This is a genomic window from Kitasatospora sp. GAS1066B, from assembly GCF_041262605.1.
Classification (GTDB): Bacteria; Actinomycetota; Actinomycetes; order Streptomycetales; family Streptomycetaceae; genus Kitasatospora.
In genome coordinates this window covers 55,141-112,811 of sequence record NZ_JBGCCO010000002.1, presented here as the reverse complement: position 1 = coordinate 112,811, position 57,671 = coordinate 55,141, and the positions used below count along the sequence as shown (strand labels likewise).

Annotated in this window: 49 protein-coding genes and 1 tRNA gene (2 of these 50 only partly in view); 29 read left to right on the top strand and 21 right to left on the bottom strand. The window is 71.6% G+C overall.

The genetic code is table 11. The features are described from left to right. Positions 1–567, top strand: the 3' portion of a protein-coding gene (locus ABH937_RS02090) for a sirohydrochlorin chelatase (protein WP_370216930.1). The gene continues 186 nt to the left of window position 1, outside the view; the window shows 567 of its 753 coding nt (coding positions 187–753); the start codon falls outside the window, past its left edge; it ends in the stop codon at positions 565–567. A gap of 187 nt (positions 568–754) precedes the next feature. Here ABH937_RS02090 and ABH937_RS02085 read toward each other — a convergent pair whose 3' ends face one another. Continuing rightward, a complete protein-coding gene (locus ABH937_RS02085; RefSeq protein WP_370216929.1) occupies positions 755–1,519 on the bottom strand; it encodes a barstar family protein in 765 nt (254 codons plus the stop codon). 128 nt (positions 1,520–1,647) lie between these two features. Then, a complete protein-coding gene (locus ABH937_RS02080) occupies positions 1,648–3,198 on the bottom strand; it encodes an MDR family MFS transporter (RefSeq protein ID WP_370216927.1) in 1,551 nt (516 codons plus the stop codon). 155 nt (positions 3,199–3,353) lie between these two features. Between ABH937_RS02080 and ABH937_RS02075 the strand changes: the two genes are divergently transcribed. Together ABH937_RS02075 and ABH937_RS02070 are read left to right on the top strand one after the other, a co-directional pair. Continuing rightward, positions 3,354–3,815 (top strand): MarR family winged helix-turn-helix transcriptional regulator, encoded by a 462-nt coding sequence (locus tag ABH937_RS02075; protein ID WP_280687128.1) that lies wholly within the window; start codon positions 3,354–3,356, stop codon positions 3,813–3,815. Positions 3,816–3,931: 116 nt separating this feature from the next. Continuing rightward, positions 3,932–4,810, top strand: a complete 879-nt coding sequence (locus tag ABH937_RS02070; RefSeq protein ID WP_370216926.1) for a helix-turn-helix domain-containing protein — start codon at positions 3,932–3,934, stop codon at positions 4,808–4,810. A gap of 162 nt (positions 4,811–4,972) precedes the next feature. On the opposite strand, the gene ABH937_RS02065 is transcribed toward ABH937_RS02070, so the two are convergent. Then, positions 4,973–5,209, bottom strand: coding sequence for a hypothetical protein (locus tag ABH937_RS02065; protein WP_370216925.1), 237 nt, complete (start codon positions 5,207–5,209; stop codon positions 4,973–4,975). A 303-nt stretch (positions 5,210–5,512) separates the two neighbouring features. Beyond that, entirely contained in the window at positions 5,513–5,773 is a 261-nt protein-coding gene (locus ABH937_RS02060; protein ID WP_370216924.1) for a hypothetical protein, read from the bottom strand. 110 nt (positions 5,774–5,883) lie between these two features. Here ABH937_RS02060 and ABH937_RS02055 point away from each other — a divergent pair, with 110 nt between their 5' ends. The 5 genes from ABH937_RS02055 to ABH937_RS02035 all read left to right on the top strand — a co-directional run bounded on the left by ABH937_RS02055 (position 5,884) and on the right by ABH937_RS02035 (position 9,947). Continuing rightward, positions 5,884–6,954, top strand: coding sequence for a Scr1 family TA system antitoxin-like transcriptional regulator (locus tag ABH937_RS02055; protein WP_370216923.1), 1,071 nt, complete (start codon positions 5,884–5,886; stop codon positions 6,952–6,954). A gap of 19 nt (positions 6,955–6,973) precedes the next feature. Beyond that, positions 6,974–7,174, top strand: a complete 201-nt coding sequence (locus tag ABH937_RS02050) for a DUF397 domain-containing protein (protein WP_280687122.1) — start codon at positions 6,974–6,976, stop codon at positions 7,172–7,174. A gap of 167 nt (positions 7,175–7,341) precedes the next feature. Beyond that, positions 7,342–8,127 (top strand): hypothetical protein, encoded by a 786-nt coding sequence (locus ABH937_RS02045; protein WP_370216922.1) that lies wholly within the window; start codon positions 7,342–7,344, stop codon positions 8,125–8,127. Positions 8,128–8,223: 96 nt separating this feature from the next. Continuing rightward, on the top strand, positions 8,224–9,600 hold the full coding sequence (locus tag ABH937_RS02040) for an AAA family ATPase (protein ID WP_370216920.1): 1,377 nt from the start codon (positions 8,224–8,226) through the stop codon (positions 9,598–9,600). After that, the gene (locus ABH937_RS02035; protein WP_370216919.1) at positions 9,597–9,947 is read left to right on the top strand and encodes a hypothetical protein; all 351 of its coding nucleotides are present in this window, start codon (positions 9,597–9,599) and stop codon (positions 9,945–9,947) included. Before ABH937_RS02040 ends, ABH937_RS02035 begins: the two co-directional genes overlap by 4 nt. 44 nt (positions 9,948–9,991) lie before the next feature. Here the strand turns inward: ABH937_RS02035 and ABH937_RS02030 are convergent, their stop codons facing one another. The 4 genes from ABH937_RS02030 to ABH937_RS02015 form a co-directional block, all read right to left on the bottom strand. Further along, positions 9,992–10,393 carry an MmcQ/YjbR family DNA-binding protein gene (locus ABH937_RS02030; RefSeq protein WP_370217132.1) on the bottom strand — a complete coding sequence of 134 codons (402 nt, stop codon included), beginning with the start codon at positions 10,391–10,393 and terminating at the stop codon, positions 9,992–9,994. Between the two features lie 140 nt (positions 10,394–10,533). Beyond that, positions 10,534–12,243 carry a DEAD/DEAH box helicase gene (locus ABH937_RS02025; RefSeq protein WP_280687117.1) on the bottom strand — a complete coding sequence of 570 codons (1,710 nt, stop codon included), beginning with the start codon at positions 12,241–12,243 and terminating at the stop codon, positions 10,534–10,536. 165 nt (positions 12,244–12,408) lie between these two features. After that, positions 12,409–12,612 carry a cold-shock protein gene (locus tag ABH937_RS02020; protein ID WP_280687116.1) on the bottom strand — a complete coding sequence of 68 codons (204 nt, stop codon included), beginning with the start codon at positions 12,610–12,612 and terminating at the stop codon, positions 12,409–12,411. Positions 12,613–12,924: 312 nt separating this feature from the next. Further along, positions 12,925–15,171: an MMPL family transporter gene (locus ABH937_RS02015; RefSeq protein ID WP_370216917.1), complete on the bottom strand. Its 2,247-nt coding sequence runs from the start codon at positions 15,169–15,171 to the stop codon at positions 12,925–12,927. 585 nt (positions 15,172–15,756) lie between these two features. On the opposite strand from ABH937_RS02015, the gene ABH937_RS02010 reads away from it, so the two are divergent. The 3 genes from ABH937_RS02010 (at position 15,757) to ABH937_RS02000 (ending at position 20,139) form a co-directional block, all read left to right on the top strand. Then, entirely contained in the window at positions 15,757–17,985 is a 2,229-nt protein-coding gene (locus tag ABH937_RS02010) for an MMPL family transporter (RefSeq protein ID WP_370217131.1), read from the top strand. Positions 17,986–18,080: 95 nt separating this feature from the next. Then, positions 18,081–18,977: a phosphotransferase enzyme family protein gene (locus tag ABH937_RS02005; RefSeq protein WP_370216916.1), complete on the top strand. Its 897-nt coding sequence runs from the start codon at positions 18,081–18,083 to the stop codon at positions 18,975–18,977. Between the two features lie 133 nt (positions 18,978–19,110). After that, positions 19,111–20,139: a polysaccharide deacetylase family protein gene (locus ABH937_RS02000; RefSeq protein ID WP_370216915.1), complete on the top strand. Its 1,029-nt coding sequence runs from the start codon at positions 19,111–19,113 to the stop codon at positions 20,137–20,139. A gap of 34 nt (positions 20,140–20,173) precedes the next feature. On the opposite strand, the gene ABH937_RS01995 is transcribed toward ABH937_RS02000, so the two are convergent. The 4 genes from ABH937_RS01995 to ABH937_RS01980 all read right to left on the bottom strand — a co-directional run bounded on the left by ABH937_RS01995 (position 20,174) and on the right by ABH937_RS01980 (position 25,979). Then, positions 20,174–20,962: an exonuclease domain-containing protein gene (locus ABH937_RS01995; RefSeq protein ID WP_370216914.1), complete on the bottom strand. Its 789-nt coding sequence runs from the start codon at positions 20,960–20,962 to the stop codon at positions 20,174–20,176. Between the two features lie 230 nt (positions 20,963–21,192). Next, positions 21,193–22,524 carry an iron uptake transporter deferrochelatase/peroxidase subunit gene (gene efeB / locus ABH937_RS01990; RefSeq protein WP_370216912.1) on the bottom strand — a complete coding sequence of 444 codons (1,332 nt, stop codon included), beginning with the start codon at positions 22,522–22,524 and terminating at the stop codon, positions 21,193–21,195. Then, positions 22,524–24,602, bottom strand: coding sequence for an iron uptake transporter permease EfeU (efeU, locus tag ABH937_RS01985; RefSeq protein WP_280687110.1), 2,079 nt, complete (start codon positions 24,600–24,602; stop codon positions 22,524–22,526). The genes efeB and efeU overlap by 1 nt, the downstream gene beginning before the upstream one ends. Before the next feature lie 108 nt (positions 24,603–24,710). Then, on the bottom strand, positions 24,711–25,979 hold the full coding sequence (locus ABH937_RS01980; RefSeq protein WP_280687109.1) for an SAV2148 family HEPN domain-containing protein: 1,269 nt from the start codon (positions 25,977–25,979) through the stop codon (positions 24,711–24,713). A 370-nt stretch (positions 25,980–26,349) separates the two neighbouring features. Between ABH937_RS01980 and glgX the strand changes: the two genes are divergently transcribed. Genes glgX through treZ form a run of 3 tightly spaced genes read left to right on the top strand, consistent with a single transcriptional unit; the run spans position 26,350 to position 32,396 of the window. Next, positions 26,350–28,458, top strand: coding sequence for a glycogen debranching protein GlgX (glgX, locus tag ABH937_RS01975; protein WP_280687108.1), 2,109 nt, complete (start codon positions 26,350–26,352; stop codon positions 28,456–28,458). Between the two features lie 9 nt (positions 28,459–28,467). Continuing rightward, a complete protein-coding gene (gene treY, locus ABH937_RS01970) occupies positions 28,468–30,705 on the top strand; it encodes a malto-oligosyltrehalose synthase (RefSeq protein ID WP_370216911.1) in 2,238 nt (745 codons plus the stop codon). Then, positions 30,702–32,396 (top strand): malto-oligosyltrehalose trehalohydrolase, encoded by a 1,695-nt coding sequence (gene treZ / locus ABH937_RS01965; RefSeq protein ID WP_370216909.1) that lies wholly within the window; start codon positions 30,702–30,704, stop codon positions 32,394–32,396. The genes treY and treZ overlap by 4 nt, the downstream gene beginning before the upstream one ends. On the opposite strand, the gene ABH937_RS01960 is transcribed toward treZ, so the two are convergent. Beyond that, complete coding sequence (locus ABH937_RS01960) at positions 32,374–33,267, bottom strand: transketolase family protein (RefSeq protein WP_370216908.1); 894 nt, start codon at positions 33,265–33,267, stop codon at positions 32,374–32,376. The two genes, treZ and ABH937_RS01960, sit on opposite strands and share 23 nt — an antisense overlap. Positions 33,268–33,282: 15 nt before the next feature. Then, positions 33,283–33,957 carry a transketolase gene (locus ABH937_RS01955; RefSeq protein ID WP_370216907.1) on the bottom strand — a complete coding sequence of 225 codons (675 nt, stop codon included), beginning with the start codon at positions 33,955–33,957 and terminating at the stop codon, positions 33,283–33,285. Between the two features lie 55 nt (positions 33,958–34,012). On the opposite strand from ABH937_RS01955, the gene soxR reads away from it, so the two are divergent. Together soxR and ABH937_RS01945 are read left to right on the top strand one after the other, a co-directional pair. Further along, a complete protein-coding gene (gene soxR / locus ABH937_RS01950) occupies positions 34,013–34,465 on the top strand; it encodes a redox-sensitive transcriptional activator SoxR (protein ID WP_280687104.1) in 453 nt (150 codons plus the stop codon). Positions 34,466–34,610: 145 nt separating this feature from the next. Beyond that, a complete protein-coding gene (locus tag ABH937_RS01945) occupies positions 34,611–34,988 on the top strand; it encodes a hypothetical protein (protein WP_280687103.1) in 378 nt (125 codons plus the stop codon). 94 nt (positions 34,989–35,082) lie between these two features. Here the strand turns inward: ABH937_RS01945 and coaE are convergent, their stop codons facing one another. Both coaE and ABH937_RS01935 read right to left on the bottom strand, forming a co-directional pair. Further along, positions 35,083–35,679: a dephospho-CoA kinase gene (coaE, locus tag ABH937_RS01940; RefSeq protein ID WP_280687102.1), complete on the bottom strand. Its 597-nt coding sequence runs from the start codon at positions 35,677–35,679 to the stop codon at positions 35,083–35,085. Positions 35,680–35,688: 9 nt separating this feature from the next. Then, positions 35,689–36,339 carry an MBL fold metallo-hydrolase gene (locus tag ABH937_RS01935; protein WP_370216905.1) on the bottom strand — a complete coding sequence of 217 codons (651 nt, stop codon included), beginning with the start codon at positions 36,337–36,339 and terminating at the stop codon, positions 35,689–35,691. A 62-nt stretch (positions 36,340–36,401) separates the two neighbouring features. On the opposite strand from ABH937_RS01935, the gene ABH937_RS01930 reads away from it, so the two are divergent. Beyond that, on the top strand, positions 36,402–36,833 hold the full coding sequence (locus tag ABH937_RS01930) for a MarR family winged helix-turn-helix transcriptional regulator (RefSeq protein WP_280687100.1): 432 nt from the start codon (positions 36,402–36,404) through the stop codon (positions 36,831–36,833). A 73-nt stretch (positions 36,834–36,906) separates the two neighbouring features. Beyond that, the gene (locus ABH937_RS01925) at positions 36,907–37,056 is read left to right on the top strand and encodes a hypothetical protein (RefSeq protein ID WP_280687099.1); all 150 of its coding nucleotides are present in this window, start codon (positions 36,907–36,909) and stop codon (positions 37,054–37,056) included. Here ABH937_RS01925 and ABH937_RS01920 read toward each other — a convergent pair. Together ABH937_RS01920 and rpsA are read right to left on the bottom strand one after the other, a co-directional pair. Next, a complete protein-coding gene (locus ABH937_RS01920; protein WP_280687098.1) occupies positions 37,043–39,184 on the bottom strand; it encodes an MMPL family transporter in 2,142 nt (713 codons plus the stop codon). The genes ABH937_RS01925 and ABH937_RS01920 overlap by 14 nt on opposite strands. Before the next feature lie 314 nt (positions 39,185–39,498). Then, positions 39,499–40,989 carry a 30S ribosomal protein S1 gene (gene rpsA, locus ABH937_RS01915; RefSeq protein ID WP_280687097.1) on the bottom strand — a complete coding sequence of 497 codons (1,491 nt, stop codon included), beginning with the start codon at positions 40,987–40,989 and terminating at the stop codon, positions 39,499–39,501. Between the two features lie 438 nt (positions 40,990–41,427). On the opposite strand from rpsA, the gene ABH937_RS01910 reads away from it, so the two are divergent. Both ABH937_RS01910 and hrpB read left to right on the top strand, forming a co-directional pair. Then, positions 41,428–42,294, top strand: coding sequence for a class I SAM-dependent methyltransferase (locus ABH937_RS01910; protein WP_370216904.1), 867 nt, complete (start codon positions 41,428–41,430; stop codon positions 42,292–42,294). A 29-nt stretch (positions 42,295–42,323) separates the two neighbouring features. Next, positions 42,324–44,822, top strand: coding sequence for an ATP-dependent helicase HrpB (hrpB, locus tag ABH937_RS01905; protein ID WP_370216903.1), 2,499 nt, complete (start codon positions 42,324–42,326; stop codon positions 44,820–44,822). A gap of 7 nt (positions 44,823–44,829) precedes the next feature. Here the strand turns inward: hrpB and ABH937_RS01900 are convergent, their stop codons facing one another. Continuing rightward, on the bottom strand, positions 44,830–45,417 hold the full coding sequence (locus tag ABH937_RS01900; protein ID WP_370216902.1) for a hypothetical protein: 588 nt from the start codon (positions 45,415–45,417) through the stop codon (positions 44,830–44,832). 139 nt (positions 45,418–45,556) lie between these two features. Here ABH937_RS01900 and ABH937_RS01895 point away from each other — a divergent pair, with 139 nt between their 5' ends. Further along, the gene (locus ABH937_RS01895) at positions 45,557–46,102 is read left to right on the top strand and encodes a Uma2 family endonuclease (RefSeq protein ID WP_280687093.1); all 546 of its coding nucleotides are present in this window, start codon (positions 45,557–45,559) and stop codon (positions 46,100–46,102) included. A 46-nt stretch (positions 46,103–46,148) separates the two neighbouring features. On the opposite strand, the gene polA is transcribed toward ABH937_RS01895, so the two are convergent. Further along, on the bottom strand, positions 46,149–48,833 hold the full coding sequence (gene polA / locus ABH937_RS01890) for a DNA polymerase I (RefSeq protein WP_370217129.1): 2,685 nt from the start codon (positions 48,831–48,833) through the stop codon (positions 46,149–46,151). A 272-nt stretch (positions 48,834–49,105) separates the two neighbouring features. Here polA and ABH937_RS01885 point away from each other — a divergent pair, with 272 nt between their 5' ends. The 6 genes from ABH937_RS01885 (at position 49,106) to ABH937_RS01860 (ending at position 55,883) form a co-directional block, all read left to right on the top strand. Then, positions 49,106–49,585 carry a hotdog fold thioesterase gene (locus ABH937_RS01885; RefSeq protein WP_280687091.1) on the top strand — a complete coding sequence of 160 codons (480 nt, stop codon included), beginning with the start codon at positions 49,106–49,108 and terminating at the stop codon, positions 49,583–49,585. Positions 49,586–50,208: 623 nt separating this feature from the next. Beyond that, a complete protein-coding gene (locus ABH937_RS01880; protein WP_280687090.1) occupies positions 50,209–51,438 on the top strand; it encodes a branched-chain amino acid ABC transporter substrate-binding protein in 1,230 nt (409 codons plus the stop codon). A gap of 117 nt (positions 51,439–51,555) precedes the next feature. Next, complete coding sequence (locus ABH937_RS01875; RefSeq protein ID WP_280687089.1) at positions 51,556–52,485, top strand: branched-chain amino acid ABC transporter permease; 930 nt, start codon at positions 51,556–51,558, stop codon at positions 52,483–52,485. 19 nt (positions 52,486–52,504) lie between these two features. Next, entirely contained in the window at positions 52,505–54,274 is a 1,770-nt protein-coding gene (locus tag ABH937_RS01870) for a branched-chain amino acid ABC transporter permease (RefSeq protein ID WP_370216901.1), read from the top strand. Further along, positions 54,271–55,167, top strand: coding sequence for an ABC transporter ATP-binding protein (locus ABH937_RS01865; RefSeq protein WP_280687087.1), 897 nt, complete (start codon positions 54,271–54,273; stop codon positions 55,165–55,167). The genes ABH937_RS01870 and ABH937_RS01865 overlap by 4 nt, the downstream gene beginning before the upstream one ends. Next, positions 55,164–55,883 (top strand): ABC transporter ATP-binding protein, encoded by a 720-nt coding sequence (locus ABH937_RS01860; RefSeq protein ID WP_280687086.1) that lies wholly within the window; start codon positions 55,164–55,166, stop codon positions 55,881–55,883. Before ABH937_RS01865 ends, ABH937_RS01860 begins: the two co-directional genes overlap by 4 nt. 95 nt (positions 55,884–55,978) lie before the next feature. Here ABH937_RS01860 and ABH937_RS01855 read toward each other — a convergent pair whose 3' ends face one another. Next, positions 55,979–56,632 carry an ANTAR domain-containing response regulator gene (locus tag ABH937_RS01855; protein ID WP_280687085.1) on the bottom strand — a complete coding sequence of 218 codons (654 nt, stop codon included), beginning with the start codon at positions 56,630–56,632 and terminating at the stop codon, positions 55,979–55,981. Positions 56,633–56,730: 98 nt separating this feature from the next. On the opposite strand from ABH937_RS01855, the gene ABH937_RS01850 reads away from it, so the two are divergent. After that, positions 56,731–56,803, top strand: a tRNA-Leu gene (locus ABH937_RS01850). A 120-nt stretch (positions 56,804–56,923) separates the two neighbouring features. Next, positions 56,924–57,671: the 5' portion of a transcriptional regulator gene (locus tag ABH937_RS01845; protein ID WP_370216900.1), read on the top strand. The gene runs 14 nt beyond the window's last position; 748 of the gene's 762 nt are visible here — the first part of the coding sequence; its start codon is at positions 56,924–56,926; its stop codon lies beyond the right edge, outside the window.

Here is a 57,671-nt window from a genome sequence, read left to right as displayed (position 1 = left end):
GTCGCCGTCCCCCTCCTGCTCAACCGCGCCTTCCACGCCAAGCACGACATCCCCGCCGCCCTGCGCGCCACCGGCGCCGACCTCCCCGTCGCCGACGTGCTCGGCCCCGACCCGCTCCTCCTCACCGCCCTGGAACGCCGGTTGGCCGAAGCAGGCCTCGACACCGCCTCCCCCGCCACCCGCGCCCGCACCGGCATCGTCCTGGCCGCCGCCGGCTCCTCCGACCCCACCGCCGACGCGGTCACCCGCACGCTCGCCGCCACCTGGCAGCACCGCCGCGGCTGGGCCGCCGTCACCGTCGCCTACGCCTCCGCGGGCGGGCCCCGGGTGGCGGACGCGCTGGCCCAGCTGCGGGCGACAACCGGCGTGCGGCGCACGGCGGTCGCGCCGTACCTGCTCGCCCCGGGGCTGCTCCCGGACCGCATCGCGGTAGGCGCGGCGGAGGGTGGCGCCGACGTGCTCGGCGCGGTGCTGGGCGCGGCCCCGGAGGTGGCGCGCGTGCTGCTGCGGCGGTACGCGGCGGCGGAGGCGGAAGGTGTGGGGGCGGCGGCGGTCAGCGCTGCGTGAGCGTACTGCGGTGCGGCCTAGGGCCTCTCTTACGGATCTTGTCGGATCAGCGCGCGGCGGTGGGCGCCCGGCTGGGCGTGCCGGCGAAGCGTCCTCGTACTGGGTCGTACTTGGATGATTCGCCGGTGCGTCCAGGCGGGATGCCCGGCGTCGCGCGCCCGGCAAGATCCGTAAGAGAGGCCCTAGGTCAGCGCAGTACGACGCTGACGCCGTGCTCCTCGAAGATCTCCAGCACCTCCGCGAGGAACGGCGCGGCCAGCCGTGACCTCGCGGCCTCGCTGTGCCGCCACTCCACGGTGAACGGCGGTGTCGCACCCCACCGGCCGCCGGCGCAGTCGTCCAACGCGCTGAGGTTCCAACCGAAGTACCCGCCGGGCCCGTTCACCGCCTCGCCCAGAGCGCAGTAGAAACTGTCCTCGTCCACCACGTGCCGACCGTCCAACTGGTAGACGACCCCGGGCGGTTGCTCGGGCAGCGCGCGGTAGGCCTGGTGGAAGAGCGCCACGGAGAGCCAGCCGCGCCGGCCGGACGGGCCCAGCGAGCGCCACAGGCCCGGCCGGTCCAGCGTCCCGGTGCGGCGCAGTTCCCACGGCCACCCGGCATGCGGCAGCGCGTTGGCGCACCACAGACGCACCGTCAGGTCGACGAGGCTGTCCCCGTCCGCGGCGGGCTCCGCCGCCTGCACCGTCACGTCGTTGACGAAGTACTCGCCCATCTCCGCCCCGGCCGCGTCCAGCAGCACGAGGTTCGCGTTGCCCGCCACCGCTCCCCTGGTCCCGATCCGCTCGACAGCAGCGCGCAGACCGCCCTGCGGCGCGACGCCGAGCAGCCGCACCCGTCGGGAGCCGTCCTTCAGCGGTGCGAAGAGCCCGGTGGTCGCGGCGGCGCGGCCCCAGACATCGCTCTCGTCATCGTCACTGGTCAGCGTGCAACCAGGCCCGACCTCGCTCATGCGCACTCCCCCACGTCCATGTCCCCCGCAGACAGGCCCACGCTACCCTCCCCTGATGACCACGCAGATCCGCGACCTCGCCCCCGCCGACACCCGCGCGGCCGCCGTCTGACCAAGGAGCCGCAGCCCTAAGCGCTCGACTCCTCCCCCGCCCCCGCCATCGACCCGCGCAGCGGCACCTCACGGATCAACCAGCTGACCGCGAACGCCACCAGCGCCAGCACCGCTCCGCCCAGGAACACCGCGTGCACCCCGTTGGTCACCGCCGCCTCGAACGCCTGCCGCACCGGCGACGGCAGTGCCTTCAGCGCCTCCGGTGGGATGTGGGCCGAGATCAGCGCGTGGCCCTTGGCCGCGCCGAGTTGGGCCGTGAGGTGGCGGTCCAGGCCGCGGGTGTAGAGGGAGCCGAGGAAGGCGATCCCCAGGGAGCCGCCGATGGTGCGGAACAGGGTGACCGAGCCGCTGGCCGCCCCCATGTCGCGCAGGGCCACGCTGTTCTGGGTGATCAGCATGGTGTTCTGCATCAGGAAGCCCATGCCGATGCCGACCACCACCGTGAGCAGCGAGGCGACCAGCAGCGGGGTGTCCACCTGGAGCAGCAGCAGGACGAGCATCCCGCAGGTCAGCACCGCGCCGCCGATGATCACGAAGATCCGGTAGTGCCCGGTGCGGGTGGTGATCTGACCGACCGTCAGCATCACGGCGAGCATCCCGAACATCAGCGGCAGCAACAGCAGCCCGCTCGCGGTCGGCGACGCGCCCTGCACGTACTGCATGTACTGCGGCAGGAAGTTCACCGCGCCGAACATGGCGGCGCCGACCAGGAAGCTGAGGAGTTGGGCGACGGTGAAGTTGCGGTCCCGGAACATGTGCGGGGGCAGGATCGGCTCGGCCACCCGCTGCTGCGAGCGGACGAACGCCACGAGTGCGAGCAGCGCGACCACGCTCAGCAGCAGGATCGGCGCCGAGCCCCAGGCGTACTGGCCGCCGCCCCAACTGGCGACCAGCGTCACGGCGACCACCGAGACGGTGAGCAGCGCGCCGCCCAGGTAGTCGAGCCGGGCCTGGATCCGGCGGCGGGGCAGCCGCATGCCGAGGCCGGTGACCAGCAGCGCGATGACGCCCAGCGGCACGTTGACGTAGAAGCACCAGCGCCAGCTGAGGTGCTGGGTCAGGAAGCCGCCGAGCAGCGGACCGCCGACGAAGGCGATCGGCATCATGCCGCCGATCGCCGCCATGTACCGGCCGCGTTCGCGCGGTGGCACCAGGTCGCCGAGGGTGGCCATCGCGCCGACCATCAGGCCGCCGGCGCCCAGGCCCTGCAGGGCGCGGAAGCCGATCAGCTGGTTCATGTCCTGGGAGATCCCGGCCAGCGCCGAACCGATCAGGAAGACCACGATGGCGGCCATGAACATGATCTTTCGGCCGTGCAGGTCACCGAGCTTGCCCCAGAACGGGGTGGTGACGGCGGCTCCCAGCGCGTACGCGGTGACCACCCAGGAGAGCCGGGCCAGGCCGCCCAGGTCACCGACGATGGTGGGCAGTGCGGTGGAGACGATGAGGTTGTCCAGCATCGCCATCAGCATGCCGAGCATCAGCCCGGCCATCGCGATGTGGATGGTGCGGCGACTCGGGGGCTGTTGGTCGGTCTCGATGGGGAGAGCCTTGGTGCCGGTCATCGACACACTCCTTGCTCAAGCTGCTCGAGCGACTGGGCTCAAGAGCCGATCCGCTCGTGGAACTGGAACCGATCCTGCGTTCCAGCTTACCCATTCGTTGGCATTCGCGAACGATTTCCCAGCCCCGATCATCGGCCCGGCGATACGATGAGAACGTGACCCCTACGTCGACCCAGAGCGCTCCGGCCATCGACCGGCTGGGCTTCCTGCTCGCCCGGCACGGCCGGCTGATGAAGGCGCGCATCCGCGAGGCGCTGAGCGTCAGCGGGCTCGGCCCCCGGCACGGCGCGCTGCTGCTGCACCTGGCGCAGGCCGGCGCGACCAGCCAGCAGGCGCTGATCGAGGCGCTCACCGTGGACCCGAGCACGCTGGTGGCGATCCTCAACGACCTGGAGCGCGACGCACTGGCCGAGCGCCGCCGCGACCCGGCCGACCGCCGCCGGCACATCGTGCGGATCACCCCGGCCGGGCGCGCCGCCGCGGCCGCCGTGGAGGAGGCGGTCAGCGCCGTCGAGCGGGAGGCCTTCGCCGATCTGGACGAGGACGAGATCGCCCAACTGCACGCGCTGCTGGCCCGGGTGCGGATCTGCCCGGAGAACGGCGGGTACGAGGCCTGACGGTTACGTGCAGAACCTGCGCCGACTTCTTTGACATGTGTACAACATCCTCGTTCGGGGCCTAACTTGTGGCACGACCGGCGGTCGCACCTGACCGCCCTGACGAGGAGGCCCCCTTGCCGCTTCTTCACGTCGGACGGAACCTCACGCCCCGTCAACCCGTCGAGATCGCCCGGATCGGCAACCGCTACCGCGTGACCCGCCCGTGGCACCCGGGCCTGCGCCCGTTCGTGCGCGGCTACGCCGGTTACGCGGAGTCGGAGGTGACGCCCTACCAGGTGCGGCTCATCCCGAGCGGCCGTGCCGTGCTGGTGATCAGCCTGGCGGAGCCGTTCACCCAGGTTCGCCGGCTGGGGGCGGCGGGACCGGGCAGCGGTCGGATCGGCTCGCTGGTCACCGGCCTGGAGTCCGCGCCCGCCGTCTGCGAGCACCCCGGCGGCCAGGAGGCGATCCGGGTCGAGTTCACACCGCTGGGCGCCTATCGGCTCTTCGCCATGCCGATGGCCGAGTTGACCAACCGCGTGGTGGAACTCGCCGACGTCCTGGGCCCCGGCACCGGGGAACTGGTCGAGCGACTGGCCACCACCGACGACTGGACGGCCAGGTTCGACCTGCTGGACGCCGCGCTGCTGGCCCGGATCGACGGCGGCCCGGATCCCGCGCCGGAAGTGGGCCAGGCCTGGCGGCTGCTGGCCGACAGCTGCGGCGCGGTGCCGATCGCCCGCCTCGCCGACGAAGTGGGCTGGAGCCAGAAGCACTTGATCCGCCGGTTCACCGAACAGGTCGGCCTGACACCGAAGCTGTCCGCCAGGGTGCTGCGCTTCCACCGCGCGGTGGAACTGCTGGGGCGCGGGGCCGGCACGCCGGCCGAGATCGCCGCGCTCTGCGGGTTCTACGACCAGGCGCATCTCAACCGCGAGTTCCGCGCCCTGGGCGACACGACGCCCGGCCGGCTGGCGGCCGCTCGCCGGGTGGAGGGCGCGCTGACGCTGTGAGCAGCGGCGAGCAGCGGCGAGCGGCGATGCATGGGAGGCGAGGTCAGATTTGTCCAAGCCCGGCCCACCCCCGCCCCGGTAGCGTCACCGCACGGGGGTCGGAAGTACGGGCACGGGCGAGGCGGGGACGTCCGCGCCCGTACTTCCGAACTCGCCGCCCGGTCATGGCGCCAGGCCCGCACGGCGCATTCGGGAGCGCAGCATCGGCGCGCACCGTGGGCAGTTGCACGGCGGCCACTCGCCGCTGACCGGGCCGCTCCAGTAGGACTCGCCGGGCCAGACCTCCTGACGCGAGAGTTCGATCCGCTCGCCGGAGCTGGTGATCCGGTAGACCTGCAGCGTCATGGAGCCGAGCCGGGGTTCGGGCTCGGGGTCGGGGTCGTGCGTGGGGTCGTACATGGGTGGCTCATTTCGCTTCGCACACCGGGCAGTTCGGCCAGCCGAGCGGGCAGGGCCTCGCCCCGGACGACACGGCCGAGGCAGTGCGCGTGATCAACGACGTAGTGCGTGAGTGCCTCGAGCGTCCGGACGCCGCACCCACCGATCTCGACGTGGAAGCCCGCCGGGGTACGGCTGATCCGACCGCCGCCGGCCAGGCCAGGCAGCGTAGGCAGTCCAGCCACCGCGAGAGCGTCCGCGAAGGCCCGGACGGCACGCTCGGCGGCCTCGCGCAGCTCACGGATCTCGCGGTCCTCGGGCAGCTCAACTCGACTGCTGGGCACGGGCGGCCAACCCCTCGCGGAGCAAGGCGGCGATCCCGCGCACCACATCCGGATGCGCCCGCCCGAGGTCGACCAGGACCAGCCCGGTGAACCAGCCCTCGTGCGAATCCTCGCCGAGCGAGGGCAGGATGAGCCCCGCTTCGGCGAGTACGGCGAGCAACGCGTCGACCGCGTCACGGGCGTCCGCGCGAGCCTGGGCGATGAGCGCGCCAATGCGAGTGGAACCATGCCGGTTCACCATTGAACAACTTCCTTTCGTCGCATTCTGCTAACAAGCATCGGCACTCCGTAGTACCTTGGCGAGACCTAATCCCCTGACATCAGCCGCATGGCAAGAAAGAAGGTTGGGACATGGCCGCACGGCGTTCTGCAGGACAGGCCGTTCCACCGCTCAGCCCGGAGGCGTTCGGCTGGCTGCTGCGGGACCTGCGGGAGGCGGCCGGTATGACAATCGCTTCGCTCGCCCCCCAAGTTCCCTGTGACAGTTCGCTGTTGTCACGGTTCGAGTCGGCCACACGAGCACCGAAGCTGTCGACGGCGGAACGGCTGGACGTGCTGCTGGAGGCTGGCGGGCGACTGGTGCGGGCTTGGCACAAGGTGGATTGGCATCGGGAAATCGAGCATCCGGATTGGTTCAAGGAGTTCGCCGAAACGGAGGCGATCGGGGTTCGCTTGGGCGAATACACTATTTCGCGAATCCCCGGTCTGCTGCAGACCCCGGAATACGCCCGCGCGCTTCTGGCAACAGGTCCCGCGCGTAAGGACGGCCCTTCCCTTGAGCAGCTCGTGGTGGCTCGGATGAGCCGTCAGGAACGATTCCTCGTCGAGAACGGGCCGCTGCTCTTCTTCGTCATCGACGAGGGCGTCCTACGACGGGCGGTCGGCGGTCGCCTGGTGATGTACCACCAGCTGAAGCACATCCTGGACGTGATCGAGCGCTATCCCAACATCGTGGTGCAGATCGCCCCGGACGAGTTGGGTGATCGCGCCCCCACAACCGAGGGCTTCACCCTGGTGAAGCTGCCCAACGGCACTGAGATCGTCTACTCGGAGAGCGTGACGCGCGGCCACTTTACGCGCCATCCAGCGGAGGTTGAGCGACTGTCGCGGGACTATGATCGGCTGCGAGCGGATGCCCTCTCGGCGTCCGAGTCAGCCGACTTGATCCGCCGCATCATGGAAGGACTGCTCAACGTGAGCCCAGAAATCCAGCCGCTCCCGACCCAGATCTCGTGGTTCAAGGCCAGCTATAGCGGCAACAACGGCGGCCAGTGCATCGAGACCTCGCACGACCTCCTCCCCACCGGCCTCATGCCCATCCGTGACTCCAAGAACCCGGACGGCCCGGCCCTGTTCTTCCCCACCGACTCCTTCGCCGGCTTCATCAACGGCGTCAAGGACGGCGGTTTCGGCACCGTCTGACCCTGGAAGGACAGCGGACATGACCCTCACCTGGTTCAAGTCCAGCTACAGCGGCAGCAACGGCGGCCAGTGCATCGAGGCCTCGCACGACCTCCTCCCCACCGGCCTCGTCCCCGTCCGCGACTCCAAGAACCCCGACGGCCCCGCCCTCACCTTCCCCGCCGCCTCCTTCAGCACCTTCGTCACCGCTCTCAAGACGGGTGCCCTGCCCACCACGTGAGCCCCCCGACCCCGCACCCCGTCACCACCAGGGGTGCGGGGTTCGGCCTGCGCGGTCGGCTTTCGGCGAAGTAGGAAGCACGAACCACCCGGACACGGCACACTGGGCGCACCAAAAGTCATCTGACGAAACGTCAGACCGCACACACGCCGAAGTGGAGCCTCCCGGTGCCCGATGAGATAGTCCTCGCGCTGAGCGCGTCCGAAGCCGCCGCAGGTACCACCGTGACGCTTCGGCTCCCGGACAGCGCCGAGTCGATGACGATCCGCATCCCACCCGTCGAGCACGGCACCGTCCTGCGCATCCCCGGCGCCACGGGTGATCTGATCGTACGCATCCAGGTCACCTCCGACGGGGTGCCCGGCGCGCCCCTCGGGCCCGCGTTCGCGCCCAAGCCCAGGCCGCGCAGCGGGGCCAACGGCAAGCTGATCGCCGGTTTGCTGGCCGTCGGCATCGCCATCGTCGTCGGGGTGATGAACAGCGGCCATCACGGCTCGTCGACAGGGGATTCCGCCTACACGCCACCGACGTTCGGCCCCGTCCCCTCGTTCACCTACTCCCTCCCGACGCTGCCCGCCCTCCCCATGCCCACCCTCCCCATCCCCACCTTCAACTACGACCCCAGCCAACTGGTCCACCCCATCACCACGCCCAACGATGCCCCGAGCGACACCCCCAGCAGTGCGCCGACCTTCGCCGTCCACGACTGCCTGTCGGGGACCCTGCCCGACTCCACCACCGCGCAGAGCGTCGACGGGGTCGACGTGATCTCCTGCTCCTCCGCGAACGCCCACTACAAGGTGATCCAGAGCTTCTTCGGCACCACGGACCTGAGTAAGTGTCAGGACAATCCGGACAGCCAGTACTCGTTCTCGGAGGAGACGACCTACGGCGGTGCCACCATCTCCTCCGAGGTCTACTGCGTGGTCGGCCTGGGTTCCTACGCCCGGTAGTGCCGCAGACCCGCTCCGGCTCGCACCGGCCCCGCCATGCAAACGCGGTCCGCACAATTCGACGCGGGGTGGCCGATCCCTGAGCGTGGAGGTGCGGTGTACGTATCGACGGTGTCGATCTCAGGTGTCCGGGGGTTCCTCGGCAACCGCCGGGTCGAACTCGACCTCCGACGGCCCGACGGCTCGCATGCCGGCTGGACGGTCATCGCCGGGCGCAACGGGGCCGGCAAGACCACTCTGCTCCGCGCGATCGTGGTGGCCTTGGACATCCACCGGCCTGACGACCTCGCCGGCTGGCGCTCCGCGGCGGAGGGGCGAGCGGCGGTGCGGCTCAGCGGCGACATCGAGGAACTGGAACTCCTCCTCGACGATGGCGAAGGGGAGTCCCCATGGGCGTTCGTCGGCCGATCCCAGTGGCTGCCGCAGGTCCTGGCCAGCTGCGTCTGGCCAGGACCGCTGGGGAAGGCGAGGCGGCGGGCGCGGCCACGCTGGCGCCAGGTCCTGCTCTCCTCCCGTGGCAAGTCCGGTGGGCAGCGGCTCATCGATGAGGACCTCTGGCAGATCGCCGGGGTGGAGAACATCCTGGCCTTCGGCGCGTTCCGTCGGCTGGGCCGCCGCGCCGGCTCAGCCGACGAGTCGACCTATTCGAACGTCGCGACCCTCTTCGATGAGGATGCCACTCTCGCGGGGGGCATGGAGTGGCTGATCCATCTTCATCATCGCGGCCTGACAGGTGACGCTGAAGCTGCCCGAACGGTTGACGCCGCGATCGCCCTGCTGAACGACGGCCTCCTCCCGGACGGGCACGTGGTCACCGAGGTGACGCCGGAGGGCTTCAGGCTGCGGGACGGCGATTCCGAGTTCCTCATCACGGAGATGAGTGAAGGCCACCGTGCGGCCGTGGCGTTGGTGATCAACATTCTGGCGATGCTGTCAGCTCCGCTGATGCCGGGCCAAGAGGAGTCCGAGGCGTTCGACGTCTTCACACTCGGGCCGTCACCGACGGTCTGGGTCCCCGGCGTGGTGCTCATCGACGAGGTGGACGCGCACCTGCACGTCAGCTGGCAGCAGCGGATAGGCGGTTGGCTCAAGACGCACTTCCCGAATGTCCAGTTCATCGTCACCACGCACAGCCCCTACATCTGCCAGGCCGCCGACCCCGGTGGGCTGATCCGACTGGCCGGCCCCGGAGAGGACGAGCCACCAAGGGTGGTGGACGAGGAGCTCTACCAGCGCATCGTCTACGGCAGCGGGGACGATGCCGCCATGTCCGCGCTTTTCGGCCTGGAGAGCCCGTACTCACCGCAGGCCGAGGCGGAACGGCGGCGCTTGGTGGCGCTGGAGCGGCGCGTGTACGCCGAACAGGCCTCGGCCGAGGAGATCGCCGAGTACGAGGCACTCGGCGAGAAGCTGAACAGCTCGCTGAGCGCCTCGGTCGCCGAGACGGCGGCTCGGTTGCGCACGGCCGGATGATCGGCCTGGTCCGCGCCGGGTTACCCGAGCGCGCGGAACTCGTCCGCAGCCGACGAGCCACCTTCATCGAGGCCAGATCGATGCTCCGGGACTGGGCCCGCTGCTCCGATGAAAGCCTGGCGGATGAAGCAGCCGAGATCGCGGCGGTCCTGACCTCGCTGCGTCACGCGGACGTCCTGGCCACCATGGTCGCGCTCGCCCGTCGCGGTGACGGGGCCGCGCGTGCCGTTCTGGGAGCCGAACTGACAGCCGTGATCCGGATGTTCGACGGCCGCCTGGCGACGTCGGCGATCCCCAGGCAGCTGTCGTCGTCGCACTCGACGGACCGCGCCGACACGACTGCCTAGGGTCGGCCCGCGCCCACCGGCACCCAGCCGCCACTGAGGCCGGGTCAGCCCTCGTCCTCCCCACCATCGGCCTCGGCGTCGGCGCGCAGCCCGGACCAGTCGAGCACCAGCTGCTGGCGGCGCGGCAGCCGGCTGACGATCAGGTCGTAGGAGTCCTCGATCATCTCCAGCAGCACCTGCTCGGGGATCGACCCGTCGAGCAGCACCGTGTTCCAGTGCCGCTTGTTCAGGTGCCACCCCGGCGTGATCGCCGGGTAGGTCGCCCGCAGCCGTACCGCCACCTCCGGCTCGCACTTGAGGCTGACCTTCAGCGGCTCGCCGTCCAGCGCGCTGATCGCGAAGATCTTCCCGCCCACCTTGAAGACCGAGGTCTCCGGGTTGAACGGGAAGGTCTCCTCGGCTCCGTTGAAGTCCAGGCAGGCGGCCTTGAGCTGATCGGGCGTCATGATCGGCTTCATCGTCATGGCGCACAGTCTGCCGAACACCACTGACGACCGTCCCCAAGCGGCGGGGCCACGGCCGGGGAACGCCGAAGGGCCCGCACGCCGCATGGCGGGCGGACCCTTCAGTGGAGTTCGCTACGGGATCAACGCGACGCGCGGCGCTGGCGTCCGGTGCCGTAGTTGGAGCCGGACTTCGAGCCGCTGCCCGGCTTGGCGCCGGAGGCCGTCTTGCCGATGAAGCCGGCCGCCTGGCGGGTGCCACCGCCACCACCGGTGGCGGCGGCGGTCTGGCCCATCCGCTGCTTGGGGCGGCGGCGCTTCGGGTTGCCGTTGATGTCCACGTCGGCGGGGCGCGAGGAACGCGGGCCCGCCGGGCGGCGCTTGGCGGCGCCGGTACCGGCCGCGGCCGGCTCGGCGGCGGCCGGCAGGGCCACCGTGACCGCGACACCCGAGGGGGTGCGGGCGCCGGTGATCCGGGCCAGCTCGGCGTCGCCGGGGCGGACCTTGGTGGTGACCGGGCGGATCGCGGCGGCGGCCATCAGCTTGGACATGTCCCGGCGCTGCTCGGGCAGCACCAGGGTGACCACGGTGCCCGACTCGCCGGCGCGGGCGGTGCGGCCGCCACGGTGCAGGTAGTCCTTGTGGTCGATCGGCGGGTCCACGTTGACGACCAGGTCGAGGCCGTCGATGTGGATGCCGCGCGCCGCGACGTTGGTGGCGATCAGCGCGGTGACGTGGCCGTCGCGGAACTGGTCCAGGGTGCGGTTGCGCTGCGGCTGCGACTTGCCGCCGTGCAGCGCCGCCGCCCGAACGCCGCTGGCCAGCAGCTGCTTGGCGAGGCGGTCGGCACCGTGCTTGGTGTGCACGAACATGATCACCCGACCCTCGCGGGAGGCGATGTGCGCGGTGGCGGAGGCCTTGTCGGCCGCCTCCAGCTGGAGCACGTGGTGCTCCATGGTGGTGACCGCGCCCGCCGAGGGGTCCACCGAGTGGGTGACCGGGTCGGTCAGGAAGCGCTGCACCAGGCGGTCGATGTTCTTGTCCAGCGTGGCGGAGAAGAGCATCCGCTGCCCGCCGTCGGCGACCTGCTCCAGGAGCTTGGTGACCTGCGGCAGGAAGCCCATGTCGGCCATCTGGTCGGCCTCGTCCAGCACGGTGATCGCGACCTGGTCGAGCCGGACGTCCTGACGGTTGATCAGGTCGTCCAGCCGGCCCGGGGTGGCCACCAGCACCTCGGCGCCGCGCCGCAGCGCGTTGGCCTGGCGGGTGATCGACATCCCGCCGACCACGGTGGCGATCCGCAGGTTGACGGCGGTCGCGTACGGGGTGAGCGCGTCGGTGACCTGCTGGGCCAGCTCGCGGGTCGGCACCAGCACCAGGGCCAGCGGCTTGCGGGCGTCCGCGCGCTGCCCGGAGGTGCGGGCCAGCACGGACAGGCCGAAGGCGAGCGTCTTGCCGGAGCCGGTGCGGCCGCGGCCGAGCACGTCACGGCCGGCCAGCGAGTCCGGCAGGGTGGCGGACTGGATCGGGAAGGGCTCGGTGACGCCCTCGCGGGTGAGCGCCGAGAGCAGTGCCTTGGGCATCTCCAGCTCGGCGAAGGTCGCGGCCGGCGGGCGCGCGGGGGTGCCGGTCACCACGGTGAACTCGGCGGGCTCGGCGGTGCGGCTCTTGCCCGCGCCGCGACCGCGGCCCTGGGACTGCGACTGGCTGCGCAGCCCGCCCGAGCTGCGGCCGGCGCGCGCCTGGGCGTCACTGAAGCCGCCGGCGCTGCCGGAGCCCTGCGAGCGGCTGCTGCCCGAGCCCTGTGAGCGGGATCGGCCGCGGCCGCCGGTGGGGCGTGCCTGATCGGTCATACGGTGGTACTCCGTCCTGAGCGGTCACCATCGATGGGTGACCCGTCGGTTCGGCCGCCAGGAGTGGAGTGCGCCGCCCCGGCCGTTGGGCGACATGGGCGAAGGCCCGCACCGTGCGGTACGGGCCTTCGCTGCGTCTAGCGCGTTCAGCGAGAAGCTGGAACGTCAGATGACGCGGATGTTCTCGGCCTGCGGGCCCTTCTGGCCCTGCGTCACGTCGAACTCGACGTGCTGGCCCTCAACGAGCTCGCGGAAGCCGTTGGCGCTGATGTTCGAGTAGTGCGCGAACACGTCAGGGCCGCCCTCGGCCTGCTCGATGAAGCCGAAGCCCTTTTCGCTGTTGAACCACTTCACGGTGCCGGTAGCCATAACCGTCTCCTTCAAATACTGGGGCAACGAGATCCACACCTCGTGAACCTCGCGTAGCCGCGATCCCCATCCGGAGATGACACCGGACAAAACAAATGCGCCTGTTGGTTGGACCAGCAGGCGCACACAAACGTTCATGGGAACCAAAACTGCAACTGGTTCGACTGTAGCACGACCAGCCCCGAAGATGATCGGACTATTTTCGGCCCGCCTGGCACCTCCCGCACGCGGGACGGGCGGGCCGGCCCAGGGAGGTCCCCGGGCCGGCCCGCCCGTTGCGATGCGGTGCGCCGACGAGTCGGCGCCGGCAGGTCAGTGGTGTCCGACCGGCTCCCGCTCACCGCGCGCGGTCGGCAGCTCGACCGGCTCCACGTGCTCGGGCATCCCCTGGTGGCCGGGCCACCAGGCCGCCTTGCCGAGCAGCGCGGTCAGCGACGGGGTGAAGAACATCGCCATCACGAAGGCCGAGACCCCGATGCCGAAGGCCACCGAGAAGCCGATCTGGCTGAACAGGCTGTTGCCGGCCAGCAGCATGGTGGCGAACGTCGCCGCCAGGATGCCACCCGCCGCCGCGACGGTCGGACCGCCGTGCCGCAGCGCCATCGCGGCCGCCTCGCGGGGGCTGCGGCCCTCGCGGGCCTCCTCGCGCAGGCGGGCGATCATCAGGATGTTGTAGTCGGTCCCGATGGCCACCACGAACAGGTAGATGAACATCGGCAGCATGAACATCAGCCCGGACTGGTGCTGGATGTTCTGGAACAGCAGGGTCGTCGCGCCGACCGTGGCACCGAAGCCGAGGCCGACGGCCGCCATCAGGTACCAGGGCGCCACCGCGCTACGCAGCAGCAGGCCCAGGATCAGCATGATCAGCAGCGCCGCGACCGGGAAGACCAACGAGTAGTCGTGGGCCATCGCGGTGTTGATGTCCTTGTAGATGGACGTGATGCCGCCCACGTACGCCTTGGTGCCCTGCGGGGCGTCGGCGTGCGCCGCCGAACGCAGCTTGCCGACGGTGTCGATCGCCTTGTTGGAGGCGGGGTCGTCCTTGAGCATCACGGTGAAGTTGGCGGTCAGGTGGTCACCGCTCAGCTTCGGCTGCGGGTTGACCTCCGCCACGCCGTCGACGCCCTTGAGCTGGGCGACGTAGGCGGGGAAGGCGTTCTGGTCCAGCGGCGCGCCGTTGGTCGAGGTCAGGTAGACCTGCGACGGGTCGGCCGCACCGGCGGAGAAGGCGCTGGACATCGTGTCAGAGACAACCATCGACTCCTTGGTCTTCGGCATCGAGCCGGCGGCCAGGTCGAAGTTGCCCTTGTAGCCGGTGGCGCCGAGCGCCAGGGCGACCAGGATCAGACCGGAGACGGCGGCCACCATGGCCGGACGGCGCTGCACCAGCCCGCCGAGCGCGGCGAACTTGGCACCGGCCGGCTCGAGGCGCCAACGCGTCTTGGGCTGCACGTTCTTCTGCCGGAACACGACCTTGCGAATCGCGTAGATCAGGCCCTTCTCCCAGAACAGCACCCGCTCCGGGATCAGCGAGAGCACGGCCGGCACCAGGGTGACCGAGGCCAGCGCCGTGACGGCGACCGCGATCGCCAGCGAGGGGCCCATCGCCTTGAACATGCCCAGGCTGGAGAGGACCAGCACGCTGAAGGCCACGATCACCGCGCCGGCCGCCGAGGAGATCGCCTCGCCGACCCGGCCGACGGCGTTGACCATCGCGGTCTTGCGCTCGTCACCGGCTCGCAGCCGTTCGCGGTAACGGAAGATCAGGAAGAGGAAGTAGTCGGTGCCGACGCCGAAGAGCACCACGATCAGGATCGCCGAGACCGAGCTGTCCGCCTTGAGGCCGAAGGCCTTGCTGGCGTCCGCGATCAGGCCGTTGGCGACCATGGAGAAGACCGCGATCATCGCCACCGGCAGCAGGGCGACGATCGGGCTGCGGAAGATCAGGAAGAGCGTCAGCAGGATGATGACGACGGTGCCGCCGCCGATCAGCGCGTTGGCCAGCTTCGAGGAGTCCTGCTGGTCCAGGTTCTGCGCGGCCGGGCCACCGAGCTGCACCTTGAGGTTGCTGCCGGCCGCCAGCGTCTTGGCGTCGTCGCGCAGCGCCTTGGCGGCGTCCGCAGTCTCGGTCCCCGCCTGCGGGGTGTTCTTGTCGAAGCCGATCATGGACAGCGCGTACTTGCCGTCCGCCGAGAACGACCCGGGCGAGTTGGCCGTCTTCGGGCCGACCGGGAGGATCGTCTGGACGTACTTGATGTTCTCGGCGGTGAGGCCCTGGGTGACCTTGGTCATCGCGGCCTGGTCGCCGGCGTCCAGCTTCCCGCCGTCGGTGCGCTCGAAGAGCAGGATCGCCGAGGGGGTGAAGTTGCTCGGGAAGGCCTGCTGCTGGAGCTCCGAGGCCTGGATCGACTCGTAGTGGGTGGGCAGGAAGGAGCTCTCGTCCGTCTGCGCCGTCAGCGTCGGGGCCGACGCCACGATGGCGACAGCGGCGACGATCCAGGCGACAATCACCCACCACGCCCGCTTGACGACGAACTGTCCGATTCGGTGGAACATGCTTGTGATGCCTCCTGGCATGGTTCACCGCAGCCCTTGGGGGACGGGACGCCGGGCGACGGCTGAGACGGCTGTACCCCCCACAGGGCATTAGCCGGTCGGCAGGTAAGTACTGGAGCGAGCATCATACGAGAACTTACTAGCCGACCGGCAAGCCAGCCCCCCGTGGGTTGCAGTCCGCGCATCGACGTGCTCCGCAGGACCGTCCAGCGGCCCCGCACCATCGTGACCTGACAGCCCCTGTCAATACCTCGTCCCCCGGGTGGAGAGGCCTCCCCCTCAGGGTGGACATCCCGCCGTACCCAGGTCGGAGAGAACCGGTACCCAGGTCGGAGCCGGTACCTGGGGAAAACCCCACCCCGACCCCTGGGGGCAGGCCCAGGGTGGACTCCCCCGCTGGCCGGATTACCCGTCAAGGCCCGTCTCCCTAGGGTCGGTTGTGAGCCCGGAAACACCGCCGGGCACCGCACCGCGGCCCGCACCGCCGCGTCCCAGGGGGAGAATCCCGTGTCCACGACCCACCGCCCGGCCCCGCGTGAGCGCGGAAACCAACGCGACCGAGCAAAGCCGGGGTTCGCCGCCACGATGGGCGCCTGGAGTGCCCGGCACCGCAAGGCCGCCGTCTTCGGCTGGCTGCTCTTCGTGGTGCTCGCCGCGTTCCTGGGCGGCGCGAGCGGCAGCCACCAGATCACCGACAGCGAGTCGATGCCGGGCCAGGTGGCCCAGGCGGCCAGGATCCTCGACCAGGCCGGGATCAAGAGCCCGCAGGGCGAGACGGTGCTGGTGCAGAGCGCGGCACGCACCGCCGACGACCCGGTCTTCCGGGCCAAGGTCGACCAGGTGATCGCGGCGGTCGACGGCACCGGCAAGACCACCGACCTGCGCTCGCCCTACGACACCAAGGCGATCTCGGCCGACCGGCACTCGGCACTGGTCCAGTTCACCGTGATCGGCGACCAGGACCAGGCGGCCACCGACGTCGCCGCACCGCTGAACGCGGTGGCCGGCGTGCAGCAGGGCGACCACGCGTTCACCGTCGCGGAGTTCGGGCAGGCCAGCGCCACCAAGCTGTCCCAGGACCAGTTCAAGAACGACTTCTCCTCCGCCGAGTGGACCGCCGTGCCACTGGCGCTGGGCATCCTGCTGATCGCCTTCGGCGCGGTGGTCGCCGCCGTGCTGCCGGTCGGCCTCGCGCTCACCGCCTTCATCGCGGCCGGCGGGCTGGTCGCGCTGAGCAGCTCGTTCCTGCACACCAGCAACGACGCCAGCTCGGTGATGCTGCTGGTGGGTCTGGCCGTCGGGGTCGACTACTGCCTCTTCTACCTGCGCCGTGAGCGCGAGGAGCGGGCCGCCGGGCACAGCGCCGAGGAGGCGCTGAAGATCGCCGCCGGCACCTCGGGCCGGGCGGTGCTGGTCTCCGGGATCACCGTGGTGGTCGCCATGGCAGGCATGTTCCTCACCGGGATCGCCGACTTCCAGGCGATGTCCTACGCGACCATCGTGGTCGTGATCACCGCCGTGCTCGGCTCGCTGACCGTGCTGCCGGCCCTGCTGTCGATGCTCGGTGACCGGGTGGACAAGGGCCGGGTGCCGTTCCTGCACAAGCTGAAGGCGAAGGACCTGAACAGCGGCAGCCGGATCTGGAACGCCGTCCTCACCCCGGTGCTGCGCTTCCCGCTGGCCGCCGCCGTGCTCGCCGCCGGCCTGCTGCTCGCGCTGGCAGCCCCGCTGGTCACCATGCACACCGCCAACCTGACCTTCGAGCAGTCGCAGCCCAAGGGCACCCCGCTGGTCGTCACCTCCCAGCGGATCGAGGCCGCCTTCCCCGGCAGCCCGGCCCCCGCCGAGGTGGTGGTCAAGGCCGCCGACATCTCCTCCCCCGCGATCAAGCAGGCCATCACCGATCTGCAGAACCAGGCGCTGGCCAGCGGCCGGATGCACGGCCCGTTCGAAGTCACCGTGCACCGGGCGCAGAACGTCGCCACCATCGCCGTCCCGCTCAACGGCAGCGGAAACGACGCGACCAGCACCGCCGCGCTGGACACGCTGCGCAACCAGATCGTGCCGAACACCCTGCTCAAGGTCCCGGGCACGCAGGCGCCGGTGACCGGTGACACGGCCGCCTCGCACGACTTCAACCAGCAGATGACCGACAGCATGCTCCCGGTCTTCGGCTTCGTGGTGCTCTTCGCCTTCGTGCTGATGCTCGCCTCGTTCCGCTCGCTGGGGATCGCGGTGACGGCGGTGCTGCTCAACCTGCTCTCGGTGGGCGCGGCCTACGGGGTGCTGACCCTGGTCTTCCAGCACGGCGTGGGCGCCTCGCTGCTCGGCACCGCCGGGGTCGGCGCGGTGGAGTCCTGGGTGCCGCTCTTCCTCTTCGTGATCCTCTTCGGCCTGAGCATGGACTACCACGTCTTCGTGGTCTCCCGGATCAAGGAGGCGCACGACCGGGGCCTGGGCACCCGGGCCGCCGTCGCCCACGGGATCCGCTCCACCGCCGGGGTGGTCAGCAGCGCGGCGATCATCATGGTGGCGGTCTTCGCGGTCTTCGGGACGCTGTCGATGGAGTCGATGAAGCAGATGGGCGTGGGCCTGGCGGTGGCGGTGCTGGTGGACGCCACGCTGATCCGCGGGGTGCTGCTGCCCTCGGTGATGACCTTGCTGGGCGAGCGCAACTGGTACCTGCCGAGCTGGCTGGCCTGGCTGCCGAACCTCTCGCACGGCGAGCCGGCCGCGGCGCCGACGGCGGGGGACGGCTACTCGGAGCAGCCGGCGCGGCACGAGGGCTCGCGGCACCGTCGGGTGACCGTCTGACGCACTTCCTGACGGACCGCCTGACGGATCGTCAGGCGCGCGCCGAACCTGCCGCCCGACCCCGCTTCCGGGGGTCGGGCGGTAGGTTTTCGGCCATGATCTTCTCCGAAGCCCTGGCCCGTGAGCTGCTCGCCCGGGCCTGCGCGGCGGTCGGCCTGCCCGACCCGGCCGGTGCCCGGCTGCTCGGTCTGACCGAGAACGCGGTCTTCGACCTCGGCTCCCCCGCCCTGGTGGCCAAGGTCGGCCGGGGCGGCGGACCGACCGAGCGGGCCACCCGCGAGCTGGCCGTCGCCCGCTGGCTGGACGGCGCGGGGATCCCGGTGGCCCGGCCCGCCGACGAACCCGGCGAGGTGGTGACCGCCGCCGGGCACCCCGTCACCTTCTGGCAGCGCCTGCCCACGGCCGTCCGCCCCGCCACGCCCGCCGACCTCGGTCCGCTGCTGCGCGCGCTGCACCGGTTGCCGGCGCCGCCCGCCACGCTGCCCAGGCTGCCGCGCCGGGAGTTGCTCGCGCCGGTGGCGCGGTGGCTGGCGGCCGCCGACGGGGCGGTCGACCCGGCGGACAGCGGCTACCTGCTGGCCCGGTGCGCCGAACTGGCGCTCGCTGTCACGGAGTTGGTCCCGGTGCTGCCCGCCGGGGTGATCCACGGGGACGCGCTGCCGCGCAACGTGCACATCGGGCCCAGCGGTCCGCTGCTGCTGGACCTGGAGACGGTCGCCGACGACCTGCGCGAGCACGACCTGGTACCGGTGGCGCTCAGCCGCGACCGGTACGGCGTGCCGGAGGCCGACTACCGGGCCTTCACCGCCGGATACGGCTGGGACGTGCGGGACTGGGCGGGCTGGGCGGTGCTGCGAGCGGCCCGCGAGACGGCGAGCGCGGCCTGGGTGGCGCAGCGGGTGCCAGGGAACCCGGCGGCGCGGGCGGAGTTCCGGCGGCGGGTGGCCTCGCTGCGGGAGGGGGACCAGCGGGTGCGCTGGCACGCGTTCTGAGGGGGCTCCCAGGAAGCGGTGAGAATTCTCTCAAGATAGTTTCATCGTTTCGGAACTGCCTGATCAGCGGCCATCGTCGTAGGGAGCAGTCGCCACCACCCCGGGGCGGCTGTCCCACGTCAGGAGCTGCCGCATGCCCGTCCTCGGCACCCACCGCACCGCGCTCCGCCGCGCCGCCGCCGGCTGCGCCGCGGTCCTCACCCTCGCCCTCGCCTGCGCGTGCGGTCCGAGAGGCGCGACGTCCCAGGACACGGCGGCGGCCCACCCGAGTACGAGCGGCACGCCGAGCGCGAACCTCACGCTGAGCCCGAGCGCCGACCCGAGTGGGAGTGCCGCTGCGAGTGCCAGCGCCGGCGCGGGCGGTGCCGCGAGCGAGAACGTGAACCCGAGCCCGCGTGCCAGCTCCAGCGCGAGCGCGAGCATGAGTGTGACGCCGACCACCGCCGCGGCCTCACCGACCGCACCGAACTCCGCGACCGCGACCACCACCCCGTCGAGCAGCGCCACGCCCACCGCCCCCGCCACCACCGCCGGCGCACCGCGCCCCGCCGAGGACGCGCCCGGCTCCTCGATCGTCTACTCCACCGCGAGCGGCGGCCGCACGGTGGCGCTCACCTTCGACGACGGCCCGGGCCCGGCCACCGGCCAGGTCCTGGACCTGCTCGCGCAGTACCACGCCAAGGCCACCTTCTGCGAGATAGGCCCGCAGGCCACCGCCAACCCGGCCCTGGTCGAGCGGATCCTGGCGGGCGGCCACCGGCTGTGCGACCACACGGTGCACCACCCGCAGCCGATGCACACGCTCTCGCACGACAAGCAGGTCTACGAGATCGACGCGGCCAAGGACATGATCACCCAGGCCGGCGGAGCGGGCACCCAGGTCAGCTGGTTCCGGGCCCCCGGCGGCGACTTCAGCGCGGACAACCGCCAGATCGCCGTCCAGGACGGCCTGCGGCCGCTCGGCTGGACGGTCGACACCCGCGACTGGTCCAAGCCCGGCGTCCCGGCGATCATCGCCAACGTCCAGAAGGAGCTGCACCCCGGCGGCATCATCCTGATGCACGACGGCGGCGGCGACCGGAGCCAGACCGTGGCCGCACTGAAGCTGCTGCTGCCGTGGCTGGTCCAGCAGGGCTACACCTTCGACTTCCCGGCGAGCTGACGAACCGTCAGCCCTCTCGGGGCGCGCCGCCCGCTCAGCGCATCGGCCAGCGGGCGTCGACCACCGCCTGCGGATCCTTGCCCTTGCGCAGCCAGGCCTGGAAGCCCTCGGCCCACTCCCGGTACCAGCCCACCTGCTGCTCGTGCAGCGCGGTCAGGCTCAACTCGCCGACCTGGGCCGGGTATCGCTCGCCGAGCGCGACCGCGACCCGCACGGCCGCCAGCGCGTCGCTGGCGGCCTCGTGCGCGTCCAGCAGCTCCACCCCGTACACCTCGCAGACCCGCTGCAGTCCGCGCGAGCCCTTGCGGTAGCGGTCCACCGCGCGATCGATCACCAGCGCGTCCAGCACCGGCGCGACCAGCCGGCCCGACAGCCGATCGGCCAGCGGCGGCAACTCGTGGCGGCGCAGCTCGGCGTCGAGCAGCGACAGGTCGAACGGCGCGTTGAAGGCCACCACCGGGACACCCTCGGCCAGCAGCGCGCAGAGCGCGGCGGCGACCTCCGCCACCGCGGCGGCGGCCGGGCGGCCCCTGGTGCGGGCGTGCTCGTCGCTGATCCCGTGGATCGCCCGGGCCTGTTCGGGTATCGGCACTCCGGGATCGAGCAGCCAGCGGCTGGTGCGCACCGGCAGGCCGCCGACCGTCTCGACCAGCGCGGCCGAGACGATCCGTGACTCGGCCGGGTCGGTCCCGGTGGTCTCCAGGTCGAATCCGACCAGCGGGCCCTGCCACCAGTACGGCCGCTTCTGGCGGCCCGTCGGGCCGACCGCAGCCCCGGCCGTGGCCACGGCGGCGGCCAGTGCCCCGTTGTTCAGCTCACCCATCAGCAGTGCCTTCCGTCGGGGTGTCACCTTGACGGACCCCATCATCCCCGCTGCCTGTGACAACGCGGCTGCCGACCGGTCGCGGACCGGCACGGCGCTGCCCCGCCCCCGGGCCAGGGGAGGCGGGGCAGCGCGGCGGCCGGGGCGCGGGGGCGCCCGGCCCGGGGAAGGCGCGCGCCGGAGGTCGGACGGCACGCGCCGTGGCAGGTGGTGGGCTCGGACAGAGCGGTCTACGCGGCGGCGAACATCCCGCGCCCGAGCCAGTCGTTCGCGTCCCGCACGCCCGGCAGCACGAAGAAGTAGCCGCCGCCGGTCGGCGAGATGTAGTCGACCAGCGGCTCGTCGATCAGCCGGGTCTGGGTGGCCTCGAACTGGCGCTCCACGTCCTGCTGGTAGCAGCAGAAGGCGAGACCCATGTCGAGGTTGCCGACCTTGTCCACGCCCCGGTCGTAGTTGTAACCACGGCGCAGGATCCGCGAGTCGTCGCTCTGCTGGGTGCGCGGGTTGGCCAGCCGGATGTGCGCGTCCAGCGGGATCGCGTTGCCCTGCGGGTCCTTGGCGTAGTCGGGCGCGTCGGTCTCGTTGGCGCCGTCCAGCGGTGCGCCGGTGTCCTTGCGGCGGCCGAACATCTTCTCCTGCTCGGTCAGCGAGACGCGGTCCCAGAACTCGACCAGCATCCGGATGATCCGGATGACCTGGTAGCTGCCGCCGGTGGCCCAGGCCGGCTCGCCGGCGCCGTTCACGACCCAGACCAGACGGTCCATCTCCCGGCCCGACTTGACGTCGGGGTTGACGATGCCGTCCTTGAAACCGAGCAGGTTGCGCTGCGCACCGGTGGGGCGCGGGGCGCTCTGGAATCCGTCGATCCGCCACTTGACCTGCATCGCGCCGCGGGTGTGCCTGGCGATGTCGCGCAGCGCGTGCAGCACGGTGTCCTGGCTGTTGGCGCAGATCTGCAGCGAGAGGTCGCCGTGCGACTCGGCGGCCTGGAGGTTGTCGTTGGGGAAGGTCTTCATCGGCTTCAGCTTGACCGGCTTGGCCTTGGCCAGCCCGTAGCGCCCGTCGAAGAGCGAGGCGCCGACGCCGACCGTCACGGTGAGGTTGTCGCTCGGCACGGTCGGGCCGAGGATCCCGTTGTCGGCGGGCGGCGCGCCGACGCCGAGGTCCGGCGGGGTGCCGCCGGCGGTCAGGAACCGGATCCGGTCGGTGAGGGTGTGGAAGAGGTCCTCCAGCGCCTTGCGGTCGGTGGCGATGACGTCGAAGGAGACGAACATCGCCGCCGTCTGCTGCGGGGTCAGGACGCCCGCCTGGTGCTCGCCCTGGAACGCCACCTGGGCGTGCGCGCCGGTCGCGTCGGCGGCCTCGGCCCGGCCGCCGCCGGCGGTGAACGCCAGCGCGCCACCGGCCACCGCGGCACCGACCGCGCCGACGCCCAGCGCCGCGCCCAGGAAGCTGCGGCGAGCCGGCACTGCGGGGCAGCCGGCGGCTTCGGCGGCGGAGGCGGAAGCGACAGCCTCGTGCGGGAAGGGGCAGGAGCCGGTGGAGCTGGGCTGGCTGGTCATCAGGCGGACTTCCGGATCTCAAGAAGGTCGGGAATCGGGGCGAGGTCTTCGAGCAACTGCCCGGTGGCGCCGTTGAGCTGGGCGCGGGTCGGGCCGTCGAGCTGCTCGACCGGGGTCCAACCACCGTCGGCGTGGTGCGCGGCGTTCAGCAGGTCGGTCAGCCGCTGGACGTCGCCGTTCACGGTGTCGAGCAGCTGCGGGCTGCGGGCCTGGATCAGCGGCTGAAGCACCGTCAGCAGCTCGCGGGTGCCGGCCAGGTTGGCCTGGGCGGTGGCCAGGTTGCTGCCGCTGCCCTCGTCGGTGTCGCCGGTCAGCTCGAACTGGAGGGTGTTCTCCAGGATCTCGTGGGTGCGCAGCGGCAGGTCGGTGGGGTCGAAGTCCTGGGTGGGGAAGGCCTTGCCGAGCCCGTCCACGTCGCTGACCAGCTGGTCCGCCACCGGGCTCAGGTCGGCGGCGCCCTGCCCGTGCCACAGGCCGTACTCCAGGCGGTGGAAGCCGCTGAAGCCCTGGTCCTGGACGCCGTCGGGCAGGCCGTCGGCCCGGCCGTTGATCTTCTTGTCGAAGTCGGCGAAGGTGCCGTAGGCCGCGCCCAGCGAGCTGTACTGCAGGTGGGCGGTGAGCCAGTCGGTCTTGGCGGCGTTCAGGTCACCGCCGTGCAGGTCGGCCTGCAGCTTCTGGGTCTCGGTCAGCAGGGTGGCCAGGCCCGCGTCGACGTAGGCCCGGTACTGGTCGAGCGGGGCCTTGAGGTCGTCCTCCGAGACCGGCAGCACGGCCGCCACCTGCTGCCCGCCGCTGACGTGGACGGCGGCCGAGGTGACCGCGTCACCGCCGGTGGGCACGCAGCGCCAGGCGAGGTCGCCGCCGCCGATGGTGGCGGTCAGCGGGCGGGTGGTGCCGGGCGCCAGGCCCTCGATCTCGCCGTAGACGGCGTTGGTGGCCGGGTTGACCAGGTAGACCTCGGAGGTCTTGCTGCCCGTGTTGTGCATCTGGAAGGTCTGCTGACCGGGCTGCGGGGTGCCGAACCCCTTTCCGCACTCGGTCCTGGACTCCGAGACGGAGACCGTGCCGGCCGCGGCCGGCTTGCCGCCGCTGACCGCGATCACCACCCCGGCCAGCACCGCCGGGACGGCGACCAGCGCGGTCGGCACCAGCCAGCGCGGCGGGCGCTGACGGGGCGGCAACTCCGTCTCGGGCTCGGCGGCGACCGCCTGCGGCTCGGACTCGGCGGCGACGACGGGCGTGGCAGCCGGCGCCGGCTTGGGGGCGGTGGTCCGCATCCCACGGACGAAGAGCGTCATCACCACGCCCAGGTAGAGCAGGTAGGCGACCACCTGGACCCAGGTCATGGTGACGGTCAGGTTGAAGACGCCCTGCACCAGCGTCGCGTACCAGGAGCCGGCGTCCAGCGAGCCGCTCAGGTCGAAGGCGTAGGCGTGCGCGCCGGGCAGCACCCCGCCCTCCTGAAGGTCGCGCAGGCCGTAGCTGAGCACCCCGGCGGCGATGACGATCAGCACCATGCCGGTGTAGGTGAAGAACCGGGTCAAGTTGATCTTCAGCACCCGCCGGTACAGGCCCCAGCAGAGCCCGGCGGCCAGCACCAGGCCGACGCCGGCGCCGATCGCGGGTCCGGTGGCCTCACCGGCCGAGCGCGCGGTGGTCCACAGGAAGAGCGAGGTCTCCAGGCCCTCCCGACCCACCGCCAGGAAGCTGGTGAGGACCAGCATCCCCGCGCCCAGGCCCAGCGCGGCGGTCACCTTCTCGCGGATCTCGGAGGAGAGGTTCCGGGCCGACCTGCGCATCCAGAACACCATCGCCGTGACGAAGGCCACGGCGATCAGGCTGAGGGTGCCGCCGAAGGCCTCCTGCGCGGTGCCGGAGAGGTTGGCGGCGGTGAAGGTGAGCACCGCGCCGAAGCTGAGCGCGAGCGCGATGGCGGCCAGCACCCCGGTCCAGACCTGGGGCAGACGGGCCTTCTGCCCTGACCGGACCAGGGTGGCGACCAGGATCGAGACGATGAGTCCCGCCTCCAGGCCCTCCCGGAGCCCGATCAGAAAGCTTGGAAAAGCGTCGTCCCACATGGGTGCTGAACTCCCCTAGGCGTGCGTCACCGCTAGCGCAGCCGCGCTTAGCTTAGGCATACCTTAGCTAGGGGAGGTTCAGGAGTCCACGCCGGGGTTAGCCAAGCCTTAGCTGACCGAGCGTGAGTCGGTCCAGACGCCCTCGAACTCCTCGCGGTAGACCTCCAGCAGGCCGGGCTCGGCGTCCTCGCCGGCGCTCGGTGCGGCCCGCAGCACCAGGGCCGGCGACTCCATCCCCCGCGCGCGCCGCAGGTAGGGCTGGACCACGCCGAGGTCCCCGCCGCGCCGGCGCGAGCCGGGCAGCCGGGCCCCCTCGACCAGGTAGGCGGTGAACCGGGGCATCTCGTCGAAGACCCGGATCTCGAAGGCGCCCGGATCGCGCAGCCGGGCCCGCACCCGCCGCACGTGCATGATGTTCATCTCGATCGAGCGGGACAACTCACCGCGCCCGAGCCCGAGTTCGCGCTCGCGCCGGCGCACCGCGCTGCTGGCCGGATTGAGGAAGAGCAGCCGCATCCGGCAGCCCTCGGCGGCCAGGCGCGCCAGGCGCTTGCCGGTGAAGTTCTGGCAGAGCATGCCCAGCGCGATGCCGAGCGCGTCCAGCCGCCGGGCCCCCTCCAGCAGGTCCTCCACCGGCAGGTCGCGCTGCAGCAGGATCCGGTCCGCGTGCACGGCGGCGACGTCCGCGTACCGGCCCGCGACCAGCTCCTCGATGATGTCGGCCGGCAGCCCGGCGCCGGCGGCGGGCCGCCCGTCCAGCAGGCCGAGCACCCGGGCGGCGGCCCGCTCGGTCTGCGCCAGCACGGTCGGCGAGAGGCTGCGGTTGCGCGAGACCACGTGCCGGGCGACCTCCAACTCGTCCAGCGCCAGCTCGATCTCCCGGCGGTCGTCCAGGTACGGCTCGAAGCACGGCCAGTGCTGCACCATCAGCTCGCGCAGCTGGGGCAGGGTGAGGAAGACCAGCGGGTCGTCGTCGGCCGGGTCGAGCAGGAAGCCCTTGCGCCGGCTCACCTCGCGGACGGCGGCGGCCCGGCGCACCCACTCCTCGCCGACAGGGCCGGCGGCGGCCGTCACCCAGTCCGCGCCGTGCGCGGGGGCGTAGACCGGACGCAGCAGGTCGTCCAGCAGGGACCGCAGCCGCTGCTCCACCAGGTTGAGCCAGACGTAGGCCCGCCCCGTCAGCCGCACCCGCTGGTAGGCGCGCTGCCACTGCTCGCCGCTCCAGCCGGGCACGCTCGCCACCTCGGGGCCCGACTGGGCCGGAATCAGCCGACCGCCGCCGGGCGAGCCCAGCACCGCGGTCGGCGCCTCCGCCCGGGCTCCGGTACCCGCCGTTCCGCTCGACCCATCGGGCCATTCGTCGGCGGGGAAGACCATCTGATTACCTCGACTCTCGGCACCCGGCCCTGTGACGATCAAGACTACTGCCCGGCCGCCCCGGCGGGCAGGCCGTTGCCTTTCCGCAATCCGACTCGGTCAGTCGAGGGTGCGCCGACTCTGCGCAGTACCGACTCGCCGGACACCCGTTCGGGCGAAAGCGCCCGGAAAGAGCGTCAGAATGCGGGCGGAGCGGCAACGATGGCAATCGCCAAGGGAAAATGACAGCGCGTAGAGGCAGTCTGTGCCGTGCGTCACGCTTGGCGGCGTGCGGACATGTGCCGCGCGGCACCGGGCATACCGCAGCCAGCGGTGCGCCGACATCCCGAGGGAGCATCAGCTCCTCTTGACGCCAGGGAAGTTGAGGCTTATGCAGGTCTGGCCGGGGCAACCGTACCCCCTGGGTGCCACCTACGACGGGGTGGGCACCAACTTCGCGGTGTTCTCCGAGAGCGCGGACCGGATCGAGCTGTGCCTGCTCGGCCCGGACGACACCGAGACCGTGATCGAGCTGCGCGAGACCGACGCGTTCGTCCGGCACGCCTACCTGCCCGGCATCCAACCGGGCCAGCGCTACGGGTTCCGGGTGCACGGTCAGTACGATCCGGCGCGCGGCCAGCGGCACAACGGCGCCAAGCTGCTGCTCGACCCGTACGCCAAGGCGATGAGCGGCACCATCGACTGGGACGAGTCGGTCTACGGCTACCACTTCGGCGCGCCCGACCGCCGCAACGACCTCGACTCGGGCCCGCACACCATGCACTCGGTGGTGATCAACCCGTACTTCGACTGGGGCAACGACCGCCCGCCGCGCACCGACTACCACCGGTCGGTGATCTACGAGGCCCACGTCAAGGGCCTGACCATGCTGCACCCGGGCATCCCCGAGGAGATCCGCGGCACCTACGCCGCGCTCGCCCACCCGGCGCTGATCGAGCACCTGGCCAAGCTCGGCATCACCGCGATCGAGCTGATGCCGGTGCACCAGTTCGTCCGCGACCACCGGCTGCGCGACCTGGGGCTGACCAACTACTGGGGCTACAACACCATCGGCTTCTTCGCCCCGCACGGCTCCTACTCCTCGGTCGGCGACCGCGGCCAGCAGGTGCAGGAGTTCAAGTCGATGGTCAAGGCGCTGCACGCGGCCGGCATCGAGGTGATCCTCGACGTGGTCTACAACCACACCGCCGAGGGCAACCACCTGGGCCCCACGCTCTCGATGCGCGGCCTGGACAACGCCTCGTACTACCGGCTGGCCGCCGACCGCCGGTACTACACGGACACCACCGGCACCGGCAACAGCCTGCTGATGCGCAGCCCGCACGTGCTGCAGCTGATCATGGACTCGCTGCGCTACTGGGTCACCGAGATGCACGTGGACGGCTTCCGCTTCGACCTGGCCGCCACCCTGGCCCGGCAGTTCCACGAAGTCGACCGGCTCTCCTCGTTCTTCGACCTGGTCCAGCAGGACCCGGTGGTCTCCCAGGCCAAGCTGATCGCCGAGCCCTGGGACGTCGGCGAGGGCGGCTACCAGGTGGGCAACTTCCCGCCGCTGTGGACCGAGTGGAACGGCAAGTACCGGGACACCGTGCGCGACCTGTGGCGCGGCGAGCCCGCCACGCTGGCCGAGTTCGGCTCCCGGCTGACCGGCTCCTCCGACCTCTACCAGCACGACGGCCGGCGCCCGATCGCCTCGATCAACTTCATCACCTGCCACGACGGTTTCACCCTGCGCGACCTGGTCTCCTACAACGAGAAGCACAACGAGGCCAACGGCGAGCAGAACCGGGACGGCGAGTCCTTCAACCGCTCCTGGAACTGCGGGGCGGAGGGCCCGACCAGGGTCCCCGAGGTGCTCGAACTGCGGGCCCGTCAGCAGCGCAACTTCATCGCCACCCTGCTGCTCTCCCAGGGCGTGCCGATGCTCTCGCACGGCGACGAGTTGGGCCGCACCCAGCGGGGCAACAACAACGCCTACTGCCAGGACGGCGAGCTGTCCTGGGTGAGCTGGCCGGGCGATGCCGAACTGCTGGAGTTCACCCAGGGCATGGTCTGGCTGCGCCGCAACCACCCGGTCTTCCGGCGCCGGCGCTTCTTCCGCGGCCGCCCGGTGGCCGCGGCCCACGACGACCTGACCGACCTCGCCTGGTTCACCCCGAACGGGGAGGAGATGACCGCCCGGGACTGGGGCGCCAGCTACGCCAAGTCGCTGACCGTCTTCCTGAACGGCGCGGCGATCTCCGAGCCGGACCGGCGCGGCGGGCGGATCACCGACGACTCCTTCCTGCTGCTGTTCAACGCGCACTACGAGTCGCTGCAGTTCACGGTGCCCAAGGAGCACGGCGAGGAGTGGCAGGTGGTGGTGGACACCACGCTCGCGACACTCCCGACCCCGGGTACCGGACTTCGGGTCAAGGAAGGCGACGGGCTGTGGCTCGCCGAACGGTCGTTGCTGGTGCTTCAGCGGCAGACCGGGTAGGCATGGGGGGTGATCTCACCACCACCTACGGCGACCTACCGCCTGCAGCTGCAGCCCTCGTTCACCCTCGCGGACGCCGCGGCGGCCGTCCCGTACCTGGCCGGGCTGGGCATCTCCCATCTGCATCTCTCCCCCCTGTTGGAGGCGACGCCCGGCTCCACCCACGGATACGACACGGTCGACCACACCAGGATCAGCGAACAGCTGGGCGGCGAGCACGCCTTACGCGCGCTCGCCGCCACCGCCCGGGAGCACAGGCTCAGGCTGATCGCCGACATCGTCCCCAACCACATGGCCGTACCGGTGCCCGAGCGGCTCAACCACCCGCTCTGGGAGGTGCTCCGGGACGGCCCCGAGTCCCGCTACGCACACTGGTTCGACATCGACTGGGCCGCCCACGGCGGCCGGATCCTGCTGCCGGTGCTGGGTGACCGGCTCGGCGCGGTGCTCGACCAGCTGAAGGTGGATCAGGACACCCTGCGGTACTACGACCACGTCTTCCCGCTGCGCCCCGGGACCGCCCACCTGCCGCTGCGCCAGCTGCTGGCCCGTCAGCACTACCGGCTGGCCTGGTGGCGGCTGGCCGACACCGAGCTCAACTACCGCCGGTTCTTCACCATCAACGACCTGATCGCCCTTCGGGTGGAGGACCACGAGGTCTTCCGGGCCACCCACGGCGTGCTGCTGCGGCTGCACGCCGAAGGTGTGCTCGACGGGTTCCGGGTGGACCACCCGGACGGGCTGGCCGACCCGCGCGGCTACCTGCGCTGCCTGGCCGAGAGCAGCGGCGGCGCGTACACGGTGGTGGAGAAGATCCTCACCGGCCTGGAGCGGCTGCCCGAGGACTGGCCGTGCGCGGGGACCACCGGCTACGACGCGCTGCGGCACATCGACGGCGTGCTGACCGACGGCGCCGGGGTCCGCCGGCTGACCGAGCTGTACGGCCGGTACACCGACACCCGCGGCACCGCCGCCGAGGCGGCCCGGCTGGGGCGGGCGGAGATGACCGTCCCGCACGGCGAGCTGGCCGCCGAGCTGAACCGGCTGGTCCGGCTGGCCGAGCGGATCTGTACCGAGGAGCCGGAGCTGGCCGACCACGCGCCGCTGCAGATCCGCACCGCGCTGTGCGACCTGTTCACCCACTACACGGTCTACCGGCCCTACCCGTTCCCGGCCGAACGGACCATAGTGACACCGGAGTCCACCAAGCAGTTCGTCGAGCTGCTGACGCAGGGCCATCTGGGCTCCAGCCCGGCCAAGGAGGAGTTCCGCACCCGCTTCGCCCAGACCGCCTCGGCGGTCGCGGCCAAGGGCGTGGAGGACACCGCCTTCTACCGCTGGTACCCGCTGCTCTCGCTGAACGAGGTGGGCGGCGACCCGGCCCACCCGGGGCTCGACCCGGCCGACTTCCACCACTGGTGCGAGGACATCCAGCGGAACTGGCCGCTGACCATGACCGCGCTCTCCACCCACGACACCAAGCGCAGCGCGGACGCCCGGGCCCGGCTGACGGTGCTCGCCGAACTGCCCGAGCAGTGGGTGGCCGAGTGCACCGCCTGGTCCGAGCTGGCCGGCGGCCTGGCCGACCGCAACGCCGAATGGCTGCTCTGGCAGACCCTGGTGGCCGCCTGGCCGATCGAGCCGGACCGGCTGGTGGGGATCCTGCTCAAGTCGGTCCGCGAGGCCAAGCTGCGCACCGGCTGGACCTCCCCGGACGCCGCCTACGAGACCGCCGTCACCGACTACGCGCACCGGGTCCTGGCCTCGCCCGAACTCGTCGACCGGATCGCGCGGTTCGTGGCCTTCCTGGAGCCGTTCGCGCAGTCCAACAGCCTCTCGGCCGCGCTGCTCCACCTCACCCTGCCGGGCGTGCCCGACCTCTACCAGGGCTCGGAGAAGCCGCTGTACACCCTGGTGGACCCGGACAACCGGGCGCCGGTGGACTTCGCCGCCCCGGAAGTCGGCCTGACCGACTTCGCCCGCCGCAAGCTCCACCTGACCCGGACCGCCCTGGGGCTGGCCCGTCCGCTCGGCCCGTACCAGCCGCTGCCGGCCGATCCGCACCTGATCGCCTACCAGCGCGGGCCGGACTTGACGATCATCGCCACCCGTCTGCCGTTCGCCCTCGCCCAGCGCGGCGAGCAGGCTACGCTCGATCTTCCGGGCCACTGGCGCGACCTGCTGACCGACCGTCAGTTCACCGGGACCGTCGAGACCGTCGCTCTGCTCACCCGGGAGTCACCGTGAAGTACCAGGTCTGGGCCCCGTCCGCCGGCCGCGTCGAGGTCGAGGTGGACGGGGCGGCCCATCCGCTGACGCCGGGCGAGGGCGGCTGGTGGCACGGCCAGGCGCCGGCCGGGCAGGACTACGGCTTCCGCCTGGACGGCGGGCGCGCGCTGCCCGATCCGCGTTCGGCCCGCCAGCCGTACGGGCCGGACGGGCTGAGCCGGCTGGTGGACCACGACGCATACCCCTGGTCGGCGGCCGGCTGGCACGGGCGCCCGCTGCCGGGTTCGGTGGTCTACGAGCTGCACGTCGGGACCTTCACCCCGGCCGGCACCTTCGCGGGGGCCGAGGAGAAGCTGGACCATCTGGTCGAGCTGGGCGTGGACTTCGTGGAGCTGCTGCCGGTCTGCCCGTTCCCCGGCCGGTACGGCTGGGGCTACGACGGCGTCTCGCTCTGGGCCGTGCACGAGCCCTACGGCGGCCCGGACGGGCTCAAGCACTTCGTGGACGCCGCGCACCGCAAGGGGCTCGGCGTGATCCTCGATGTGGTGCACAACCACCTCGGCCCGTCCGGCAACTACCTGCCCGCCTTCGGCCCGTACTTCACCGAGCGGCACCAGACGCCCTGGGGCTCGGCGGTCAACCTGGACACGGCCGGCTCCGACGAGGTGCGCGCCTACCTGCGGGAGAGCGCGCTGACCTGGCTGCGCGAGTACCGGATCGACGGGCTGCGGCTGGACGCGGTGCACGCCCTGGTGGACGAGCGGGCCGTCCACTTCCTGGAGGAACTCGCCACCGCGGTCCGCCGGTTGGGCGCCGAGCTGAACCGGCCGCTGTTCCTGATCGGCGAGTCGGACCTGAACAACCCGCGGGTGACCGACCCTGGGCAGGCCGGCGGATACGGGCTGGACGCGCAGTGGAGCGACGACTTCCACCACGCGCTGCACGCGGCCGCGACCGGCGAACGGCAGGGATACTACGCCGACTTCGGCCGGGCCCCGATGGCCGCGCTGGCCCGGACGCTGACCCGCGGCTGGTTCCACGACGGCACCTGGTCCTCGTTCCGCGACCGGCACCACGGCCGCCCCTTCCCGCAGGCGCACGGGCACCGGCTGCTCGGCTACTCCCAGACCCACGACCAGATCGGCAACCGCGCGGTCGGCGACCGGCTGACGGCCGGTCAACTCGCGCTGACCGCAGCCCTGGTCCTCACCTCACCGTTCACCCCGATGCTCTTCATGGGCGAGGAGTGGGGCGCCGCCACCCCCTGGCAGTACTTCACCGACCACACCGATCCGGGCCTGGCCGAGGCGGTGCGCCAGGGCCGGCGGCGGGAGTTCGAGGCCTACGGCTGGACGCCCGAGGAGGTGCCGGACCCGCAGGCGGCCGAGACGGTACGCCGCTCGACGCTGGACTGGAGCGAGCCGCGCGGCGGCGAGCACGCACAACTGCTGCGCTGGTACCAGCGGCTGATCCGGCTCCGGCGCGAGCAGCCGGCCCTGATGGACCCCGACCTGGCGGCGGTGCGGGTGGAGTTCGACGAGGCCGACGGGCAACTCACCGTTCACCGAGGCGAGTTCCGGATCGCGGTGAACTTCGGCGAGAAGCCCGGCGAGCTCCCGGCCGGCACACCGCTGGCGCACTGGGGCGAGCCGGCCGCCGGCCGCCTCGGCCCGCGCTCCTGCGTGATCACGCGGGCGGCAGAAAGCTGACGATCCGCGCCCGCAGGCCGGCCGCGTCCAGACCGTAGGCGGCCAGGTGCTCGTCCATCGAGCCGTAGTGGCGGTGCTCCTCGCGCGGGACGCCGAGGCCCAGCACCCGGTGCGGGAGGTCGGCGAGGGCCTGGTGCGCCTCGTTGTTGGAGGTGCCGGCCAGGTAGGGCTCGACCAGCACCACATCGGTGGGGCCCGCGGCGCGCAGCGCGACGGCGTCGAACGGCCGCACCGAGGCGGCGTACAGGACGGTGACGTCCAGCCCCTCGGTCGCGGCCAGCACCGCGTCCAGCATCGGGCCGACCGCGACCACGGTGGCCGCAGCTCCCTGACGTACCGTCAGGAACCTTCCGGGCTCGACCGCCCGCGCTTCGGCGTTCTGGTGCTCCGACAGCCGGACGTACACGTTGCGGTCCCCGTCGGCCACCGCGTGCCGAAGCAACGCCTCGGCCTCGTCGGGATGCCCCGGCACGTGCACCGTCCAGCCGGGCAGCGTGTCGAGCAGCGCCACGTCCCCCGGGCTCATGTGGGTGCGGCCACCGGCCGGCCAGTCGTACGAGCCCAGCGCGCTGACCAGCACCGCGCCCACGCCCTGGTGGCCGAGGTCCAACTTGACCTGCTCGAAGGGCCGCTCGATCAGGAAGCTCGCGAAGGTGTGCGCGATCGGCCGCAGCCCGGCCAGCGCCAGGCCACCGGTCACCCCGATCAGCAGCTGCTCGCGGATGCCCACGTTGAGCACCCGGTCCGGGTGCGCGGCTGCGGCCTCGGCCAGGCTCGCCGCGCTGATGTCGGCGAGCACCAGCGCGGTGCGCGGGTCCTGGTCCAGCAACTCGGTCGCGACGGTGATGAAGCGTTCCCGCATGGTGTCCATCTCTCTGTCTCCCCGCTAGTTCTTCGGCTCGACGCGGGCGATCACGGCGTGCGGCCGGCCCGGGTGCTCGGTGGTGAAGGCGGCGTACAGCGCCTGGTGGTCGTGGCCGTCGACGGTCACCGCCGACCAGCCGGCCGCCGCGAAGCGGGCCGCGATCCCGCCCGGCCAACCGTGCGTGGCCGAGGAGTTGTCGATCACGACGGCGTGCAGCCGGTCCAGCGCGACCGCCCCGGCGTAGGCGACGGCCTCGTGGTTGCTGCCCTCGTCGAACTCGGCGTCCCCGAGCAGCGTCCAGACGGCCGGCCCGGTCAGCCCCTGGGCGCGCAGCCCGAGCGCGGTGCCGACGCCCAGCGGCAGACCGTGCCCGAGCGAGCCGGAGCCGATCTCCACGCCCGGGATCAGCGTGCGGTCGGGGTGGTGGCCCAGCGGCGAGTGGTAGCCGCCGAAGCCGTCCAGCCACTCCTCGGGCAGTAGGCCCTTGGCCGCGAGCACCGCGTAGTAGGCCATCGGCCCATGGCCCTTGGAGAGCAGGAACCGGTCCCGCTCGGGGTCGGCGGGGTCCGCCACCCGCAACACCCGCTCGTACAGCACCCAGAGCGCGTCGAGGGTGGAGGTGGCCGCCGGGCCGTGCTTCTCGGCTCCGGTCATCCGGCTCAGCAGGCCGGGCAGTTCCCCGTAGGTCTTCGTCATGCGACCAGCCTGCTACTTCAAGCCGACTTGAGGTCAAGCCCTAGGATCTGACCCCATGAACGCCCACCTCAGCATCGGCGAACTCGCCGCCCGCAGCGGCCTGGCCCCCTCCGCGCTGCGCTACTACGAGGAACTCGGCCTGATCCACGCCGACCGCACCGCCGGCGGCCGGCGCGTCTTCGCCCGCCAGACCCTGCGCCGGGTCGCCTTCATCCGCGCCGCCCAGGCCGTCGGCCTCTCGCTGGAGGAAGCCCGCGCCGCGATGGCCGGCCTCCCCGTCGACCGCTCCCCCACCAGCGCCGAGTGGCGCCCGGTGGCCACCAGCTGGCAGGCCAGGATCGACGAGCAGATCGCCGACCTGCAACGCCTGCGCGACCACCTCACCGGCTGCATCGGCTGCGGCTGCCTCTCGCTCGGCAAGTGCGCCCTCTACAACCCGCACGACGTCCAGGGCGCTCAGGGCCCGGGTGCCCGCAAGCTGCTCGCCCGGCACGCTCGATCCGTCTAGCGAGCGCCCTCCCCCAGAGCCGATGCTTCGCATTCCATCGAAAGTGGGGTTTGGCTCACGTCGAGCACTGCCGGCTGCCGATGATCCCGGTGGAGCGAGACCCCGGTCCCACGGGCTCGCCACACGCTGTAAGGAGACGACGCAGATGATGCGAAGCAAGATCGTGCTGGGCGCCTGTGCGTTGGCGGTCACGCTGGCCGCCGGCGCGGGTTTGACCGCGCAGGCCAACGCCGATGCCACCGACGGCGCGCAGCAGGGCCAGCCGGCGGCCGCCAGCCGGGCAATCGAGGGCTACCAGCTCGTCACGCTGCCCAACGCGAACGTGCGCAACTTCGAGCGCCGGACCGTCCGCTGCCCGGAGGGCAAGAAGGCCCTCGGCGGCGGCGCCGAGGCCCGGGGCAACAACTCGGTGCTGAACGGCAGCTTCCCGACCGACGACGGCAACGGCTGGATCGGCATCGGCCACCAGCCCGGAAGCGAGAGTGTGGGCATCAGCGTCTACGTGATCTGCGCCCGGGCCTGAGCCTGACCAGCTGAGGTGACGGGGCGGCGGCAACCGGCGCTGCCGCCCCGTCGCCCAGGCTGCCGCCATGATCCCTGCGGCAACCGCTGGGACCTCATCCAGCCGTCGAACTGAGCCGCTCCCAGAGGGCCTTGACCCGCTCGGCCAGCTCGGCCGGCGAACCGTTGTTCTCCACCACCAGGTCGGCCACCGCCAGCCGCTGCTCGCGACTGGCCTGGGCGGCCATCCGGGCCCGGGCCTCCGATTCGGCCATCCCGCGCAGCCGGACCAGCCGGTCCAGCCGGACCTCCTGGTCGGCGTCGACCACGATCACCTGGTCGAAGAGCGGCCGCAGCCCGTTCTCGGCGAGCAGCGGCACGTCGTGGACCACGATGGCATCGGGCGCGGCGGCCGCCTCCAGCTGCGCCGAGCGCTCCCGGACCAGTGGGTGGACGATCGCGTTCAGCGCCGCCAGCCGCTCGGGGTCGCCGAAGACGATCGCGCCGAGCGCGGGCCGATCCAGCGCGCCGTCCGCGCCGAGCACGCCGGGACCGAACTCCGCGACCACCGCCGCCAGTCCGGGCGTGCCGGGGGCGACCACCTCACGGGCGATCAGGTCGGAGTCGATCAGCACCGCGCCGTAGGAGACCAGCAGGTCCGCCACCGCGCTCTTGCCCGCCCCGATGCCACCGGTGAGTCCGATCTTCCGCATGGCGGCAGACTACACAGCGCCCAGTTCCAGGCCCGTGCCGGGCTGCAGGAAGGAGTACGGCGCGCCGGTCCCGGGCCCGTGCTCGCCCAGGAAGCGCTCGCCGATGCTGCGACCGATCTCGCTGAGCACCGCGTCGTGGATGCCCAGCACCCGCTCCGGCTTGACCTCGCGCACGTAGTCGATCAGCTCGCCGACCTTGTTCCACGGGCCGGCCATCGGCAGCAGCAGGGTTCGCACCGGGTGCTCGGGCACGGTCAGCGCGTCCCCGGGGTGGAAGAGCAGCCCGCCGGCCAGCAGGAACCCGATGTTCCCCACCTGCGGAAGGTCGGGGTGGATGACGGCATGCCACTCGCCGTGCACCGAGACGTCGATCCCGCCGACGTCGAACGCGTCCCCGGCGCCGACCACGGTGACGGCGGCGCCGAGGCCGGCCAGCTGGTCTGCGACTGCGCGATTGGTCCAGATCCGCAGGCCGGGGTTGGCGGCCAGGGCGGCGCGGACCTGGTCCTCGGTGAAGTGGTCGAAGTGCTCGTGGGTGATCAGCAGCGCGTCGGCACCCTCGACCGCCTCGGGTTCGGTGAACAGACCCGGGTCGATGACGAGAGTGGTGTCGTTCTGCTCGATGCGGACGCACGCATGTCCGAACTTGGTCAGCTTCATGAGCAGAACTGTACAGCAGTGCTGTGCAGTTCTGCTGTGCATATTTTCGTTAGACTGGATCCATGACCAGTGCGCCGCCCCCTGCCCCCGCCTCGCTCCAGCTGGCCGCCGACCTGCGAGCCACCCTCGGCGAGCTGGTCCGCCACGTTCGGCAGGAGTCGGCGCTGCCGCAGAACCAGGCCGGCGCGCTCGGCTGGCTGGTCCGCGAGGGCCCGCACACCACCGCCGAGCTGGCCGACCGCCAGCGGGTGCGCCACCAGTCGATGGCCCGCACCGTCACGCTGCTGCTCCAGGCCGGCCTGATCCGCCAGGAACGCCACCCCACCGACGGGCGCAAGCTCGTGCTGACCGCCACCGAGGCGGGCCGGGCCACCCTTCAGGACCAGCGCCGGCGCCGGGAGAACCAACTGGCCGAGGCGATCGAGCGCGAGCTGACCGAGGCGGAGCGGCTCACTCTCGCCCAGGCCGTCGACCTCCTGCGGCGGATCAGCTGACCCACAGTCACCTTTGCACCCCGACACGCGTTAGCAGGACGCACTGTCCCGTCCAGCCCCTAAGGACCCTCGCGTGATCTCCCTGCGCAACTCGCTGCTGCTCACCGTCGCCCTCTGCGGCCTGATCCTGACCGGCGCCGGCGCCGCCGCCGCCTGCGACTCCGCCAACCTCGGCGGCGCGCTCAACTCCGGCTTCGGCAACGCCTGCGTCAACGGCGAGTGAGCTCCGGTTCGACGAGCTCCACCTCGACGGGCTCCGGTTCGGGGCTGCGCGGGCCGGGCACCGAGGCGCCGGCGGCCACCTCCAGCGGCGGCAGCGCCACGTGCTCGCGCAGCCCGAACCGGGCGTAGAGCTTGCGCAGCGGCGCGGGCGCCCACCAGTTGAACTCACCGAAGAGCGACATCATGGCCGGCACCAGCAGGCACCGGACCACGGTGGCGTCCACCGCCACCGCCACCGCCAACGCGATGCCCATCTCCTTGACCATCAGCATCTGCCCGGCCGCGAACCCGGCGAAGACGATCACCATCAGCAGCGCCGCCGAGGTGATGATCCGCCCGCTGCGCTGCAACCCCAGTTGCACGGACTGCTTGCAGTCGTAGCCCTGGTCCCGCAGCTCCTTGATCCGGGCCAGCAGGAAGACCTCGTAGTCCATCGAGAGACCGAAGGCGAAGGCGAAGACGAGCACCGGGATGAAGGTCTCCAGGCCCCCGGTCGGGGCGAACCCGAGCAGCCCGCTGAACCAGCCGTGCTGGAAGACCATGGTCAGCGCGCCCAGCGAGCAGCCCAGCGAGAGCAGGTTCATCAGCAGCGCCTTGATCGGCATCACCACCGAGCCGGTCATCAGGAACAGCAGCACCAGGGTGCCGATCGCGACCAACCCCAGCGCCCACGGCCCGCGACTGGCCAGCTCGTGCTGGAAGTCGACCACGCTCGCCGCGTCCCCGGTGACGTAGGTGGTCAGCCCGCCCCGATCCGCGCGCAGCTCGTCCACCACCTGCTTGGCCGTGCCACCCTGCGGGTCGCCGTGCACCAGCACGTCGACGGTGCTCAGGTCCGGGCCGACCGACTGCACCGCGCGCACCCCGGCGACCCCGGGCAGCTTGGCCACCACGTCGTCGGCGTAGTGGGCGACCGCCTGCTCGGCGCCGTGCACCACCACCGTCACCGGTGCGGGCGCCAGCTGCGGGAACTGCTGCGCGATGGTGTCCGAGACCTGACGGCCGGCCGAACTGGTGGGCAGCACGGCGGCGCCGGTGGAGCGCATGTCGGCGTGCAGGAACGGCGCGCCGGCCAGGGTCAGCAGCGTGACGCAGACCAGCGCGACCGGCACCGCGCGGCGCTGCACCCGGCGCACCGTGCGGGCGAAGAAGCCCTCGTCGGGCTCGGCGTGCTTGGGCGGCTTGATCCGGTGCCCGGCGAAGCCCAGCAGCGCGGGGATCAGGGTGAGTGCGGCGAGTACCGCGATCACCACCACGCTGACCCCGGCGGCGGCCACCGCCCGGAAGACCGGACTGGTGAAGACGAAGAGCCCGCTGAGCGCGACCGCCACGGTCAGTCCGGAGAAGGCGACGGTGCGCCCGGCCGTCGCAGCCGTCCGCTCGACGGCGGCGGCGATCTCGGCGCCGCGCCCGCGTTCCTCCCGGAACCGGTTGACCATCAGCAGCGCGTAGTCGATCGACAGGCCCAGGCCCAGCACGGTGGCGATCGGCAGCACGGTGGTGTCGATGCTCATGATCTGGCTGAAACCGAACATCGCCAGCAGCGCCCCACCGACCGAGGCGACCGCGCCGATCACCGGCAGGCTGGCCGCGGCGAGGCCGCCGAAGACCAGCACCATCACGATCAAAGTGAGCGGCAGGGTGACGATCTCGCCGAACTTGGTGTCGGACTGGGTCTGCGCCTTGACCTCGTGCTGGAGCACCAGGTCGCCGCCGATCGTGACGTGCGTGCCGGGCGCCTGCACGGCCGCGAGCCGCTGGCTGACCGCCTGCTGCTGCGCGGAGCCGGCGTCCGCAGTCATCCGCACGTTGACCAGGCTGGACGCACCGTCGGCGGAGCGCAGCGCCTGCTGCCCGCTCTGGTAGGCGTCGGAGACCGAGAGCACGCCCGGCAGCTTGGCCAGGTCCTGCGCGGCGACGGTCACCGCGTCGCGCACTGCCGGGGTGTCCACCGGCTGCCCGGCGATCACGGCGGTGACCGTCCCGGAGGACGGATCGGCGGCAGCGACCAGGTTGGTCCCCTGAACCGACTCGTAGCCGCCGGAGGAAGTGTTGGTGACCGACCCCTCGAAGACCCGGCCGCCGATCAGCACCCCGAGCGCGAGCACGGCAACCCAGAAGGCGAGCACCCAACGCCGGTGACGATGGCAGAACCGGCCGAGCGCGGCGAGCTTGCCGGGAGCGGCAGCCGACGATGAGGGTGGAGCAGCGGAAAGGCGCATCAAGCGGAAGGCCTAGCGTGCGGGGCGAGGTGGCCCAGACGGGCAACTCATCCAACGCTAGGTGTTCCGCCCTAAAACACTCATAAGATCGCGATGAGCGCCTTATCACACCAAAGCGACATCACCGGGGGAACCCGGACAGAACATGACAGTGGGCCCCCACCCGGTAACCCCGGGTGGGGGCCCACTCAGTTCAACTCACGCGGAGTCGCGCTGTGCGATCAGCTCTGGCCGCCGGCCAGCTTCTCGCGCAGGGCGGCCAGCGCCTCGTCCGAGGCGAGGGCGCCGGCGCCCTCGTCGCTGGAGGAGGAGTAGTTGCCACCAGCGGCGGCGGCAACCGCGTCGCCACCCTCGGCAGCGGCCTCGGCGTCGGCCTCGCGGCTCTTGATGACCTGGGCCTGGTGCTGCTCGAAGCGGGTCTGCGCCTCGGCGTACTGGCGCTCCCACTCCTCACGCTGCTTCTCGTAGCCGGGCAGCCAGTCGTTCGCCTCGGGGTCGAAGCCCTCCGGGTAGATGTAGTTGCCCTGGTCGTCGTACGAGGCGGCCATGCCGTACAGGGTCGGGTCGAACTCGACCGAGGCCGGGTCGGCACCGAGCGACTCGTTGGCCTGCTTCAGCGAGAGGCTGATGCGACGACGCTCGAGGTCGATGTCGATGACCTTGACGAAGATCTCGTCGCCGACCTGGACGACCTGCTCCGGGATCTCCACGTGGCGCTCGGCCAGCTCGGAGATGTGGACCAGACCCTCGATGCCCTCGTCCACGCGGACGAACGCACCGAACGGAACCAGCTTGGTGACCTTACCGGGGACGACCTGACCGATCTGGTGCGTCCGCGCGAACTGCTGCCACGGGTCCTCCTGGGTCGCCTTCAGCGACAGGGAGACGCGCTCGCGGTCCATGTCCACGTCGAGAACCTCGACGGTGACCTCCTGGCCGACCTCGACAACCTCGGACGGGTGGTCGATGTGCTTCCAGGACAGCTCGGAGACGTGAACGAGACCGTCGACGCCACCCAGGTCCACGAAGGCACCGAAGTTGACGATCGAGGAGACGACGCCGGAGCGCACCTGACCCTTCTGCAGGGTGGTGAGGAAGGTCTGGCGGACCTCGCTCTGGGTCTGCTCCAGCCAGGCACGGCGGGACAGGACCACGTTGTTGCGGTTCTTGTCCAGCTCGATGATCTTGGCCTCGAGCTCCTTGCCCACGTAGGGCTGCAGGTCGCGCACGCGGCGCATCTCGACCAGCGACGCCGGGAGGAAGCCACGGAGGCCGATGTCGAGGATGAGACCACCCTTGACGACCTCGATGACGGTACCGGTGACGATCCCGTCCTCTTCCTTGATCTTCTCGATCGTGCCCCAGGCGCGCTCGTACTGTGCGCGCTTCTTGGACAGGATCAGACGACCCTCCTTGTCCTCCTTCTGGAGAACCAGGGCCTCGATCTCGTCGCCGACCTTGACGACCTCGTGCGGGTCAACGTCGTGCTTGATCGAGAGCTCGCGGGAGGGGATGACACCCTCGGTCTTGTAACCGATGTCGAGGAGCACCTCGTCACGGTCGACCTTCACGATGATGCCCTCAACGATGTCGCCATCGTTGAAGTACTTGATGGTCTCGTCGATCGCCGCGAGGAATGCTTCCGCGTCGCCGATGTCGTTGACCGCAACCTGCGGGGTGGTGCTGACAGAGGTGTCGGTGGGGCTCGTCATTAGGAAAAGGGCTCCGGTACGGACATGAAGTCGTAGGTAATGCCACGCGGGGGCCCGGTTCGCTACCACCGAAAGCCGGACAGCCAAGAGCACGGCCCACCATTCCCAGATTCCAGGAGGTGTCCGTCTTGCGACCGTGGGGTCTTCGACAGATGCGAGCGCGACCTGCTCCGTCCGAGGCGCACAGGCCCGCAGCGCAACTTGTAGCATACGGGGACAGCCGGACACGGTCAACGCCGAAGGCGACGAGACCGTCCAGGCTGGTATGGATCAGGCCATATCCTCCAACTGCGCACCTCACGCGACCTGCCGGCCGACGTGGGGAGTGGCAGCCGACAGGGGCCCGGCTCCCCGGATGCCACCGCCTGATCCCGTCCCCGAGGGGCCGGTGCCAAGCAGCGGCGCTTTCCGCAACCCCTACCCTACGCGAGGCGCATCATGACTCTTGACACCACCCCTGGCACCTGGGGTGCGGAGCCGGAGGGGGGCCCGGACAGCGGCCCGGAAGATGACGACGTCGCGCTGCGCCGCCAAGCCGCGCCCGAGGAGAGCAGCCGGGCCAGCCGGCACTGGTGGGACCGCAACGCCGACGAGTACCAGGACGAGCACGGGGCGTTCCTCGGCGACGACCGCTTCACCTGGTGCCCCGAGGGGCTGGACGAGGCGCAGGCCGAGTTGCTCGGCGAGGTGGCCGGCCGCGAGGTGCTGGAGATCGGCGCGGGCGCGGCACAGTGCTCGCGCTGGCTGCGCGCGCAGGGTGCCCGCCCCGTGGCACTCGACATCTCGCACCGGCAGTTGCAGCACTCGCGGCGGATCGACCTCTCCCGGGGCGACGAGCCGATCGCCCTGGTGCAGGCGGACGCCGCGGTGCTGCCGTTCGCGGACGGCTCCTTCGACCTGGCCTGCTCGGCCTACGGGGCGGTGCCGTTCAGCGCGGACACCGCGGCGCTGATGCGCGAGGTGCACCGCGTGCTGCGGCCCGGCGGGCGGTGGGTCTTCTCGGTCACCCACCCGATCCGCTGGGCGTTCCCCGACGAACCGGGGGCGGCCGGACTGACCGCGACCGCCTCCTACTTCGACCGCACGCCCTACGTCGAGCAGGACGAGCAGGGGCGGGCCAGCTACGTGGAGCACCACCGCACGCTGGGCGACCGGGTGCGCGAGCTGGTGGCGGCCGGGTTCGCCCTGCTCGACCTGGTGGAGCCGGAGTGGCCGGCCGAGCTGGAGCAGGAGTGGGGCGGCTGGAGCCCGCTGCGCGGCCGGCACATCCCGGGGACGGCGATCTTCGTCTGCGGGCGGGGCTGAGTCTCCGGGCGGTCTGGATACTTGGCCTCGTGACTCTCGACCTGCCCGTCCGCACCGCGCTGCCCGCGCTGACCGCCGCCCTCGACGAACGCGCGGTGGCCGTGCTTTCGGCCCCGCCCGGCACCGGGAAGACGACGCTGGTGCCGCTCGCGTTGGCCGGCCTGCTGGACGCCGGCGCGCCCGTGCGCCGGGTGCTGGTGGCCGAGCCGCGGCGGCTCGCGGTGCGGGCGGCCTCGCGCCGGATGGCCTGGCTGCTGGGCGAGAAGCCGGGCGGGCGAGTGGGGCACACGGTGCGCGGGGAGCGGGTGGTGGGGCCCGAGACGGTGGTCGAGGTGGTCACCACCGGGGTGCTGCTGCAGCGGTTGCAGCGCGATCCGGAGCTGCCCGGCGTGGACCTGGTGCTGCTGGACGAGTGCCACGAGCGGCACCTGGACGCGGACACCGCGCTCGCCTTCCTGCTGGACGTCCGCGAGACGCTGCGGCCCGAGCTGGCGGTGCTGGTCGCCTCGGCCACCTCGGACACCGCGGCCTGGGCCGAACTCCTGGGCGACGCACCGGTGGTGGCGGCACACGGGATCGCCCACCCGGTCGAGGTGGTGTGGGCGCCCCCGCCGCGCGCCGTCCGCCCGCCGCACGGCACCCGCACCGACCCCGCGCTGCTGGAGCACGTCGCGGCCGTGGTGCGCCGGGCGCTGGCCGAGCGCGGCGGTGACCTGCTCTGCTTCCTGCCGGGCGTGGGCGAGATCGCCCGGGTGGCCGGGCAACTCGGCGCGCTGCCCGGCGTCGACGTCCTCCAACTGCACGGGCAGGCTCCGGCGGCCGTGCAGGACGCGGCGCTCGCGGTCGGTGCGCGGCGGCGGGTCATCCTGGCCACCTCGGTCGCCGAGTCCTCGCTGACCGTGCCGGGCGTGCGGATCGTGGTGGACAGCGGGCTGGCCCGCGAGCCGCGCACCGACCACGCGCGCGGGCTGGGCAGCCTGGTCACCGTGCGGGCCTCGCTGGCGGCCGGCCGGCAACGGGCGGGCCGAGCAGGGCGCGAGGCACCGGGGACGGTCTACCGCTGCTGGGCCGAGGTGGCGGACGCCCGCGCACCGCGCTTCCCGACCCCCGAGATCGCCCTGGCCGACCTGACCGGCTTCGCCCTGCAAGCCGCCTGCTGGGGCGACCCCGACGCCGGCGGGCTCGCGCTGCCCGATCCGCCACCGGCCGGGGCGATGGCGGCCGCCCGGCAGACGCTGCTCGCGCTCGGGGCGGTGACACCGGACGGGCGCGCGACCGAGCGTGGCCGCCGGTTCGCCCGCACCGGCCTGCACCCGCGGCTGGCACGTGCGTTGCTCGACGGTGCGTCGGCGGTGGGCGCCCGGCGCGCGGCCGAGATCGTCGCGCTGCTCTCCGAGGAACCCCCGCGCGAGCTGGGTGACGACCTGTCAGCGGTGTGGCGTGCGGTGCGGGACGCAAGCACGCCGTACGCGGCCCGCTGGCGGCAGGAGGTCCGGCGCCTGCGGGCCCAGGTGACCGCAGGCGACCGCGAGCTGCCGGACGCGGCCGCCGCCGGCCTGCTGGTCGCGCTGGCCCACCCCGAGCGGGTGGCCCGGGCCCGCAGCGGCGCCTTCCTGATGGCCTCCGGCACCGCCGCCGAGACCGCGCCGGGATCGCCGCTGAGCGGCGCACCCTGGCTGGCCATCGCGGTCGCCGACCGGCCCGCCGGCGCCGCCTCGGCACGCGTCCAGCGGGCGGTGCCGATCGACGAGAGCACCGCGCGCAGCGCCGCCGCGCACCTGCTCACCGAACGCGACGAGGTGTACTGGGCCGTGCCACCCGGCAGCCGGCGCGGCGAACTGACGGCCCGTCGGCTCACCGCGCTGGGCGCGCTCGAACTGGACGCCGCCCAACTCGCCCGCCCCGACCCGGCGCTGGTGCGGGCCGCGCTGCTGGACGGCCTGGCCCGCGAGGGCGTCAGCGAACTGCTGCGCTGGCCGGAGGGCGCGAGCTCGCTGCGCGCGCGGCTGGCCTTCCTGCACCAGGCGCTCGGCGCGCCCTGGCCGGACGTCAGCGACCAGGCCCTGCTCGCGGCAGCCGACGACTGGCTGGAACCGGAACTCTCCCGGGCCCGGCGGCGCGCCGACCTGGAGCGCCTCGACGTCGGCTCGGCGCTGCAACGCCTGCTGCCCTGGGCCACCGGCGAGGCCGGCCGGCTGGACGAGCTGGCCCCCGAGCGGATCACCGTCCCGACCGGCTCGCGGATCCGGGTGGACTACTCCACCGAGCGCCCGGTGCTCGCCGTCAAACTCCAGGAACTCTTCGGCTGGGCGTCCGCCCCGGCCCTGGCCGGCGGCCGGATCCCGCTCACCATCCACCTGCTCTCCCCCGCCGGCCGCCCCGCCGCCGTCACCGGCGACCTGGCCACCTTCTGGCGCGAGGGCTACCGCGCCGTCCGCGCCGACCTGCGCGGCCGCTACCCGCGGCATCCATGGCCCGAGGACCCGACGACGGCGGAGCCCACCCGGCGGGCGAACCCGAGGAAGTGACGGAGCGTCAGGGGATCGGGGGGTACTGGGTGGGCAGCGGCGGGGTCGGCAGGGGCAGTGGGATGCCGCTCTGGACCGGGTCACAGGGCGGGTACTGATTGATGCTGTGCGGCGGGCAGGGCGCCGGTCCCGGTGGGGTACCGACGACGCAGGATGTTCCGCAAGGCACCGGTGGGATGTCGTGCGGGTCCGTCGAGCGCGGCTGAGCCGAGGGCTGGGCCGGCTTGGCGGCCGCCCGTGCCGTGCTGCGCGGCTTGGGCGCGGCCGTGGTGGCAGGCGGCTCGGTACGGGTGGGCGCGGCGCTGGTCGCGGGCGGCGTGGCCGATGGCGGGGGCGAGCTCGGGGTCGGCGAGGCGGACGGCGTCGGGCTGTCGCTGGGCGACGGGGCAGCGCTGCTCGCCGCGGGAACCGGCGCCGAGTGGGCCCGGGCCGTGGAGCCCCCGCCCGCCGCGAGCCAGGTGGCGCCGCCGGCCAGCACCAGCACCCCCGCCGCGACCGCGAGCGCGCCGCCCCGGCGCTCGCCGAGCCGTCCGAGCAGGGCGCGCATCGCTCCGCTGCCCTCGTCGCTCGGCTGCTGCTGCTCGTTCTCGGACACCTGCCCCGCCCTCGTATAGGTCCACCAAGATCAGGAGCGGATCCTAGCGGGCGGACCGGGCCGGCACGCGAGCCCCCGCGAGTGACCCCGGGCCATGAGTCGGCCGTCTACGCTGGGGCGAGTCGGCCCTGGAGGACAGATGTACGCGCACCACCTCGACCTGATCGAGCAAGCCCGCAGGATCGCGCCGAAGAACATCAAGGTCGAGTTCTCCGGCGAGGTGATCATCATGCAGGCCTCGCCGTCGGGTATCCACCAGCGCAACCTCGCCCTGATCCAGCGCCAGTTCGAGGCGCACGCACCCGAGGGCTACCTGGCGACCGGGAACTCCGATCTGTCGTCGCCCGCGGTCGGCAAGCTACGCAACCCGGACCTGACCTACCTCCCCGAGGACGCGATGGCGACCACGGAGAACAGGATTCCCGCCGAACTCGCCCTGATCGCCGTCGAGATCGTCTCGCCCTCGAACCCGGAGAACGACTGGGAGGGAAAGGTCCGGGACTATCCCCAGATGGGGATCCCCGCCTACCTGATCGTCGATCCCGGGCAGAAGACCGTGACGCTGCTCAGCGAACCCGAGAACGACCGCTACCGGCTCCGGGAGGACGCCGTCTTCGGGGAATCCGTCCACATCCCGGCGCCCTTCGGTTTCGTCCTGGACACCACCGGCCTGCTGCCGTACTGATCGCAGCCGGCCGCCGGACCCCGCACGGAGCCCGGCGGCCCGACCATCAGTGCGCCGCCGCCTCCCAGTCGGGCCCGACGCCGACCGAGACGTCCAGCGGGGCGCGCAGGTCGTAGGCGCCGGCCATCTGCTCGCGGACGATCGCCTCGACGGGCTCGCGCTCGCCCGGGGCCAGCTCCAGGACGATTTCGTCGTGCACCTGGAGCAGCATCCGGGAGCTGAGCTTCGCCTCGGTCAGCGCCGCGTCCACCCGGAGCATCGCGATCTTCACGATGTCGGCGGCCGAGCCCTGCACGGGGGCGTTGAGGGCCATCCGCTCGGCCATCTCGCGGCGCTGGCGGTTGTCGCTGGTCAGGTCCGGCAGGTAGCGGCGGCGGCCGAGCAGGGTCTCGGTGTACCCGGTCGCGCGAGCCTCCTCGACCACCCGGTGCAGGTACTCGCGGATCCCGCCGAAGCGCTCGAAGTAGGTGTCCATCAGGCCCTGCGCCTCGGCCGGCTTGATGCCGAGCTGCTGGGAGAGCCCGAAGGCGGAGAGCCCGTAGGCCAGACCGTAGGACATCGCCTTGATCTTGCGGCGCATCTCGGCGTCCACCTGGGCGGGCGCCACGCTGAAGACCGAGGAGGCGACCGTGGTGTGCAGGTCCTCGCCGGTGGCGAAGGCCTCGATCAGCGCCTCGTCCTCGGAGAGGTGGGCCATGATCCGCAGCTCGATCTGCGAGTAGTCGGCGGTCAGCAGCGACTCGTACCCGTCGCCGACCACGAAGGCGCGCCGGATCAGGCGGCCCTCCTCGGTGCGGACCGGGATGTTCTGCAGGTTCGGGTCCTGCGAGGAGAGCCGGCCGGTGGCGGCGACCATCTGGTTGAAGGTGGTGTGGATCCGGCCCTGCGGCGAGACCGTCTTGAGCAGGCCCTCGACCGTGGTGCGCAGCTTGGCCTGGTCGCGGTGGCGCAGCAGGATGACCGGCAGCTCGTTCTCGGTCTGGGCGGCCAGCCAGGTCAGCGCGTCGGCGTCGGTGGTGTAGCCGGTCTTGATCTTCTTGGTCTTGGGCAGGCCCAGCTCGTTGAAGAGGATCTCCTGGAGCTGCTTGGGCGAGCCGAGGTTGAACTCCCGCCCGGCGGCGCGGTGCGCCTCCTCCACCACCCGCTGGATCTCGGCGGCGAACTGGCTCTCCAGCGACTGCAGCCAGGCGCGGTCGGCGGCGATGCCGGTGCGCTCCATCCGGGCCAGCAGCGCGGCGATCGGCAGCTCCATGTCGCGGATCAGCTCGACCGCGCCGTGCTCGGCCAGCCGGCCCTCGAAGAGCTCGGCCAGGTCGAGCACGGTGCGGGCCTGGACCATCAGCGCCTGGGCGCCGGCCGTCGGGTCGTCCTCGGGAGCGTCGAAGGCGAGCTGACCGCTCTCGGCGGCCTCGACGGGCGCCAGCGAACGGCCCAGGTACTCCTCGGCGAGCACCTCCAGGGTGAAGGTGCGCCGGCCCGGCTTCTCCAGGTAGGCGGCGAGCGCGGTGTCGGCGGCCACGCCCTCGATCTGCCAGCCCTGCTCGGCGAAGGCCCGAATCACCTGCTTGGCGATGTGCAGCGCCTTGGGGCGCGCGGCATCGGCCAGCCAGCCGGCGAAGGCCCGCTCGTCGGCCTCGGCCAGCTGGGCGGGGTCGAACCAGGCGGCACTCTCGGCGGTGGCCAGCGCCACCTCCTGGACCGAACCGCTGCCCAGCGCCCACTGGTAGACGGCGGCCAGCGCGACCGGGGCGGGCCCGGCGGCGTGATCAGCCAGCCAGCCGGCCAGCGCGCCCGGCTCGGTCAGCAGCTCGCCCGCGACCTCCACACCCGGCGCGGTCTCGGCGGCGGCCGTCTCCGAGACGGCGCCCACGTCCAGCGCGAAGACCCGCTCGCGGAAGTTGGGATTGCGGAACTCCAGGGACTCCATCAGCTGCCCGACGGCCTCCCGGTCGAACGGCTCACGGCCCAGATCGGCCACCCCGAGCGGCAGTTCGACGTCCCGCACCAGCTCGGTGAGCACCCGGTTGCGCTTGACCGAGTCGAGGTGCTCGCGCAGCTTCTCGCCGATCTTGCCCTTGACCTCGTCGGCCCTGGCCACCAGCTCGTCGAAGGAGCCGAACTGGTTGACCCACTTGGCGGCGGTCTTCTCGCCGACGCCGGGGATGCCGGGGAGGTTGTCCGACGGGTCGCCGCGCAGCGCCGCCAGGTCCGGGTACTGGCTGGGCGTCACGCCGTACTTCTCGGCGACCTTCTCGGGGGTGTAGCGGGTCAGCTCGGAGACACCCTTGGTGGGGTAGAGCACGGTGGTGTGCTCGGTGACCAGCTGCAGTGCGTCGCGGTCGCCGGTGACGATCAGCACCTCGAAGCCGGCCGCCTCGGCGGCGGTGGCCAGGGTGGCGATGATGTCGTCGGCCTCGAAGCCCTCCAGCGACATCCGGGGCACCTTCATCGCGTCCAGCAGCTCGCCGATCAGGCCGACCTGGCTGCGGAACTCGTCGGGGGTCTTGGCCCGGTTGGCCTTGTAGTCCGGGAACTCCTCGGAGCGGAAGGTCTTGCGCGACACGTCGAAGGCGACCGCGAGGTGGGTGGGGGCCTCGTCGCGCACCGTGTTGGCGACCATCGAGGCGAAGCCGTAGACCGCATTGGTCGGCTGCCCGGTGGTGGTGTTGAAGTTCTCCACCGGCAGGGCGTAGAACGCCCGGTACGCCAGGGAATGGCCGTCGAGCAGCATCAGCCGGGGCCGCGCCCCGGCCGCCCCGCCCGTACTGCCCGCGCTCTGCCCCGCACTCCGCTGCGCCACGTCAACGTCCGTTCCTAGCCGATCCAGCAACTACCGCCCTCGATCCTAGGGCGCCGCACCGACAACCCGAACCGGCAACACCGCCCGCTCGCGGGCGGGCCAGCGCCCACATCGGACGGTCCCGGTCGTACGATCACGAAAGGCGATCACGACCGAAGATCACGACCGAAGATCAGATCACCGGCGACCAGGAGAGATGACCGATGACCGAGCAGCCCCCCACCGAAACCGTCGCCCAGGCCCCCCTGGTGCTGGACGTGCCGCAGGACGTGCTGGACCACTTCGCCAAGCTCGGCGTGGAGCCCAGCACCTTCTCCGGGGGCACCCTCGGCGACAAGATGGGCATCCGGGTGGTGGAGGCCTCCGGTGACCGGGTGGTCGGCACCATGCCGGTCGAGGGCAACCAGCAGCCCTACGGCCTGCTGCACGGCGGCGCCTCGGCGGCGCTGGCCGAGACGCTCGGGTCGATAGCGGCGATGCTGCACGCGGGCCCCGGCCGGTACGCGGTGGGCGTGGACCTCAACGTGACCCACCACCGCTCGGCCACCTCCGGGCTGGTCACCGGCGTGGCCACCGCCGTCTTCAAGGGCCGCACCGCGGCCACCTACGAGATCGCGATCACCGACGACACCGGGCGCCGGATCACCAGCTGCCGGCTGACCTGCGCGCTGCGCGACCTCTGACCGCACCACCGGCGACCGCACCACCGGCGACCGCACCACCGGCACGAATCGCCGGCCCGACCAGACCCACGCGCCCCCTCCGTTTGGCCACCGCCCGCACTGGGCAGGTCCTTGGCCGACGAGGGGGCGCCGTCATGTGCAGGGCCGGCCGAGCAGGCGACAGCGACTCCCCTCTGTGACGTTGCGTAACATTAAGGCTAGGCCCGCTACGCATCGGCGGCCCTGCGCGCAGCGCCTGCCAAGGTCGCCGACACTGCGTCAAGTCCGCATTCCGGACGCAGGCGACCAGACGACCCCACTCGGACAATCATGTCCGCTCACCGAACAGATCGCCCATCACCACCTCGTTCCCCGGCCATTGGGACAGTACCTGACGATTCGTCAGAAACGGTGGAGTCTCCGGCGCTCCCCGAAAGTCCAGCATGTGAGACGCCAGCATAAGGTGCTCATAACAAGAGAATCACAGCAGGCGCACACCCCTGCCACCGGCCGCCCGGCCGCTCTAGAGTCACGGCCAGTCACCGCGCCACCGGATCGAGCCAACCAGATCGGGCTGCCCCAGTGCGCGAACCGGCCGCGGCCGCCCACGGCCCGCTGCCTTCACACCAGAAGGGGAACCCCTCGTGCGTCATCGTTCACTGCTTGTGCTGAGCATCGCCCTCACCGGAGCCCTCACCGTCACCGCCTGCGGCTCCCGCGGCGGGAACAAGTCCAGCAGCAACAGCGCGTCCGGCGGCCTGACGGTCACCATCGGCGTCGACGCCCCGCTCTCCGGCCAGAACTCCGCCACCGGCCTGGGCATCCAGTACGGCGTGCAGATCGCCGTGGACGACGCCAACGCCAACCACCTGGTGCCGGGCGTCACGTTCAAGGTCAAGGCCCTGGACGACCAGGCCCAGCCTGCCACCGGCCAGCAGAACGCCACCGGCCTGGTCGCCGACTCCAGCGTGCTCGGCGTCGTCGGCCCGCTCAACTCCGGTGTGGCGCAGTCCATGCAGCAGGTGTTCGCGACCGCCAACCTGGTCGAGATCTCGCCGTCCAACACCAACCCCACGCTCACCCAGGGCCCCAACTGGGCCAGCGGCCAGAAGACCCGCGCTTACAAGACCTACTTCCGCACCGCGACCACCGACGCCCTGCAGGGCGCCTTCGCCGCCCAGTACGCCAGCGCCGCCGGCAAGAAGAACGCCTTCGTGGTGGACGACAAGCAGGCCTACGGCGCGGGCCTGGCCGGCATCTTCAAGGACGCCTTCGCCAAGGACGGCGGCCAGATCGCCGGCACCGACCACGTCAACACCGGGGACAAGGACTTCTCCACCCTGGTCACCAAGATCAAGTCCTCCGGCGCCGACCTGCTCTACTACGGCGGCCAGTACGACGAGGCCTCGCTGCTCTCCAAGCAGCTCAAGGCGGCCGGCGCCAACATCCCGCTGTTCGGCGGCGACGGCATCTTCTCCGCCACCTACATCTCCACCGCCGGCGCCGGCTCCGAAGGCGACCTGGCCACCTCGGTCGGCGTCCCGGTCGACACCCTGGCCACCGCCAAGGACTTCATCGCCAAGTACAAGGCCGCCAACTACCCCGGCGACTACGGCACCTACGGCGGCTACTCGTACGACGCCGCCACCGCGATCATCAAGTCGATCGGCAGCGTGGTCAGCGCCAACAACGGCAAGCTGCCCAGCGACGCGCGCGCCAAGGTGGTGGCCGGCGTGCAGGCCAGCGACTTCGACGGCATCGCCGGACACGTCTCCTTCGACCAGTACGGCGACACCACCAACAAGCAGCTGACCGTGTACCAGGTCACCAGCGGCAAGTGGGCCTCGGTCAAGACCGGCACCTTCAACGGCTGACCCGCACCACCCGACCCGCCACGGGGCCGCCCGCGCGAAGACCGCGCGCGCGGCCCCGCGTCCCCCCTCACTCCGCGCGCACCACGCGACGCCGGCACCACCGACCTGGAGGCTGCGGTGCACACCCTGCCGCAACAACTCGCCAACGGCCTTTTCCTAGGCTCGACATACGGGCTGATCGCCATCGGATACACGATGGTCTACGGCATCGTGCAGCTCATCAACTTCGCCCACGGCGAGATCTTCATGACCGGAGGCTTCGGCGCGCTCACCGTCTACCTGGTGCTGCCGCACGGCACCAGCCTCTGGCTCGCGCTGCCCCTGATGCTGATCGGCGGCGCCCTCACCTCGGTGCTGATCGCGCTCGGTGCCGAACGCTTCGCCTACCGCCCGCTGCGCAACGCCCCCAGGCTGGCACCGCTGATCGCCGCCATCGGCCTCTCGCTCGCCCTGCAGCAGGCCGTGCACAACCTCTACCCCAAGGCCACCAGCCCCCGCGCCTTCCCCCAACTGGCCGCCGGACCCTGGCACCTGGCCGGCATCCGGATCCAGTCCGGTGACCTGTTCACGGTGCTCGCCGCCCCGATCTGCATGATCATCCTGGCCCTGTTCGTGCAGCGCTCGCGCACCGGACGCGCCATGCAGGCCACCGCCCAGGACCCGGACACCGCACAGCTGATGGGCATCGACACCAACAAGATCATCGCCGCCGCCTTCGGCATCGGCGCCCTCTTCGCCGCCGTCGCCGCCGTCTGCTACGGCCTGCGCTACGGCGAGGTCGACTACAGCATGGGCTTCCAGGCCGGCCTCAAGGCCTTCACCGCCGCCGTTCTCGGCGGCATCGGCAACATCTACGGCGCGATGCTCGGCGGCCTGGTGCTCGGCCTCGCCGAAGCCCTCGCCACCGCCTACATCTCCAACGTCCCCGGCATGCAACAGCTCGGCGGCGGCAGTTGGGCCGACGTGTGGGCCTTCGTCCTGCTCATCCTGGTCCTGCTGCTGCGACCGCAAGGACTACTCGGCGAACGAGTAGCGGACCGGGCCTGAGGCGAGAGGAGAACCAGAGATGACCACCACCAGCCCCACCCTCGCCCTGCTGCGCCGCCAGGCCGCCGGCACCCTCGCCCGGCTCGAAGGCAGCGCCCCGGCCCCCGTCGCCCGCGCCCTGGTCGCCGGCGGCGCCGTCCTCACCATCGCCTCCGCCTTCCTCTCCTGGACCTGGACCGCGGACTTCCCCGGCGACCTCACCGTCAGCGGCTACCCCGGCGGCCTGCAGTGGCTCACCGTCGCCACCGGCCTGCTCCTGCTGCTGCAGACGCTGGCCGCCTACGACCTGCCGGTGCTGCGCGCCCTGGCCCCCACCGGCCACACCGCGCCACTGCGCCGCCTGGCCCTGGCCGCCTTCGCCACCACCTGGTTCACCCTGGCCGCGATCGCCATCGAACTCGGCGGCCTCGCCAACCTCACCACCGGCGGCTTCATCGCCGGCCTCGCCGTGCTGCCCGCGCTCTACGGCGCCCTGGCACTGCCCGCCGACCACCGGCCCGCCAAGGCCCCCGCGGCCACCTCGCCCTGGATCGAGCGGCTCTGGGTCACCCTGATCACCGCCGCCGGCCTGCTGCTCTTCACCTACGGCATCGACACCTCCTACGGCGAACTCTTCGAGGGCTACCTGATCGCCGCCGGGTTCAGCGCCGCCGCCTACCTCAAGTCCGGCCTCTTCGAGCGCGGCGCGGCCCTGCTCCAGCGCCAGCGCCCGTTCGCGATGACCGCCGCCTTCGTGGCCGCCGCGCTCTTCCCGCTCACCCAGAACAACGACCACGACGCCAACGTCGGCGTCAACATCCTGATCTTCGCCACCGTCGCCCTCGGCCTCAACATCGTGGTCGGCCTCACCGGCCTGCTCGACCTCGGCTACGTGGCCTTCCTCGGCGTCGGCGCCTACACCGCGGCCCTCGTCTCCGGCTCCCCGTTCTCGCCCTTCCACAACGCCCAAGTACCGTTCTGGGCAGCCGCATTGATCGGCGCCGGAGTCTCCATGGTGTTCGGCGTGCTGATCGGCGCACCGACCCTGCGACTGCGCGGCGACTACCTGGCCATCGTCACCATCGGCTTCGGTGAGATCTTCCACATCACCGTGCAGAACCTCGACGGCACCTCCGGACCGAAGATCACCAACGGCCCCAACGGCATCCCGCAGATCCCGGACATCAGCATCTTCGGCCTCAACCTCGGCACCGCCCACCAGCTCGGCTCCATCACCATCGGCCGGTTCGCCAACTACTTCTTCCTGATGCTGATCGTCACCCTGATCGTCGTCGCCGTCTTCAGCCGGGCCGGCAACTCCCGGATCGGCCGCGCCTGGATCGCCATCCGCGAGGACGAGACCGCCGCCGAGGCCATGGGCATCAACGGCTTCCGCACCAAGCTGACCGCCTTCGCCCTCGGCGCCGCGCTGGCCGGCCTGGCCGGCACCGTCAGCGCCCACGTCACCTACAACGTGGTCCCCGACCCCTACGTCTTCGCCGGCTCCACCCCGCCCAACTCCGCCTTCCTGCTCGCCGCCGTCGTCCTCGGCGGCATGGGCACCGTCAGCGGCCCGCTGCTCGGCGCCTCGCTGCTCTACCTCATCCCCGAGAAGCTCTCCTTCCTGCAGAACTACCAGCTGCTCGCCTTCGGCGTGGCACTGATCCTGCTGATGCGCTTCCGCCCCGAGGGCATCATCGCCAACCGGCGCCGGAAACTGGAGTTCCACGCCGACGACGCGGACGCCGTCGAGATCCCCGAACAGGGCAGCGGCCCCGACAACGTCAACCTCAGCAAGGCAGGGGCGTGACCGACGTGACCACCACCACCGTGACCAGCACCGCCGCGCCGCTGCTGGACGTCCGCGGCGTCACCATGCGCTTCGGCGGCCTCACCGCCGTCAACAACGTCGACCTGACCGTCGGCGAAGGCGAGATCATCGGCCTGATCGGCCCCAACGGCGCCGGCAAGACCACCTTCTTCAACTGCCTCACCGGCCTGTACGTGCCGACCGAGGGCACCGTGAAGTACCGGGACAAGGTGCTGCCGCCCAAGCCCCACCTGGTCACCCAGGCCGGCATCGCCCGCACCTTCCAGAACATCCGGCTCTTCGCCAACATGACCGTGCTGGAGAACGTCCTGGTCGGCCGGCACAGCCGCACCAAGGAAGGCCTCATCTCCGCCCTGGTCCGCGGCCCCGGCTACCGCCGCGCCGAAGCCGACAGCCGCGCGAAGGCGATGGACCTGCTGGAGTTCACCGGCCTCGCCGGCAAGGCCGACCACCTGGCCCGCAACCTCCCCTACGGCGAGCAGCGCAAGCTCGAGATCGCGCGCGCCCTGGCCAGCGAGCCCGGCCTGCTGCTGCTCGACGAGCCCACCGCCGGCATGAACCCCCAGGAGACCCGGGCCGCCGAGGAGTTGGTCTTCGCCATCCGGGACCGGGGCATCGCGATCCTGGTCATCGAGCACGACATGCGCTTCATCTTCAACCTCTGCGACCGCACCGCCGTACTGGTCCAGGGCCAGAAGATCGTGGAGGGCGACCGGGAGACGGTGCAGAACGACGAACGCGTGATCACCGCGTACCTGGGCGAGCCGCTGGAGAGCGTGCCGGGGGCCTCCGACAGCACCGCCGACGACAGCACCGCCGACGACAACGACACGGCCGACGGCGCCGCCGACAGCACGGAGAACGACGAATGAGCAACGCCCTCCTGGACGTCCAGGACCTCCGCGTCGCCTACGGCAAGATCGAAGCCGTCAAGGGCATCAGCTTCAGCGTCGCCGCCGGCGAGGTCACCACCCTGATCGGCACCAACGGCGCCGGCAAGACCACCACCCTGCGCACCCTCTCCGGCCTGCTGCGCCCCACCGCCGGCAGCATCACCTTCGACGGGCAGCCGCTGGAGACCGTCCCCGCCCACCGGATCGTCGCCCTGGGCCTGGCCCACTCCCCCGAAGGCCGGCACATCTTCCCCCGGATGACCATCGAGGAGAACCTCCTCCTCGGCGCCTTCCTGCGCAACGACAGCGCCGGCATCACCCAGGACATCGAACGGGCCTACACCCTCTTCCCGATCCTCGGCGAACGCCGGAAGCAGGCCGCCGGCACCCTCTCCGGCGGCGAGCAGCAGATGCTCGCGATGGGACGCGCGCTGATGTCCCGGCCGAAGCTGCTGATGCTCGACGAGCCCAGCATGGGCCTGTCGCCGATCATGATGCAGAAGATCATGGCGACCATCATCGAGCTGAAGAGCGGCGGCACCACCATCCTGCTCGTCGAGCAGAACGCCCAGGCGGCACTGTCGTTGAGCGACCGCGGCTACGTGATGCAGACCGGACGGATCGTGCTCAGCGGCACCGGCGCGGAGCTGCTGCGCGACGAGTCGGTGCGCAAGTCCTACCTCGGCGAGGACTGAGCTCCTTCTGGGGCTCTTGCTGAGCGCGGTGGGGTGGCCTCGGTCACCCCACCGCGCTCAGCCACTTCCGCGCGCTCGCCGCATCAGCTCTCCGGTCAGCCCTCGGTGGACTCGGCCTTCTTGCGGTCCTGCGCCTCGCCCTCCTCGATCACGGCCTCGGCCACCGCCGCCATCGTCATCCGCCGGTCCATCGACGTCTTCTGGATCCACCGGAACGCGGCCGGCTCGTCCAGCCCGAACTTCGTCTGCAGCACGCTCTTCGCCCGGTCCACCAGCTTGCGGGTCTCCAACCGCTGCGTCAGGTCGGCGATCTCCCCCTCGAGCGCCCGCATCTCGGTGTACCGCGACACCGCCATCTCGATCGCGGGCACCAGGTCACTCTTCGAGAACGGCTTGACGATGTACGCCATGGCGCCCGCGTCGCGCGCCCGGTCCACCAACTCCCGCTGCGAGAACGCGGTCAGCATCAGCACGGGCGCCAGGTGCGCGGCATGGATCCGCTCGGCGGCGGAGAGGCCGTCCAGGATCGGCATCTTCACGTCCAGGATCGCCAGGTCGGGCTTGTGCTCCTCGACCAGCCGCACGGCCGTCTCCCCGTCTCCCGCCTCACCGACGACGGTGTAGCCCTCCTCCTCGAGCATCTCCTTCAGGTCGAGCCGGATCAGCGCCTCGTCCTCGGCGATGACAATTCGGGTGATCTGGGGCGAGTCGGTCTCAAGCGCCTGGGGCTGCTCGTCGGCGGTGCTCACGGGGCTCCTCGTTCCGGCGGGGGGTGCATGCACGAGGGTACCTAGACGCGGTATGTTTGAGACTAACCGGGTCGAGGGAAACCTTCGATTCGATGGGCGCCCCGGTAGCCCAGCGGCAGAGGCACGGTGCTCAAACCACCGACAGCGTGGGTTCAAATCCCACCCGGGGCACTTTTCCTTCGATTCGAAGGTTATAAAGCGAGCGTAAACAGTTGGCGATCTTCACTCGCGAGAGTGGGTCTTCGCTGATTCCGGCCTCGGAAGGCCGAAAGCACCCGCACTCTCGGCCGTATGTACGACCTGGCTACCAGATCCCACGCCGTGGCTCTGCACCACTCCGGCCTGACCTTCAGTGAGGTCAGCCGCGCCACGGGCATCTCGCGCTACTCCATCCGCCAGTGGACCCTTGACATCACGCCGAGCCCCCTGATGACCGCCGAGTGCCCACTCACCCTCGGCCGCCTCGCCCCTGACCGCCCATCGGCTGAATACAGCTACCTCCTCGGCCTCTACCTCGGCGACGGCTGCCTGAGCGAGGGGCGTAGGTCGGTCTACGCCCTGCGGATCGCGTGCGGCAACACCTGGCCCGGCCTCATCGACCAGTGCGAGCAGACCATCCGCGCGGTGATGCCCAGCAATGGCGTGCTGCGCGTCCCGGCGCCGGGGTGCACGTCGGTGGTGAGCACGAGCAAGCACTGGCCCTGCCTCTTCCCACAGCACGGGCCCGGCAGGAAGCACGAGCGCGCCATCGTGCTCGCCCCTTGGCAGCAGGAAATCGTGGCCGCCCACCCATGGGAGCTGTTGCGCGGGCTCATCCACTCCGACGGCTGCCGCATCGTCAACTGGACTGCCCGGGGCGGCAAGCGGTACGAGTACCCGCGCTACTTCTTCACCAACAGCTCGGCCGACATCATCGGCATCTTCACCCGCACCCTCGACGCCGTCGGGGTCACCTGGAAGGCCGCGCACCGCCCGAACGGCTCGACCAACATCTCCATCGCCCGCCGCCCCTCCGTCGCCCTCATGGACGAGCACATCG

Coding starts and splice junctions, on each gene's coding strand:
- ABH937_RS02085 (WP_370216929.1), bottom strand. CDS start 1,519: ATGAGCGAGGTCGGGCCTGGTTGCACGCTGACCAGTGACGATGACGAG.
- ABH937_RS02080 (WP_370216927.1), bottom strand. CDS start 3,198: ATGACCGGCACCAAGGCTCTCCCCATCGAGACCGACCAACAGCCCCCG.
- ABH937_RS02065 (WP_370216925.1), bottom strand. CDS start 5,209: ATGTACGACCCCACGCACGACCCCGACCCCGAGCCCGAACCCCGGCTC.
- ABH937_RS02060 (WP_370216924.1), bottom strand. CDS start 5,773: ATGGTGAACCGGCATGGTTCCACTCGCATTGGCGCGCTCATCGCCCAG.
- ABH937_RS02055 (WP_370216923.1), top strand. CDS start 5,884: ATGGCCGCACGGCGTTCTGCAGGACAGGCCGTTCCACCGCTCAGCCCG.
- ABH937_RS02050 (WP_280687122.1), top strand. CDS start 6,974: ATGACCCTCACCTGGTTCAAGTCCAGCTACAGCGGCAGCAACGGCGGC.
- ABH937_RS02035 (WP_370216919.1), top strand. CDS start 9,597: ATGATCGGCCTGGTCCGCGCCGGGTTACCCGAGCGCGCGGAACTCGTC.
- ABH937_RS02030 (WP_370217132.1), bottom strand. CDS start 10,393: ATGACGCCCGATCAGCTCAAGGCCGCCTGCCTGGACTTCAACGGAGCC.
- ABH937_RS02025 (WP_280687117.1), bottom strand. CDS start 12,243: ATGACCGATCAGGCACGCCCCACCGGCGGCCGCGGCCGATCCCGCTCA.
- ABH937_RS02020 (WP_280687116.1), bottom strand. CDS start 12,612: ATGGCTACCGGCACCGTGAAGTGGTTCAACAGCGAAAAGGGCTTCGGC.
- ABH937_RS02015 (WP_370216917.1), bottom strand. CDS start 15,171: ATGTTCCACCGAATCGGACAGTTCGTCGTCAAGCGGGCGTGGTGGGTG.
- ABH937_RS02010 (WP_370217131.1), top strand. CDS start 15,757: ATGGGCGCCTGGAGTGCCCGGCACCGCAAGGCCGCCGTCTTCGGCTGG.
- ABH937_RS02005 (WP_370216916.1), top strand. CDS start 18,081: ATGATCTTCTCCGAAGCCCTGGCCCGTGAGCTGCTCGCCCGGGCCTGC.
- ABH937_RS02000 (WP_370216915.1), top strand. CDS start 19,111: ATGCCCGTCCTCGGCACCCACCGCACCGCGCTCCGCCGCGCCGCCGCC.
- ABH937_RS01995 (WP_370216914.1), bottom strand. CDS start 20,962: ATGGGTGAGCTGAACAACGGGGCACTGGCCGCCGCCGTGGCCACGGCC.
- efeB (WP_370216912.1), bottom strand. CDS start 22,524: ATGACCAGCCAGCCCAGCTCCACCGGCTCCTGCCCCTTCCCGCACGAG.
- efeU (WP_280687110.1), bottom strand. CDS start 24,602: ATGTGGGACGACGCTTTTCCAAGCTTTCTGATCGGGCTCCGGGAGGGC.
- ABH937_RS01980 (WP_280687109.1), bottom strand. CDS start 25,979: ATGGTCTTCCCCGCCGACGAATGGCCCGATGGGTCGAGCGGAACGGCG.
- glgX (WP_280687108.1), top strand. CDS start 26,350: ATGCAGGTCTGGCCGGGGCAACCGTACCCCCTGGGTGCCACCTACGAC.
- ABH937_RS01960 (WP_370216908.1), bottom strand. CDS start 33,267: ATGGACACCATGCGGGAACGCTTCATCACCGTCGCGACCGAGTTGCTG.
- ABH937_RS01955 (WP_370216907.1), bottom strand. CDS start 33,957: ATGACGAAGACCTACGGGGAACTGCCCGGCCTGCTGAGCCGGATGACC.
- soxR (WP_280687104.1), top strand. CDS start 34,013: ATGAACGCCCACCTCAGCATCGGCGAACTCGCCGCCCGCAGCGGCCTG.
- ABH937_RS01945 (WP_280687103.1), top strand. CDS start 34,611: ATGATGCGAAGCAAGATCGTGCTGGGCGCCTGTGCGTTGGCGGTCACG.
- coaE (WP_280687102.1), bottom strand. CDS start 35,679: ATGCGGAAGATCGGACTCACCGGTGGCATCGGGGCGGGCAAGAGCGCG.
- ABH937_RS01935 (WP_370216905.1), bottom strand. CDS start 36,339: ATGAAGCTGACCAAGTTCGGACATGCGTGCGTCCGCATCGAGCAGAAC.
- ABH937_RS01930 (WP_280687100.1), top strand. CDS start 36,402: ATGACCAGTGCGCCGCCCCCTGCCCCCGCCTCGCTCCAGCTGGCCGCC.
- rpsA (WP_280687097.1), bottom strand. CDS start 40,989: ATGACGAGCCCCACCGACACCTCTGTCAGCACCACCCCGCAGGTTGCG.
- ABH937_RS01910 (WP_370216904.1), top strand. CDS start 41,428: ATGACTCTTGACACCACCCCTGGCACCTGGGGTGCGGAGCCGGAGGGG.
- ABH937_RS01895 (WP_280687093.1), top strand. CDS start 45,557: ATGTACGCGCACCACCTCGACCTGATCGAGCAAGCCCGCAGGATCGCG.
- polA (WP_370217129.1), bottom strand. CDS start 48,833: ATGCTGCTCGACGGCCATTCCCTGGCGTACCGGGCGTTCTACGCCCTG.
- ABH937_RS01885 (WP_280687091.1), top strand. CDS start 49,106: ATGACCGAGCAGCCCCCCACCGAAACCGTCGCCCAGGCCCCCCTGGTG.
- ABH937_RS01870 (WP_370216901.1), top strand. CDS start 52,505: ATGACCACCACCAGCCCCACCCTCGCCCTGCTGCGCCGCCAGGCCGCC.
- ABH937_RS01860 (WP_280687086.1), top strand. CDS start 55,164: ATGAGCAACGCCCTCCTGGACGTCCAGGACCTCCGCGTCGCCTACGGC.